General features: G+C 68.4%; 50 protein-coding genes, 1 pseudogene and 1 riboswitch (2 of these 52 only partly in view). Of the genes and pseudogenes, 18 read left to right on the forward strand and 33 right to left on the reverse strand.

The features are described from left to right. Positions 1-1,316, forward strand: partial view of an aminopeptidase P N-terminal domain-containing protein gene (locus tag ACSFA2_RS17730; protein WP_435456634.1) — the 3' portion only. Its footprint begins 70 nt before the window's first position; the window shows 1,316 of its 1,386 coding nt (coding positions 71-1,386); the start codon falls outside the window, past its left edge; the stop codon is at positions 1,314-1,316. A gap of 112 nt (positions 1,317-1,428) precedes the next feature. On the opposite strand, the gene pbpC is transcribed toward ACSFA2_RS17730, so the two are convergent. The 3 genes from pbpC to ACSFA2_RS17745 all read right to left on the reverse strand — a co-directional run bounded on the left by pbpC (position 1,429) and on the right by ACSFA2_RS17745 (position 10,143). Continuing rightward, positions 1,429-3,753 carry a penicillin-binding protein 1C gene (pbpC, locus tag ACSFA2_RS17735; RefSeq protein WP_435456635.1) on the reverse strand — a complete coding sequence of 775 codons (2,325 nt, stop codon included), beginning with the start codon at positions 3,751-3,753 and terminating at the stop codon, positions 1,429-1,431. A gap of 20 nt (positions 3,754-3,773) precedes the next feature. Continuing rightward, complete coding sequence (locus ACSFA2_RS17740; protein WP_435456636.1) at positions 3,774-9,644, reverse strand: alpha-2-macroglobulin family protein; 5,871 nt, start codon at positions 9,642-9,644, stop codon at positions 3,774-3,776. A 373-nt stretch (positions 9,645-10,017) separates the two neighbouring features. Then, a complete protein-coding gene (locus ACSFA2_RS17745; RefSeq protein WP_435456767.1) occupies positions 10,018-10,143 on the reverse strand; it encodes a DUF2269 family protein in 126 nt (41 codons plus the stop codon). Here ACSFA2_RS17745 and ACSFA2_RS17750 point away from each other — a divergent pair. Continuing rightward, a pseudogene (locus tag ACSFA2_RS17750) lies at positions 10,095-10,712 on the forward strand (M24 family metallopeptidase); the annotation flags it as partial. The gene ACSFA2_RS17745 and the pseudogene ACSFA2_RS17750 sit on opposite strands and share 49 nt — an antisense overlap. A 21-nt stretch (positions 10,713-10,733) precedes the next feature. Here the strand turns inward: ACSFA2_RS17750 and ACSFA2_RS17755 are convergent. Beyond that, positions 10,734-11,732: a Bug family tripartite tricarboxylate transporter substrate binding protein gene (locus tag ACSFA2_RS17755; RefSeq protein WP_435456637.1), complete on the reverse strand. Its 999-nt coding sequence runs from the start codon at positions 11,730-11,732 to the stop codon at positions 10,734-10,736. A 46-nt stretch (positions 11,733-11,778) separates the two neighbouring features. Continuing rightward, positions 11,779-12,264 carry a DUF3237 domain-containing protein gene (locus ACSFA2_RS17760; RefSeq protein ID WP_435456638.1) on the reverse strand — a complete coding sequence of 162 codons (486 nt, stop codon included), beginning with the start codon at positions 12,262-12,264 and terminating at the stop codon, positions 11,779-11,781. A gap of 102 nt (positions 12,265-12,366) precedes the next feature. Here ACSFA2_RS17760 and ACSFA2_RS17765 point away from each other — a divergent pair, with 102 nt between their 5' ends. Next, on the forward strand, positions 12,367-13,149 hold the full coding sequence (locus tag ACSFA2_RS17765) for a helix-turn-helix transcriptional regulator (RefSeq protein WP_435456639.1): 783 nt from the start codon (positions 12,367-12,369) through the stop codon (positions 13,147-13,149). Between the two features lie 13 nt (positions 13,150-13,162). On the opposite strand, the gene ACSFA2_RS17770 is transcribed toward ACSFA2_RS17765, so the two are convergent. After that, on the reverse strand, positions 13,163-14,740 hold the full coding sequence (locus ACSFA2_RS17770) for an FAD-dependent oxidoreductase (RefSeq protein ID WP_435456640.1): 1,578 nt from the start codon (positions 14,738-14,740) through the stop codon (positions 13,163-13,165). Between the two features lie 2 nt (positions 14,741-14,742). Beyond that, positions 14,743-16,329, reverse strand: a complete 1,587-nt coding sequence (locus ACSFA2_RS17775; protein ID WP_435456641.1) for a polyamine aminopropyltransferase — start codon at positions 16,327-16,329, stop codon at positions 14,743-14,745. Between the two features lie 63 nt (positions 16,330-16,392). On the opposite strand from ACSFA2_RS17775, the gene ACSFA2_RS17780 reads away from it, so the two are divergent. Beyond that, positions 16,393-16,908 carry a hypothetical protein gene (locus ACSFA2_RS17780; protein WP_435456642.1) on the forward strand — a complete coding sequence of 172 codons (516 nt, stop codon included), beginning with the start codon at positions 16,393-16,395 and terminating at the stop codon, positions 16,906-16,908. Between the two features lie 24 nt (positions 16,909-16,932). On the opposite strand, the gene ACSFA2_RS17785 is transcribed toward ACSFA2_RS17780, so the two are convergent. The 10 genes from ACSFA2_RS17785 to ACSFA2_RS17830 form a co-directional block, all read right to left on the reverse strand. Then, positions 16,933-17,154 carry a DUF350 domain-containing protein gene (locus ACSFA2_RS17785; RefSeq protein WP_435456643.1) on the reverse strand — a complete coding sequence of 74 codons (222 nt, stop codon included), beginning with the start codon at positions 17,152-17,154 and terminating at the stop codon, positions 16,933-16,935. A gap of 40 nt (positions 17,155-17,194) precedes the next feature. Beyond that, positions 17,195-18,676: a DUF4178 domain-containing protein gene (locus ACSFA2_RS17790; protein ID WP_435456644.1), complete on the reverse strand. Its 1,482-nt coding sequence runs from the start codon at positions 18,674-18,676 to the stop codon at positions 17,195-17,197. A gap of 9 nt (positions 18,677-18,685) precedes the next feature. Beyond that, positions 18,686-19,735: an SPFH domain-containing protein gene (locus ACSFA2_RS17795; protein ID WP_435456645.1), complete on the reverse strand. Its 1,050-nt coding sequence runs from the start codon at positions 19,733-19,735 to the stop codon at positions 18,686-18,688. Positions 19,736-19,803: 68 nt separating this feature from the next. Then, positions 19,804-21,405 carry a class I adenylate-forming enzyme family protein gene (locus ACSFA2_RS17800; RefSeq protein WP_435456646.1) on the reverse strand — a complete coding sequence of 534 codons (1,602 nt, stop codon included), beginning with the start codon at positions 21,403-21,405 and terminating at the stop codon, positions 19,804-19,806. After that, the gene (locus ACSFA2_RS17805) at positions 21,402-22,067 is read right to left on the reverse strand and encodes an ABC transporter ATP-binding protein (protein WP_435456647.1); all 666 of its coding nucleotides are present in this window, start codon (positions 22,065-22,067) and stop codon (positions 21,402-21,404) included. The genes ACSFA2_RS17800 and ACSFA2_RS17805 overlap by 4 nt, the downstream gene beginning before the upstream one ends. 3 nt (positions 22,068-22,070) lie before the next feature. After that, on the reverse strand, positions 22,071-22,871 hold the full coding sequence (locus tag ACSFA2_RS17810) for an ABC transporter ATP-binding protein (protein WP_435456648.1): 801 nt from the start codon (positions 22,869-22,871) through the stop codon (positions 22,071-22,073). Beyond that, on the reverse strand, positions 22,868-23,875 hold the full coding sequence (locus ACSFA2_RS17815; RefSeq protein WP_435456649.1) for a branched-chain amino acid ABC transporter permease: 1,008 nt from the start codon (positions 23,873-23,875) through the stop codon (positions 22,868-22,870). The genes ACSFA2_RS17810 and ACSFA2_RS17815 overlap by 4 nt, the downstream gene beginning before the upstream one ends. Before the next feature lie 150 nt (positions 23,876-24,025). Then, positions 24,026-24,922, reverse strand: coding sequence for a branched-chain amino acid ABC transporter permease (locus tag ACSFA2_RS17820; RefSeq protein ID WP_435456650.1), 897 nt, complete (start codon positions 24,920-24,922; stop codon positions 24,026-24,028). Between the two features lie 91 nt (positions 24,923-25,013). Then, a complete protein-coding gene (locus ACSFA2_RS17825) occupies positions 25,014-26,348 on the reverse strand; it encodes an ABC transporter substrate-binding protein (protein ID WP_435456651.1) in 1,335 nt (444 codons plus the stop codon). Between the two features lie 26 nt (positions 26,349-26,374). Further along, positions 26,375-27,121: a FadR/GntR family transcriptional regulator gene (locus ACSFA2_RS17830; protein ID WP_435456652.1), complete on the reverse strand. Its 747-nt coding sequence runs from the start codon at positions 27,119-27,121 to the stop codon at positions 26,375-26,377. Between ACSFA2_RS17830 and ACSFA2_RS17835 the strand changes: the two genes are divergently transcribed. The 5 genes from ACSFA2_RS17835 to ACSFA2_RS17855 all read left to right on the forward strand — a co-directional run bounded on the left by ACSFA2_RS17835 (position 27,114) and on the right by ACSFA2_RS17855 (position 31,121). After that, positions 27,114-27,488, forward strand: coding sequence for a hypothetical protein (locus tag ACSFA2_RS17835; RefSeq protein WP_435456653.1), 375 nt, complete (start codon positions 27,114-27,116; stop codon positions 27,486-27,488). The genes ACSFA2_RS17830 and ACSFA2_RS17835 overlap by 8 nt on opposite strands. Then, on the forward strand, positions 27,467-29,824 hold the full coding sequence (locus ACSFA2_RS17840) for an NADP-dependent malic enzyme (RefSeq protein WP_435456654.1): 2,358 nt from the start codon (positions 27,467-27,469) through the stop codon (positions 29,822-29,824). The genes ACSFA2_RS17835 and ACSFA2_RS17840 overlap by 22 nt, the downstream gene beginning before the upstream one ends. Positions 29,825-30,025: 201 nt before the next feature. Further along, positions 30,026-30,442: a guanyl-specific ribonuclease gene (locus tag ACSFA2_RS17845; RefSeq protein WP_435456655.1), complete on the forward strand. Its 417-nt coding sequence runs from the start codon at positions 30,026-30,028 to the stop codon at positions 30,440-30,442. A gap of 47 nt (positions 30,443-30,489) precedes the next feature. After that, positions 30,490-30,924, forward strand: a complete 435-nt coding sequence (locus ACSFA2_RS17850) for a barstar family protein (protein WP_435456656.1) — start codon at positions 30,490-30,492, stop codon at positions 30,922-30,924. Between the two features lie 56 nt (positions 30,925-30,980). Continuing rightward, entirely contained in the window at positions 30,981-31,121 is a 141-nt protein-coding gene (locus ACSFA2_RS17855; RefSeq protein ID WP_435456657.1) for a hypothetical protein, read from the forward strand. Between the two features lie 49 nt (positions 31,122-31,170). Here ACSFA2_RS17855 and rsmA read toward each other — a convergent pair whose 3' ends face one another. The 3 genes from rsmA to ACSFA2_RS17870 are packed head-to-tail and all read right to left on the reverse strand — an operon-like array spanning position 31,171 to position 35,807. Then, on the reverse strand, positions 31,171-31,965 hold the full coding sequence (rsmA, locus tag ACSFA2_RS17860) for a 16S rRNA (adenine(1518)-N(6)/adenine(1519)-N(6))-dimethyltransferase RsmA (RefSeq protein WP_435456658.1): 795 nt from the start codon (positions 31,963-31,965) through the stop codon (positions 31,171-31,173). Positions 31,966-31,982: 17 nt separating this feature from the next. Next, complete coding sequence (locus ACSFA2_RS17865) at positions 31,983-33,404, reverse strand: peptidylprolyl isomerase (protein WP_435456659.1); 1,422 nt, start codon at positions 33,402-33,404, stop codon at positions 31,983-31,985. Between the two features lie 12 nt (positions 33,405-33,416). Further along, positions 33,417-35,807 carry an LPS-assembly protein LptD gene (locus tag ACSFA2_RS17870; protein WP_435456660.1) on the reverse strand — a complete coding sequence of 797 codons (2,391 nt, stop codon included), beginning with the start codon at positions 35,805-35,807 and terminating at the stop codon, positions 33,417-33,419. Between the two features lie 209 nt (positions 35,808-36,016). On the opposite strand from ACSFA2_RS17870, the gene ACSFA2_RS17875 reads away from it, so the two are divergent. From ACSFA2_RS17875 to ACSFA2_RS17895, 5 genes are all read left to right on the forward strand, one after another. Beyond that, positions 36,017-37,105 (forward strand): aminoglycoside phosphotransferase family protein, encoded by a 1,089-nt coding sequence (locus ACSFA2_RS17875; RefSeq protein WP_435456661.1) that lies wholly within the window; start codon positions 36,017-36,019, stop codon positions 37,103-37,105. 1 nt (position 37,106) lies between these two features. Beyond that, the gene (locus ACSFA2_RS17880) at positions 37,107-37,823 is read left to right on the forward strand and encodes a 16S rRNA (uracil(1498)-N(3))-methyltransferase (RefSeq protein ID WP_435456662.1); all 717 of its coding nucleotides are present in this window, start codon (positions 37,107-37,109) and stop codon (positions 37,821-37,823) included. Between the two features lie 59 nt (positions 37,824-37,882). Continuing rightward, positions 37,883-39,253 carry a M20/M25/M40 family metallo-hydrolase gene (locus ACSFA2_RS17885; protein WP_435456663.1) on the forward strand — a complete coding sequence of 457 codons (1,371 nt, stop codon included), beginning with the start codon at positions 37,883-37,885 and terminating at the stop codon, positions 39,251-39,253. Between the two features lie 82 nt (positions 39,254-39,335). After that, positions 39,336-39,767, forward strand: a complete 432-nt coding sequence (locus ACSFA2_RS17890) for a YidB family protein (RefSeq protein WP_475545395.1) — start codon at positions 39,336-39,338, stop codon at positions 39,765-39,767. Between the two features lie 31 nt (positions 39,768-39,798). After that, entirely contained in the window at positions 39,799-40,962 is a 1,164-nt protein-coding gene (locus ACSFA2_RS17895) for an MFS transporter (RefSeq protein ID WP_435456665.1), read from the forward strand. Between the two features lie 13 nt (positions 40,963-40,975). Here the strand turns inward: ACSFA2_RS17895 and ACSFA2_RS17900 are convergent, their stop codons facing one another. Further along, positions 40,976-42,487 carry a M20 family metallopeptidase gene (locus ACSFA2_RS17900; RefSeq protein ID WP_435456666.1) on the reverse strand — a complete coding sequence of 504 codons (1,512 nt, stop codon included), beginning with the start codon at positions 42,485-42,487 and terminating at the stop codon, positions 40,976-40,978. 104 nt (positions 42,488-42,591) lie between these two features. Between ACSFA2_RS17900 and ACSFA2_RS17905 the strand changes: the two genes are divergently transcribed. Continuing rightward, positions 42,592-43,407, forward strand: a complete 816-nt coding sequence (locus ACSFA2_RS17905) for a DUF72 domain-containing protein (protein ID WP_435456667.1) — start codon at positions 42,592-42,594, stop codon at positions 43,405-43,407. On the opposite strand, the gene ACSFA2_RS17910 is transcribed toward ACSFA2_RS17905, so the two are convergent. After that, on the reverse strand, positions 43,408-43,926 hold the full coding sequence (locus ACSFA2_RS17910) for a bactofilin family protein (protein ID WP_435456668.1): 519 nt from the start codon (positions 43,924-43,926) through the stop codon (positions 43,408-43,410). Between the two features lie 172 nt (positions 43,927-44,098). On the opposite strand from ACSFA2_RS17910, the gene ACSFA2_RS17915 reads away from it, so the two are divergent. Further along, on the forward strand, positions 44,099-45,043 hold the full coding sequence (locus ACSFA2_RS17915; RefSeq protein ID WP_435456669.1) for an ion transporter: 945 nt from the start codon (positions 44,099-44,101) through the stop codon (positions 45,041-45,043). A 4-nt stretch (positions 45,044-45,047) separates the two neighbouring features. Here the strand turns inward: ACSFA2_RS17915 and ACSFA2_RS17920 are convergent, their stop codons facing one another. The 4 genes from ACSFA2_RS17920 to ACSFA2_RS17935 all read right to left on the reverse strand — a co-directional run bounded on the left by ACSFA2_RS17920 (position 45,048) and on the right by ACSFA2_RS17935 (position 48,181). Next, on the reverse strand, positions 45,048-45,641 hold the full coding sequence (locus ACSFA2_RS17920; RefSeq protein ID WP_435456670.1) for an IMPACT family protein: 594 nt from the start codon (positions 45,639-45,641) through the stop codon (positions 45,048-45,050). A gap of 4 nt (positions 45,642-45,645) precedes the next feature. Continuing rightward, entirely contained in the window at positions 45,646-46,230 is a 585-nt protein-coding gene (gene metW, locus ACSFA2_RS17925) for a methionine biosynthesis protein MetW (RefSeq protein ID WP_435456671.1), read from the reverse strand. A gap of 110 nt (positions 46,231-46,340) precedes the next feature. Beyond that, the gene (gene metX / locus ACSFA2_RS17930) at positions 46,341-47,480 is read right to left on the reverse strand and encodes a homoserine O-succinyltransferase MetX (RefSeq protein ID WP_435456672.1); all 1,140 of its coding nucleotides are present in this window, start codon (positions 47,478-47,480) and stop codon (positions 46,341-46,343) included. 140 nt (positions 47,481-47,620) lie between these two features. Next, entirely contained in the window at positions 47,621-48,181 is a 561-nt protein-coding gene (locus tag ACSFA2_RS17935) for a TMEM165/GDT1 family protein (protein ID WP_435456673.1), read from the reverse strand. A gap of 10 nt (positions 48,182-48,191) precedes the next feature. Next, positions 48,192-48,373: riboswitch (yybP-ykoY riboswitch) on the reverse strand. Positions 48,374-48,622: 249 nt separating this feature from the next. Here ACSFA2_RS17935 and ACSFA2_RS17940 point away from each other — a divergent pair. Continuing rightward, complete coding sequence (locus ACSFA2_RS17940) at positions 48,623-49,195, forward strand: RNA recognition motif domain-containing protein (RefSeq protein ID WP_435456674.1); 573 nt, start codon at positions 48,623-48,625, stop codon at positions 49,193-49,195. 63 nt (positions 49,196-49,258) lie between these two features. Here the strand turns inward: ACSFA2_RS17940 and ACSFA2_RS17945 are convergent, their stop codons facing one another. Genes ACSFA2_RS17945 through ACSFA2_RS17960 form a run of 4 tightly spaced genes read right to left on the reverse strand, consistent with a single transcriptional unit; the run spans position 49,259 to position 52,246 of the window. Continuing rightward, a complete protein-coding gene (locus tag ACSFA2_RS17945; protein WP_435456675.1) occupies positions 49,259-50,047 on the reverse strand; it encodes an SDR family oxidoreductase in 789 nt (262 codons plus the stop codon). Positions 50,048-50,055: 8 nt separating this feature from the next. Next, positions 50,056-50,700: an LPS export ABC transporter periplasmic protein LptC gene (lptC, locus tag ACSFA2_RS17950; RefSeq protein ID WP_435456676.1), complete on the reverse strand. Its 645-nt coding sequence runs from the start codon at positions 50,698-50,700 to the stop codon at positions 50,056-50,058. Next, positions 50,697-51,245, reverse strand: coding sequence for a KdsC family phosphatase (locus ACSFA2_RS17955; RefSeq protein WP_435456677.1), 549 nt, complete (start codon positions 51,243-51,245; stop codon positions 50,697-50,699). Before ACSFA2_RS17955 ends, lptC begins: the two co-directional genes overlap by 4 nt. Then, entirely contained in the window at positions 51,245-52,246 is a 1,002-nt protein-coding gene (locus ACSFA2_RS17960) for a KpsF/GutQ family sugar-phosphate isomerase (protein WP_435456678.1), read from the reverse strand. Before ACSFA2_RS17960 ends, ACSFA2_RS17955 begins: the two co-directional genes overlap by 1 nt. An 87-nt stretch (positions 52,247-52,333) precedes the next feature. Here ACSFA2_RS17960 and ACSFA2_RS17965 point away from each other — a divergent pair, with 87 nt between their 5' ends. Then, positions 52,334-54,319, forward strand: coding sequence for a monovalent cation:proton antiporter family protein (locus ACSFA2_RS17965; protein ID WP_435456679.1), 1,986 nt, complete (start codon positions 52,334-52,336; stop codon positions 54,317-54,319). Positions 54,320-54,352: 33 nt separating this feature from the next. On the opposite strand, the gene ACSFA2_RS17970 is transcribed toward ACSFA2_RS17965, so the two are convergent. From ACSFA2_RS17970 to mnmE, 3 genes are all read right to left on the reverse strand, one after another. Further along, on the reverse strand, positions 54,353-55,222 hold the full coding sequence (locus ACSFA2_RS17970; protein ID WP_435456680.1) for a hypothetical protein: 870 nt from the start codon (positions 55,220-55,222) through the stop codon (positions 54,353-54,355). 7 nt (positions 55,223-55,229) lie between these two features. Then, positions 55,230-55,697 carry a Crp/Fnr family transcriptional regulator gene (locus ACSFA2_RS17975; RefSeq protein WP_435456681.1) on the reverse strand — a complete coding sequence of 156 codons (468 nt, stop codon included), beginning with the start codon at positions 55,695-55,697 and terminating at the stop codon, positions 55,230-55,232. Positions 55,698-55,768: 71 nt separating this feature from the next. Next, positions 55,769-56,189, reverse strand: partial view of a tRNA uridine-5-carboxymethylaminomethyl(34) synthesis GTPase MnmE gene (gene mnmE, locus ACSFA2_RS17980; RefSeq protein WP_435456682.1) — the 3' end only. 986 nt of this gene lie beyond the right edge of the window; the window shows 421 of its 1,407 coding nt (coding positions 987-1,407); the start codon falls outside the window, past its right edge; the stop codon is at positions 55,769-55,771.

Genomic DNA, 56,189 nt, shown 5'->3' on the forward strand with positions numbered 1-56,189 from the left:
TCATTCCGACCGCACCGGAGCGGCCGCGCAACCGCGACAGCGACTACCTCTACCGTCACGACAGCTACTTCTATTACCTGACCGGATTCACCGAGCCCAACGCCTGGCTGGTGCTGACCGGCAGCGGCCACGCCACCCTGTTCTGCGCGCCGAAAGACCTGGAGCGCGAGATCTGGGATGGCCACCGGCTGGGCCCCGAAGCCGCGCCCGAAGCGCTGGGTGTCGATGCCGCCTGCCCCGTCACCGACCTCGACACCAAGCTGCCCCGCTTGCTGGAGAACACGGCTGCCGTCTGGTATCCCTTCGCCACGCACAAGGGGCTGGAGTCGCGCATCGACGGCTGGCTGTCGTCGGTCCGGTCGCGCGTGCGCTTCGGCGCGATGTGCCCCGACCAGCAGCGCGACCTGTGCGGCCCGCTCGACGAGATGCGGCTGGTGAAGGACGCGCACGAGCTCGGCATCATCCGGCGCGCCGGCACGATCAGCGCCGGCGCCCACGTGCGCGCCATGCAGGCCTCCGCCCGCATGCTGCGCGAGGGCCGCGACCTGCGCGAATACCACCTCGACGCCGAGCTCATGCACGAATTCCGCATGGGCGGCTCGCAGTACCCGGCCTACCCGTCGATCGTCGCCGCCGGTGCCAATGCCTGCGTGCTGCACTACCACGCGGACGTGGCGCCGGTGCGCCCCGGCGAGCTGGTGCTGATCGACGCCGGCTGCGAGCTCGACGGCTACGCCAGCGACATCACCCGCACCTTCCCGGCCGACGGCAAATTCACCGGCCCGCAGCGCGCGCTGTACGACATCGTGCTGGCCAGCCAATACGCCGCGGTGGCCGCCACCAAGGCCGGCAACCGCTTCAACGACCCGCACGAGGCGGCCGTGAAGGTGCTCGCGCAGGGCATGCTCGACGTCGGCCTGCTCGACGCGAACAAGGTCGGCAGCCTCGAGGACGTGATCGCGCAGCGCGCCTACTTCCCGTTCTACATGCACCGCACCGGCCACTGGATGGGCATGGACGTGCACGACTGCGGCAGCTACGTCGAGCCCACGCAGCAGGGCGAGGTGAGCGAACGCAAGGACCCGCTGAGCGGCGAGACCATCAAGAACCGCCCCAGCCGCATCCTGCACCCAGGCATGGTGCTGACCATCGAACCCGGCATCTACGTGCGGCCGGGCGAGGGCGTCCCGGCGCAGTTCCACCACATCGGCATCCGCATCGAGGACGATGCGATCGTCACCGCCAACGGCTGCGAGCTGACCACGCGCGACGTGCCGGTCGATGCCGACGAGATCGAGGCGCTGATGCGGGCCTGACGAGGCGCTCCGGTCTACCCGGTCATCGATGTGCGCACCCATGTGGGCGAGAACGGTGCACAGGGCCATTTCGATTCGGTTGCCGTTTTCATGACAACGCCATGACATCGGCTTAGGGCGCGATGTCGACAGTCACCTCGCGCGACTCCGCGCGCCCTTGATCGTCCACCGCGCGCAGCACGTAGCGCCGCCCCGTGTCCGCCATGTCGGGCATCCAGGTGATGCCTTCGCCGGGCGCGGCGCGGCCGATCAGCGCATCGTCGGCAAACCAGTAGATCGTCTGCGTGCCCGCCGCCGCTTCGGCGCGCAGCACCAGCGGCTCCGGCTTCTTCACCCGCAACGTGTGCCGCACGCCGCGCAACGGCGCGGTGATGAGCGGTGCCGACTCCGTAGACGCATTGGCTTTCTCGCAACCGTCGGCCGGCAGGCTCGCGCGCGGCAGACCGGCCTGGCGGAACAGCCGGCGCATGTCGCTGCCCCACTGCTCGACCACCTGCTGGCGCGCATTCGGTTGCGGCCCGCACACCACCTTGCCGGTCGTCTCGTCGACCCACACCGCACGATGCAGGCTGCTGACCTGGATCGGCGACTTGCCGGCGATGAACCATGTCGTCGTACGCACCGGGCACAGCGCATCGGGCAACCCGCCCGTCGCCATGCACACCTCGACCTGCCGCAGGTCGGCCGGCTGCCGCGTCGCGACCTCGCCGGGGTCCAGCCGCTCGGCGCGCAGCGCATCGACCATGCGCAGGAACAGCGGCGCGGCCGCATCCACGCCCACCAGCGCGGGGTTGCTGGTGCCGTCGAAGTTGCCGACCCACACCACCAGCACATGACGGCCGAACACGCCCGCCGTCCACGCATCGCGAAAGCCCCACGAGGTGCCCGTCTTCCATGCGATGGCGGGGCGCGCGGGCAGCGTGGTGTCAGGGCGCGGCGTGTGGCGCAGCATGTCGAGCGTGATGAACGACGCCTCTTCGCTCAGCAGCCGCAGCGGCTGTGTCGGACGCTCGTCGGGCGCGGGCTGGGTATAGCGCAGCGGTTGCGAGATGCCACCGTTAGCCAGCGTCGCGTAGAGGCCCGCGAGTTCTTCCGGCGTGACCTCGCCGCCGCCGAGCACCAGCGCAAGGCCGTAGTGCGATTCGCTCTGCAGCTTCTGCACGCCTCCTAGCCGCATGAAGTCGTAGAGCCCCGGCTTCGAGAGCTTCGCGGCGACGGCCACCGCCGGGATGTTGCGGCTGCGGATCAGCGCCTCCTGCGCGGGCAGCGGGCCGGCGAAGCGATGGTCGAAGTTCTCGGGCGTGTAGGGGCCGAAGGACGTGGGCGCGTCCTTCAGCATGGTCTTGGGATGCAGCAGCCCCTGGTCGAGCGCGAGCGCATAGATAAAGGGCTTGAGCGTGGAACCCGGAGAGCGCTTGGCCTGCGTGCCGTTGACCTGGCCCGCGATGGCGTCGTTGTGCCAGTCGGCCGAACCGATCAGCGCGCGCACCTGCATGGTCGAGGCGTCCAGCAGCAGCGCGCTCGCGTTGGTCATGCCCACGTCGGCATGCGTGCGCAGGTACTGGGCCATCACGCGCTCGAGCGTGGCCTGCATGCGCAGGTCGATGGTGGTTCTGATTTCCGGCGCTCCGCGCTCCTGCGCGAGCAGCATGTCGGTGGCGTGCGGTGCGAGAAAGGGGAGGCTGCCGCGCGATTGCGCCGAGAGTGCGAGCTGCGCGTCGGGCGCGTGCCGCTTCGCGGCAGGATCGCGCTCAGTCCACAGCGCCCACAGGCGTTCGCGCGCCGATTGCAGCTCGACATTGCGGCCGCGCTCGGCGATGCGCTTGACGGGGTTCTGCGGAATCACCGCGAGCGTCAGCGCTTCGGGCAGGCTGAGCTTGGCGGCGTCCTTGCGAAAGTAGATCAGGCTCGCGGCCTGCACGCCTTCGATGTTGCCGCCGTAAGGGGCGGTGTTGAGGTAGGCCTCCAAGATCTCGCGCTTGCCGAAGCGCGCCTCCAGCCAGAGCGCCGCACCGATCTGCGCGACCTTGCCTATGGCCGTGCGGCTGTCGATGCCGTAAATGCGGCGCGCGAGCTGCATCGTGAGGGTGGAACCGCCCTGCCTGCGCTCGCCGCTCGCGATGCGCCACGCGCTGCGCGCGAGCGCGGCGGGGTTGACGCCGAGGTGCGCGTAGAAGCGGCGGTCTTCGTACAGCAGTACAGCATCGACCAACGTTGGGGAGATGCGGTCGAGCGGCACCCAGAGCCGGTACTGCTCATCGCTTGCGAGCGTAAGGCGCAAGAGCTCGCCGCCCTGCGCGTACACAGCGCGCGAGCTGCCGACCGTTTCGCTGAGCGGTGCGTACGGCCAGAAGCGCAGCAGCGCGAGCAGGAAGGCCACCGCCAGTGCCCACAACGCGGGCTTGCGGAACCGTCCCAACTTCACGCTGAAGCGCATGACGACCTCGCTGCCTTGCGTCAGTTCTCGACGACCTGGAAGCGCGCACCCGCCGAGCGCGAATACACGCGCCGGTCATACATCGCTTCGCCATATGCGGCCGGCACCACGAAGTCGCCGACGTTGGTCGCTCGCGCCTTGTAGGTCACTTCGAGCAGGTTCTTGTCGACGGCGCCGTAGAACACCACGCGGTCTTCGCGGATGTCGGCGTACTGCACCTTCCACGAGCCGCCACCACCCATCCGCTTCTTCCAGATCGGCGCATCGGCGTCCGCCTCCTTCTCGTCACCCACCGCCTGCAGCACCGGCTCCAGGCCACCAGGCAACAGGTCGACCAGCGCCACGTCGTTGAGCTGCGCGCGCTCGAGGCTGCGCACGCGCACTCGCACCGTGACCTCTTCGCCGAGCCTGGCCTTGGTGATCGGGTTGCCCTTCGCATCGAGCACTTCATGGAAGATCTCCAGGCCCTGGTTCACCGGCGTGGCGGGCACGTTGCGCTCGAAGCCCTGTTCGGCCCAGCTGTAGTACAGGTTGAAATCGCTGTCGTTCGACAGCTTGAGCTTCGCCGTACCGACGGGCACCGCAGCACGCGTGATCGGGTTCACAGAGCCCAGTGCGAGCGCCGCAGCCTGGCCTTGCGCGTTGACGCTCTGCGCCGTCAGCTTGCCCTCGACGTTCTGCGTGACCGCTTCGAAATACGCGTCGACCGCGAGCAGCATCGACGCCGACGAGAGGCTGTTGTACCAACCGTCACGCACCATCGCGCCCATGCTTTCCCACACCTCGGGCTTCAGCGTCTTCAGGCGCGACGGGAAGTGGCGACCCACCAGGTGCAGCGTCATGCTGTCGTGTACCAGCGGGTCGTAGTAGGCGCCCCAGACATTGCGGCGCTGCTTCTTATCGGTGCGCGCGAGCAGGTCGGACCACACCGGGCTGAGCAGCTCGTTGGCCACCTGCTCCTGCTTCACGAGCTGGTAGCTCGCGGCGAGGTACACGGCGCCCAGGTCGTCGCTCCAGCCTTGCGTCTGCTTGTTGCGCCACGCTTCGCGCAGGTTGGCCAATGCAGCCGGCGCGATGATGCCCTGGCGTGTGAGCAGATAGGCCGCCTGCGTGCGCTGGCGCCAGCCGTCCAGCGAGGTGTCGCCGCTGCCGAGCCAGCCCTGCAGATAGGTGTTGGCCTTCTGCAGCAGGTCTTGCGGCACGGGCAGTTTGTGGTCCTTGGCTTCGATCAGCAGGTGCACCGCGTAGAGCGTGGCGAAGGGACTGGCCTCGGCGCCAGGCCACAACGCGAAGCCGCCGTCCGCCGTCTGCCGTGCGCGCAACTGAACGAGGTAGCGCTCGAAGGTCTTGCGCGCTTCGGGCATCGGGCCTTGCTCGGGCGTGCGGCCGCGCGCCATTTCCTTCACCAGCTCGGGCCGGCCCGACAGCAACACGGCCGGAAAGGTCTGGCTCGTGATCTGCTCGGTGCAGCCGTGCGGATACACCTCCAGGTACTGCATGAGACCGGCCGCGAAGGCCCACGGCGCGGCCGACACCGCCACATCGCTCTTGCGGAAGTTCGGATACAGGTCGGCCTTGCTGCTCAACTCGCCCGCGCGTTGGAAGCTGCCGGCCTGCACCAGCGTGACGAACGGCGACGCGGGCCGCACGCTCACTTCGGTCGACAGGCGTGCACTGAAGGTCTTGTACGCCGACGTGAACACCAGCGCCGAAGAACCCAGCACCGCCTGCTCGCCCGGCTTGGCGCGCACGTTGAATTTGGTGCTCGCTTCGCCGCGCTCGTTGACCTTGAGCGTCTGCGTCGCGTCGCCCACCACTTCGAGCCCGCCCGAGGCGGTGAGCGTGAGCGCGATCGGCACCTCCTTGCCCGAACCCGCGATGTTGTTCGCAAGACCCACGCCCACTTCGACGGTATCGCCGGGCGCCATCGCGAGGGGCGCATTCGGCAGGATCACCATGTCGCCGCGCACCACGGTGCGGGTGCTCTTGGCGGCTGTGGTCTCGTCGTTCACCGCCACGGCCATCACACGCAGGCTGCCGTTGAAGCTCTCGGGCACGGTGTAGCTGAACTCGCGGCTGCCGTTCACATCCACCAGGCCCGACCAGTAGGCCACCGGCTTGTCGCGCTTGCGCTTGAAGGGGTTCAGGTGCTTGCCGAGCTCGCCTTCGCCGTCACCGCCGGGGGCCGCGCCCTGCATGAGCTTCTTGAACTCCGGCAGGATCAGGTCGAGCGTTTGCAGCGTACCCACTTCGAGCGCGCGCTTCTGGAAGAAGTGCTTGAGCGGATCGGGTGTCTTGTAGCGCGCCACCTGCAGGATGCCTTCGTCCACCGCGAACAGCACGGCGCGCGTGGGCTTGTCGCTGGTGAGCTTCATCTTCACCGTCTGGCCGGGCTTCACGAGCTCGCTGCTGGTGAGCTGCAGGTTGGCGGTGCGCTTGGCCAGGCTGGTGGCGAAGGGGATGACACCGTACGACAGCGGGCTCATGTACACCTCGTCCGAGGCCGGGTCGCGCACGAAGTGCACATTGATATAGCCAGTGCCTTCGAAGTCCTTGGGCAGCGTGATCTTCTGCACCGAGGCGGTCTTGTCGGTCTTGAACCACGCGTGGACATAGACCTTGTCGCGCTCGATGGTGATGAGGCCGGCACCCACGTACGGCGCGCGGATGCTCACCTCGATCTCCTGTCCCGGCTCGTAGTCCTTGCGGTCGAGCGTGAGCTGCAGTTCGGCGTTGCGGTCCAGCGAGCGCGAGACGTTGGCGTTGCCCGCGACGCTGTACTCGACACGGTTGAGCTCCAACCCGCCTGCATTGCGCACCACGTAGGCAAAGTTGCCGGGGGCGGATGTGTTCAGCGCAATGGTGTTGCCGGCCGCGACGATGGCCAGCGGCTTCTCGTCGATCACGATCTCCTTCTTGCGCGATTCATAGCGATAGAGGCCGTTGTCCTGCTTGACGAGCACCGACAGCACCTTGCGCTCCACGCGCTCGATCTTCAGGTCGGCCACGGCCGTCTTCTTCGCCTGCGGGTCGATGGCGATCACGGTGGCGTTGCGCTCGGCACCCTTGCTCACGTAGCTGGTGTCGCCATCGACCTTCACGCCCACGAGGTAAGGCATGTCGCTCACCAGCGTCTGGGTTTCGGCCGAGACACTGCGCCCGCCCTCGGGTTCGAAGGCCTTGGCGAGCACGTGCACCTGGTAGGTCGCGGCATCGAAGCGCGAGAGGCGCAGATCGAACTCGGCCTTGCCTTCCGCGCTGGTCTGCATGCTGCCCAGGTCGTCGACCTGCTTTTCGGTGGCGCGCTGCGGATCGAAGAAGGCGTAGTCGGCGAAGGCGCGGAACACCGGGAAGGCCGGGCTCAGCGTGAGCGTGCCTTCCACCTTGCGGTCGGGCGCGGGCGTGCCGAAGAGGTTCTGCACGTCGATGAGCGCCTTCAGGTCCTTGGGCTTGACCCAGCCTTCGGCCACTTCGTTGCTGAGCTTGGCGACGACCTTGGTGCGGTCGGGCAGGAATTCCTGCACCTTCACCATGGTGCTGCCGATCAGCAGGCCTGCCACCTCGGGATTGCCGGGCGACGATTCGCGCGGCAGGTAGAGGTTGACGGTGTAGTTGCCGGTGGGGGACGTATCTTGCGTGGTGTGGGCGATTTCCGCCGCGCCGCCGGGACCGAGCTTGAGCTTCTCGCGGCGCACGCCGAGGCCGCGCGCATCGATGATCTCAGCCTCCAGCGGCAGGTCGCGCAGCGACGTGCCCCAGTTGCCGGCCTTGACCATCATCGCGATGTGCATGGTGTCGCCCGGGCGGTAGATGCCGCGGTCGCTGAACACATAGGCCGTCATCTGGTTCGGCACGCCGGCCGCGCGCAGGCCGCCGACGTCGAAGCGCGAGATGTCGAGCGTGCGGTCGCTGCGGTTGAAGGGCAGGAAGCTCAGATCGCCGTCCTTGCGCACCACCAGCACCACCGGTGCCTTCTCGCGCTGGTAGCCGGCGAGGTTGGGCAGCTTGGCGGCGCCGGTGGCATCGGTGGATTGCGACGCGATGATCATGCCGTTGCGCCCCCACACCTCGACCAGCGCGCCGGCCACGGGCTGGCCGTTGGCGATGCTCTGCACGAACACGTCGCGGGTGCCATCGAGCGACTTCTTGGCGACGATGCCCAGGTCGGTGACCAGTACCAGGCGCTGGTCCTTCTGGTCTTCGGGGTTGCCGCTTTCGGTGTCGCCTTCGCCTTCCGACGGCTGCTCTTCCTGCTGTTGCTCTTCGGGCTGCGCCTGTGCGTCTTCGCCCTCGGGCTTCTTCTTGGCCTTGGGGTCGTAGCCCTGCACCTTCAGCAGGAACACACCGCGGCGGTCGGCCACGTCGCTGCGCAGGTACTCGGCGAAGTCCACGGTTTCGTAGTGCGCCTTGCCCGCGGGAATGCTGAGCGGAATCTCCTTCTCGAAGCGGTCGACGAGGTTGTCCGACTGCAGGGCGCTGTTGAACTGCGGACGCGCGAAGTCGCCGTTGGTCTGGGTGACCAGGTGCTGCAACTGCTGCGGCAGCAGGCGGCCGATTTCCAGGCGGATGCCGGGCAGGTCGCGCACCAGGATCGGCAGCTTGCGTTCGCCCGAGAGGGCGAGCAGCGAGCCCTGGCTCATGATGGTGAGTTCGGGCGCAAAGGTCTTGAGCAAGCGCACGTCTTGTCGCGCGGCACCGAGCTGGTAGCCGCCGGGCGTCTTCAAGCCCTTCGCCACGCGCACCAGCAGGTAGCGGCCGCCCTCGGCCTGCGGCAGCCGGAAGCTGACCATCTCGGTCACTTCGCGCTCGCTGGCGATGGGCTGCAGGGCGATCTTCTTCGCGCGGCGCAGCACCGCGTCGGTCACCTTCGAAGGCTCGGCGGACCAGTCGAACTTCTCGTCCGGGTCGCCCTTGGCTTCTTCGGTGGCGGGCAGGAGCCAGGCCTGCACCACGCGCGCCATTTCCCGCTCGTGCACCGGCATCGAGGCGGTGATGTGCATCACATGCTCAGGTTCGCCGTTGTCGCCCGTGACGATGGTCGGGTCGACGCTGGAGATGTCGAGGCTGAAGAGACCAGGGATGTCCACCGCGCGCGAGACGTCGCTGCGCAGGCCCGGGCCGCCCTTTTGCGCGACCGCGCCGGCCGTGAGGCTGAACACCACGGGGCGTGTCTTCTCGGGGATGGGCAGGGGCTCGGACTGCAGGGTGGCGGTGAGGCGCAGCTTGTCGTAGCTGACGGTGAACTTCTCGCTCGCGCATTTGCCCACGCTGAAGAAGGAGGTGCTGCAGGCCTGGTCATACGTCAGCACCACGCGCTTCTCGAATTCGGCCGTGTTCACCGGGTGCGAGAAGCGCACCTGGAAGAGGGCGCGGCGCACGTTGGCCTGCACGGGGTCCTGATAGAACTCGGCGCCCGCGATGCGCGCGCTGAATTCGGGCGAGGTGAACTCGTACTTGCGCTGCTCGATCTCGATATGCGGCGCGAGCGCGTCCTTCGACAGCTGCACCTTGTAGGGCTGGCCCACCGGCCAGTCCTGCGCGGGCAGGAACTCCAGCTTCTTCTGGCTGCTCCAGGTCCAACGCCCGGCAATGGCGGGCTCGATGATGATTCCGGTCGCCTCCTGGCCGATGCGCGAGATCGGCGCAACCGAAGCGGAGAAATTGATGATGACGGGGTTCGGTCCCTTGTCGTTTTCGATCTGCGTGCGCGGCGGCGGCACGATCTGCGCGGTGGAAACGACCGGCTCGACGCGGTCGGGCGTGAGGCCATGCCACCACTTGAGCACATGCGGGCTGGCGAACCAGCCGGCCACCACCAGCAACGCCAGCACGACCAGCCAGGCCAGCCGTTGCTGCAGCCACTGCAGGCCGAAAAGCAGAAAGGCGCCCACAATGCGCAGCCACCCCGGGGGTCGCCAAGAACCGATGAGTCCGCGCGCCAACGGACGCAAGACGCCGAGCACGCGGCCCAGCCCGGTGAAGAGCAAGTCGCTGAGCGACGCTAGTTTTCGATTGGCAACTTGAAGCATGGAAGCCCTCCCCATATTTTTGTTGGTGTCTGGCAGTCTGCAGGTGATCTGTGAAATCCCCGCGCTGGATGTGAAGTTTGCGTGAAAATTGAACGGGCCAGCACCGGGGCCAATTCAGTGCTCCATGGCGACGGCGCAACCCATGCCAGAGGACCCCGCGAAACTGGCTGTGCCAGGCGGCCTGGTGCGCCCCCTCGAGGGGAGGCACAGCAGGTGCAACAGGGGTGGTTTCATTTCAGAACGGAAGCGTCGGCTTGTTCACCATCAGATAGAACACCGCGACCATGGCCACGAAGGCCGAATAGCCGAGCAGTTCCCATCGACGCTGGTAGCGCGTACAGCGGCGGCAGCGGCGCGCCATCGCGCTGTGCCTTCCCGGCCGACGGCAAATTCACCGGCCCGCAGCGCGCGCTGTACGACATCGTGCTGGCCAGCCAATACGCCGCGGTGGCCGCCACCAAGGCCGGCAACCGCTTCAACGACCCGCACGAGGCGGCCGTGAAGGTGCTCGCGCAGGGCATGCTCGACGTCGGCCTGCTCGACGCGAACAAGGTCGGCAGCCTCGAGGACGTGATCGCGCAGCGCGCCTACTTCCCGTTCTACATGCACCGCACCGGCCACTGGATGGGCATGGACGTGCACGACTGCGGCAGCTACGTCGAGCCCACGCAGCAGGGCGAGGTGAGCGAACGCAAGGACCCGCTGAGCGGCGAGACCATCAAGAACCGCCCCAGCCGCATCCTGCACCCAGGCATGGTGCTGACCATCGAACCCGGCATCTACGTGCGGCCGGGCGAGGGCGTCCCGGCGCAGTTCCACCACATCGGCATCCGCATCGAGGACGATGCGATCGTCACCGCCAACGGCTGCGAGCTGACCACGCGCGACGTGCCGGTCGATGCCGACGAGATCGAGGCACCGATGCGCTGAGGCCGCGCGCCCGACTCGGCCTCAGTCCGCCTTGAAGCCGGTCGCCGCCACCGCCTTGCCCCAGGCCACCGTGTCGTCGGCGATCAGCTGCGCGAACTCCGCCATGCCGGTGCCGGTCGCGCGGAAGCCCGCGTCCAGCATCTTCTGCCGGCCGTCGGCCGACTGCATCGCTCGCACGATGTCCGCATTCAGCTTGCGCACGATGTCCGGCGGCGTCTTCGCCGGCGCAACAATGCCGAACCACGAGGTGAACGCGAGCTTGGGGTAGCCCTGCTCCTGGATGGTCGGCACGTCGGGCAGCGACGGGCTTCGCACGGCGCCGGTGCTGCCCAGCGCCACCAGCTTGCCCGACTTCACGGTCGATGCCGCCAGGCCGACCGAAGCGAACACGCCGGACACGTCGCCCGCGTACAGCGCGCCCAGGGCATCGGCCGTGTTGCGGTAATGCACCGGCTCGGGCTTCTGACCGATCGCGTCGCCGAACATGTAGGCGCCGAAATGGCCCGGCGTGCCGGCACCGAAGGTCGCCATGAACAGGCCCTTCTGCTGCTTGCTCCAGTCGACGAACTCGCGCACGTTCTTCGACGGCACTTTCTGCGGATTGACCAGCAGCACGAAGTCCGACACGACCACCTGGCTCACCGGCACGAAGTCCTTCACCGGGTCGTAGGGCAGGCGGTTGTAGCTGCTGGGCGCGATGCTCAGCTGGCCGGTCTCGCCCAGCATCAGCGTGTAGCCGTCGGGCGCGGCGCGGGCCGCCTCGCTGGCGGCGATCAGCCCGCCGGCCCCCGGCTTGTTGTCGACCACCACGCCCAGGTTGCCCCAGCTTTCCGACAGCTTCTGCGCCAGCAGGCGCGCGACGATGTCGGGGCCGGTGCCCGCCGGGAAGCCGACGATGAGGCGCACCGGCCTGTCGGGGTAGCCACTGCCTTGGGCGAAGGCCGGCAGGGCGGTGCAGGCGGCCCATGCGGCGGCTACTGCCAATGCCGCGTGGCGGCGCGATATGCGGAAATTGCTCATGTCTGTCTCCTGTTTTTTTGGGGGGGGGACGATCCGGTCGAACCGCCTATGTGACGGTGAAGAACGCCATCTCGACACAGTCGGGACGGCGCACGCCGCTGCCGACGAAGAGCCGCTCGTTGATCCAGCCGAGCGCGAGCGACGCCGTCTCGAAGCGCGGCGCGCAGCGGAAGTAGATTTCCGCTGGGTCAACCGGCTCGCCCCGCGCAAGCCGGGCCATCGCCTCGGGTGCGCCGCAGCGCAAGGCCGTGTTCTGCACGTAGATCCAGTCGCCGGCATCGGTCTCGAGTGTGTAACGCGCATCGAGGTCGCTCATGCCGCTGGCCGTCATCAGCTGGAAGTCGGCACCGCCCGGCGCCACGCGTGCCCGCCAGCCGTGGCCTTCGGCCGAGCCGCCGGTGATCGGCACCAAACGTCGCCGGCCGCGCGGCGTGACGCCGATATCCTGCGGCGCGCCGACCTCCACACGGAGGACGACGAAATGGTCGAGCGTGGGTGCAGCGAAGGAATGCGACGCAGGGTTCGAGGGCATGCCGCTAGCGTAATTACCGGGGGCCGGCCGGTCTGTCATCCCGGAAGATGACAGGATGCATGCCGCCCCTGTCGCTCCCTCGCCGCGCCGGTTCGCCTCGCCATGAGAAGCTGGCAGGCCGCCCCCGCGAGCGACCGGCGCACCCAGGTGCTGACCGAACTCATCAGCCACATCGGCAGCCCGCGCTTCGGCACGGCCGTGCTGGACCGGCTGCAGGATCTGGTGCCGGCCGCCTCGTGGTCGGTGTATCGGCTCGGCCAGCGGCCCGCGCTGTTCCTGTCGGCCGCGCGTGGCGTGCCCGACACCACGCGCGACTGCTGGCGCGCCTACTTGAGCGGACCACACCGCGGCGACCGCAGCTTCGCGCAGACATCGAACGCCGCCGACCACGCGCCGCTGCTGTGCCACCTGACGGCCCACGAAGTGCCGGAAGAACACCGGATGAAGGTCTACGAGGCACACGGCGTGGCCGAGCGCGTGTCGATCGCGCAGACGCAGGACGACGGCGGCGTCTTCGCCATCAACTTCTACCGGCACGGTCACCAGCGCGCCTTCAGCGACGCCGTGCTCGACAGCTTCGGTACGCTGGCGCCGGCGCTGCTGGCACTGGTGCGCAAGCACATGGCGTTGTCGCCACCGTACGGCCCCTCGGCCGCCGACGCCAGCGCGCACGACATGGAAGGACGCCTGCGCAGCCTGTGCCCGGCATTGACCGAGCGCGAGCGCGCGGTGTGCGTGCGCCTGCTGCAAGGCATGACGCAGGACGGCATCGCGAGCGACCTCGGCCTCGCGCTGCCGACGGTCAAGACCTACCGCAACCGCGCCTTCGCGCGGCTGGGCATCCACTTCCGAAACGAACTGTTTGCGCGGGTGCTGGCGGGGTGAGGTGCTCGCGCGATCACAGGCTGCCCGCCAGGTGCCCGCGCGTGAACGCTTCCTCGAAGATCGAATAGCCCGACCAGTCGGCGTGCGCGAAGGCGAGCCGGCCGGCCACCACGGAGCCCTCGTTGCCCAGCGCCGCGCGCAGCCCCGGCGTCGGGATCGCCATGGCGTGGCCGTAGCGCGTGATGTCGATGCGCGTGGCACGCTCGGCGATGTCGGGGTGCGGCACCGACAGCTCGGCCAGGAGCGCATCGCGCCAGGCGGACCAGGGCTGGTCGAGCAGCTGGCGGCGGCCGTCGGCGCCATCGAAGGCGCTCGGGCCGAGCGGGCGGTACCAGGTCAGCACGGTCGCGCGCGGGGTCGGGTCGAGCGTCTGGTGACGCGCATCAACGTAGCCGAGGCCGCGCGTGCCGTAGACCACGTTGTCCCAGCTCGGCGCGGCGCCCGCCCGGTCGGCCAGCGGCGTGTCGAGATGCAGGTTCGCCACCAGCCAGGGCGCGTACTGCAATGCAGCCGTGGCACGGCGAAGAAGCTCCGGCGGGTTCTCCAGCACGCGCGCGGCGATGAAGACCGGCAGCGCGACGATGCAGCGCTCGGCCTGCCAGCGCACCAGCGCCTTCGTCGCCGCATCGAACACATCGACCTCGACGCCGTCGCGCGTTTCCGCGATGCGCGTGACGACCTGCCCAGTGCGCAGCCGATCGCCCAGCGGCGCGGCCAGGCGCTGCGTGAGCCAGCCGTTGCCTTCGGGCCAGGTGAGCACCGCGTCGCGGTCCGCGCTGTCGTCGCCCGGTGCGTGGAAACCGTGGCGGCTCGCGAAGTAGTGGATGCCGGCCCAGGCCGACACCTGCGCGACGCCTGCACCGTAGTCGTCGCGGCAGGAATACTCAAGGTACCAGCGCAGGTGCGCGTCGCTCAGATCCTCGGCATCGAGCCATTGCCCGAAGGTCATGGCGTCGAGCGCGAGCGATGCCGATGTGGAATGCGCGCGCAGGGAAGGGATCGCGAAGCGCGCGGCGTGCTGCAGTTCATCGACGCGCTGCGCGAAGCGACGGTACTGCGCCAGCGTCCCGGTGCCGACACCCTGCACCGGCAGCAGGCCGTCGTGCCATTCGCCCTGGAAGAAGAGCCGCTCCTGCGGGCTGTGGCACAGGTGTCGCTCGTCGTATTCCCAGCGGCCGGCCACCCGTCGACGCAGGCCGAGTTCTTCGAGCAGGTCCTGCACCTCGTGGGCATCGTCCCCGGGCACCGGCAGGTAGTGCGCGCCGAGCGGACAGGCGATGCCTCCGACCGTGCCGCCGCGGCTGTTGCCGCCGGCCGTGTCTTCCAGTTCGAGCAGCACGAAGTCGTCGACGCCGCGGGCGCGCAAGGCCCGCGCAGCCGCAAGGCCCGCGACGCCGCCGCCGGCGATGAGCACGCGCGTGCGCCGCACGGCCGACGGTGCGCCGGCACGCCAGGCGCCATCGCGCAGCGCATGGCCGCGCGCGACGTCGATGCCGGTGAAGCCGCCCGCGATGGTGTGCGACGCGTCGCAGCCCGACAGCGCCAAAGCACTCGCGCCCAAGGCGCTGCCGATGAATGCGCGGCGCTGCATCGTCAATGCCCCGAGACCTTGCCCCACTCGCGCTCGTAGGTCGTCACGAGCGTCTGGTTCGACAGCCGGTTCACCTCGGCCGGCACGCGCGCCATGTCGAGCGGGAAGTCGAACATCAGCGGCAGCGTGGGGAGCGACAGATAGCGCAGGCCGGCCGGCAGCGCCTCGGGCCGGCGGTAGGGCCGATGGCTCGCGATGACAAAGCCCCATTCGCCGAAGCTCGGCACATGCACGTGGTACGGCGTCGCCGTGAGGCCGACGGATTCGATGGTGGTCGCCACCGTCCAGAAGCTCTGGCGCGCGATCAGCGGCGAAGTCGTCTGCACCACCGCGTAGCCGCTGGCGGCCAGGCGCTTGTCGAGCAGCGCATAGAAGGAGTTGGTGTAGAGCTTGCCGATGGCGAAGTTGGTGGGATCGGGGAAGTCCACAACGATGACGTCGAACGTGTCGTCACCTTCCTGCAGCCACTTGAACGCATCGGTGTTGACGATCTTCAGCTTCGGCGACTTCAGCGCGCCGCCGTTGAGCGCCGACAGCGTCTCGTGCTCCGCGAAGAGCCGCGTCATGTTCGGATCGAGCTCCACCAGCGTGACCGACGCCACCGACGGGTACTTGAGGATCTCGCGCACCGCCATGCCGTCGCCGCCACCCAGCACCGCCACCTTCTTCGGCGCGCCGTGCGCCGCCATCACGGGGTGCACCAGCGCCTCGTGGTAACGGTACTCGTCGCGCTCGGCGAACTGCAGGTTGCCGTTGAGGAACAGCCGGTGCCCCGCACTGCCGCGCGTCACCACGATGCGCTGGTACGGCGAGGTGGCGCTGAAGACGATGCGGTCCTGGTAGAACTTGTCTTCGGCCAGCGTGGTGATGTGGTCGGCGAAGACGAAGCCTGCGACCAGCACGGCCAAGGTCAGCACGCACGCCGCAAGGTGCGCGCCGAACTGCCGCAGCTCGTGCCGGAACATCCACAGCGCCCACAGCGCGACGGCCGCGTTCATGAAGCCGAACAGCAGCCCCGTGCGGATCATGCCGAGCTGCGGCACGAGGATCAGCGGGAAGGCGACCGACACCGCCAGCGCGCCGAGGTAGTCGAAGGTCAGCACCTGCGACACCAGGTCCTTCAGCGCCGTGTTGCGCTTGAGGATGCGCATGACCAGCGGGATCTCCAGGCCGACCAGTGTGCCCACCACGACCACCAGTCCGTAGAGCAGCAGGCGGAAGGCGCCGGGGATGTAGGCGTTGGCGATGAAGAGCAGCGCCGGCAGCGCGCCGCCGACGAGCGCGACCAGCAGCTCGATGCGCAGGAAGTGCGCGGGCAGCTGCCGCTCGAAGTAGCGCGAGAGCCACGAACCCACGCCCATGGCGAAGAGGTAGGTGCCGATGATGGTGCTGAACTGCAGCACCGAATCGCCAAGCAGGTAGGAACTCAGCGCCGCCGCGCTCAGCTCGTAGACCAGCCCGCAGGCGGCCACCACGAAGACGCTGGCGAGGAGGGCGACAGCGACCGCATCCGGGCTGCGGGCGCTCGCAGAAGAGGCGCCGGGAATGCGCAGTTTTTCCGGTGGATCCGGCCTGGCTGCGCGGGTCATCGGCTGCCGATCCTGGTTCGCATGTGAGACTCGCCGTTCCAAAAAAGAAGCATCAGGGGAAACATGAAAACAGTCCAACTCGCGGCCTGTGCCGCACTCGCGCTCGTCACACTCACCGGCTGCGGCGCCAAGACCGAGCCACCCTCCGACTTTGGTCGAACGCTGGCGGGAGCCGACATCGACCTCATCACCCAAGGACAGACACTGTCGAACCAGCGTGTTGCGGTGGTGGGTTATCCGCTGCTGTGCACGATCCGGAACAAGTTTCGCGTGGGTGACATCGTCAGCGCCGAAATCCATGTCGGGCCCGATTGCCGCAGCAAGTCGATCGGCCGGGCGAAGATCCGGATCGACCGGATGGCGGCCGCCAACCCCGACATGTTCGCGTCCGGCAACCGCATCCGCAACGCCATCCTGGTCGACAGCCAATTTTCCGCCGAGACGACTTCCTACCTGAGCGATGACTACCAGGTGATCCCGCCCGGAACGCCGATGCGCATCTCGGGCATCGTGACCTACACGGACCCCAGCGCCTCGGTCCCGTTCCTGGAGTCTGTGGTTCTCGGCAAGGCGCCCTGAGCTCCGACGGGCACGCTCGGTCGCTCAGTGGATCGCGGCGGCCACGATGATCGAGATGCCCAGGCACATCGCCGCGACCACCATGCCGAGCGCGCGGTTCTGCTTCTCGATGATCTCCCGCCAGAGGTCGTAGGGCGTGAGCTTGTCGATGATCAGGAAGGTGGCCCAGAAGATCAGCACGCCGATGATGGCGTAGAGCATCGAGCCCAGAAACGCGGCGGGCCGCAGCCATTCAATTCCCATCATGAGAACCTCCTGAAGAAAAGGGTGTGTGAAAGGGCGACGGTCATTTGTGACCGCCGCCACTGGAATAGCCGCCGTACGAGCCGCCGGAACTGCGCGTCGACGAGCCGCCCGACGAACTGCAGGTGCTCAGGATGATCAGCAGGACGAGGATCACCACGATGACGAGGATGATGGTGCCGCAGCCCATGCTCGACGCCGCGCTCAGCGGCGCGGCGTCGGCCCGCTTGAACATGTCCTTCTTCGCGTCGAGCTTGAAGGCGGCGGCCACCGTCGCGCTGTCCATCTTGCTGCCGGACGACCAGGTCAGTTCGTTGGCCGAGCGCTCCATCGACAGCAGCGCGTTGCCGTTGGCGAAGTCGCGGTTGAAGGTCTTCTGCCCGCGCTCGACCTGCCAGTAGAACTCGCCCGCCACGTAAGTGGTCTCGGCGTTGTACGCGACCTGCTGCTGGTAGCCCTTGCCGAGGTACTTCGCGGTCTTGCCGCTCTCGGCCATGCTGGGCGCGCCGGTGGTCGGCGCGACCATGCTCCAGCCGTCTTCGGCATCGACCAGAAAGCTGAAGCCGCGCTGGCGGTTGTAGAGCAGGTACTCGTTCCAGCCGAAATGCTCGTCGTCGCCGGGTTCGTTGCCCATGCGGTGCTGGAAGCCGACCACCTGCCAGTTCACGCCCTGCAGTTGTCCGACGCTGCCCAGCGCGATCAGCGGGCGCACCGGCTCGTCCTGCTCGGCGTGCTTGAGCTCGCCGCCGATGCCCTGCGACAGGTCGATGATGCTGTGGCAGTTGCCGCAGGTGATGCTCTTGCTGTCGGCCAGGTTCACCGTGACCGGCGCGCCGCAATTGGGGCAGGCGAAGCTGCGGCCCTTTTCTTCTTTCGTCGATTCGTCGCGCAGGCCGGTGAGCTGCAGGTCTTCGAGCCGCACCGCGCGGCCGAGGTAGGCGCCGGGCGGTTGCGTGTCGTAGTCGAGGCTGAGCACCTGGCCCTGGTCACTGCGCAGCTCGACCACCGCGAAGGGCTTGCCCAGATCGGGCAGCCGCGGCAGCTCGCCCTGCGCCGACACCAGCGTCACCTGCTCGTTCGACGCAACCGTGTAGCTCTGGCCGTTGAAGACGGTGGTGGCGCCGACGCGCAGGTCGCCGGTCGGCGGTGCGTCGCGCTCCAGCGTGTGGGGCAGCGAGAAGACGAAAGCGCCGTTGTCCTCGCTCAGCAGCCCGGTGCGCTCGCCATCCAGCGCGGCGATCCACTCGGTCCAGCGACCGCCGGGGTAGGCGTACTGCAGCCGGCCGACCAACGTGAAAGGCTGACCGTCGACGCGGCCCGCCGCGAAGAGCTGCAGCGGGCTGAAGTCGTCGAACAGCTCCGCCATCTTGCCGATGCGCGCGAGCGTTTCGCCCTGACGGACGACGGTACTCTGGCAGTACGGACAGACGGCGAATGCCGATTGCGCGGACCTGAATTCGACCGGTGCGCCGCAACCGGGGCAGGGCGCACGGTAGGCGCGCTGGGCGCCTGGTAGCTCAGCCATCGCGGGTGCTTAGACCAGCTTCTTGAGCAGCTCCGCCTTCTTGGCGTCGAACTCTTCCTGGGTCAGGATGCCCTTGGTCTTGAGGTCGCCCAGCTTCTCGAGCGTGGCCATCACCTCGTTGGCGCTGATCTCGGTCACGGGTGCCGCAGCGGCCACCGCAGCAGTCGCCGCTGCGTTCGGGTTCAGTCCCTGCGCGAGGTTCTGCGCCAGCACCTGGCCCAGCGCCACGCCAGCGCCCAGGCCCATGGCGTCGCCCGCGATGCCGCCACCGCCGTTGGCCGAGCCTTCGGCGAATTTTGGAATGGCCTGCGCCGTCTGGTACTGCATGAACTTGCCCATGTCGCCGCCGACCATGCCCATGCCGATCTTCTGGTCGAGCACCTTCTGCAACTCTTCGGGCAGCGAGACGTTCTGCACCGTGATCGCCTCGAGCTGAACGCCGATCTTGGCGAACTCGGGCTGCAGTTGCGTCGACAGCGCGTTGGCGAATTCGATCTGGTTGGCGGCGAGATCGAGGAAGGGCACGCCGCTCGACGCGATGGCGTTGCTGATGTTCTGCAGCACCAGGCCGCGCAGCTGGCCGTCGAGGTCGGCCACGGTGTAGATGTCGCGCGTGCCGGAGATCTCGGTGTGGAACAGCTTGGCATCGCCGATGCGGAACGCGTAGTTGCCGAAGGCGCGCAGGCGCACCGCGCCGAAGTCCTTGTCGCGGATCGTGATCGGCTGCGGCGTGCCCCACTTCTGGTCGATCTGCTGGCGGGTGCTGAAGAAGTAGACGTCGGTCTTGAAGGGCGACTCGAAGAGCTTGTCCCAGTTCTTCAGGTACGTGAGCACGGGCAGCGTCTGCGTCGTCAGCTTGTACATGCCAGGGCCGAACACGTCGGCGACCTTGCCTTCGTTCACGAACACCGCCACCTGCGACTCGCGCACGGTGAGCGAGGCCCCGTTCTGGATTTCCATCTCCGCCATCGGGAAGCGCCAGGCCAGCGTGCCATCGCCGGACTCGGTCCACTGGATGATGTCGATGAACTGTTTCTTGATGAAATCCATCAGTGCCATGGCGCTCCTCCAGGTGGTCGAGTTGAATCGACCGGATCATATGCGCAGCGGACGACGCTGCGGCGACTTCAGGCCAGTTGATCGCGCAGTGCGCGCTTGAGCAGCTTGCCGCCCGCGTTGCGCGGCAGCGGTGCGTCGGACCAGGTGATGGTCTCGGGCACCTTGTAGTCGGTCAGTTGCGCACGGCAGTGGGCGCGCACCGCCTCGTCGTCGTGCGGCACGCCGGGCGCGTGGATGAAGGCGTGCACCCGCTCGCCCAGCACCGGGCACGGCCGGCCGACGATCGCCGCCTCGACCACACCGGGCAGCGCCATCAGCGTGTTCTCGACCTCGACCGAGTAGATCTTGAAGCCGCCCCGGTTGAGCATGTCCTTCTTGCGGTCGAACAGGCGCACGAAGCCGTCGACATCGACTGCGCCCAGATCGCCGGAGTGCCAGTAGCCGCCGGTGAAGGCCGCGGCCGTGGCCTCCGGGTTGTCCCAGTAGCCGGGCACGACCATCGGGCCGGCGATCCACAGTTCGCCGCTTTCGCCGGCGGGCAGCTCGCGGCCGTCGTCGTCCATCACCCGCACGTCGGCGCAGGGCAGCGGCACGCCGACGGTGTCGGCATGGCCGCGCGTGAGGCCGGGCGGCATCATCGTGGTGGGCGAGGTGGTTTCGGTCGCGCCATAGGCGTTGACCAGCATGAGCCCGGGCAGGCGCTCGGCCAGCGCATCGATGGCCGACACCGGCATCGGTGCGCCGCCGTAGCCGCCCAGGCGCCAGCTCGTGAGCTTCGCGCCGTCGAAGGCCGGGTTCATGAGGCACAGCGTGTACATCGCCGGCACCATCAGCGTGTGGGTGATGCGCTCGGACTCGACCGTCTGCAGGAAGGCCGCCGCTTTGAACACCGGCAGCATGACGATGGCACCCCCGACGTGGACCATCGCTGCGATGACCGCGATCAGCCCCGTGACATGGCTGGCCGGCACCGCCAAGGCAGAGCGGTCGCCGGTGCGCACGCCCATGCAGGCCGCGTAGTGCCGCACCGAATGCGCGACGTTGAGGTGCGTGAGCATTGCGCCCTTGGGCCGGCCGGTGGTGCCGGAGGTGTAGAGGATGAGCGCGGTGTCCTGCTCCTTCACGGCAGCGATGACGACCGGCGCGTCGCCGTGGCCCAGCGTGTCGAGCGTCAACGCGCCGTCGGCCGTGCCGGCAGCGACGATGCGCAGCCGCAGCGCTGAAACGTCGCCCATATCGGGCACGCGATCGGCCAGCGCCGCGTCGAACACGACGGCGCAGGCGCCGCATTGCTGCAGCATGTAGGCCAGGCCCGGCTTCTGCTCGCGCTCGCCGATGGGCACGGCGATGGCGCCCAGGCGCTGCACGGCGAACAGCACGGCGACGAACTCGGGGCGGTTACCCATGAAGAGCACCACGCGTTCGCCGGCCGTCACGCCTTGGGCTGCAAGCCCTGAGGCCACGCGCGCGACCTCGGCGTCGAGTTGGCGGTAGTTCCAACGCGTGTCGCCGCAGATCACCGCGTCGCTGTCGCCATGCGCGTCTACCGCCCGTTCGAGGAGCGCGTGCATGCTGGCTGGCCGCTCGACGAAGCAGCGCACGATGCGGTCGCCGTACGCCGCCTCATGGCGCAACGCGGGAACGTTGCGGGACGCCCAATGCCGGTTCATGCAGCGCTCGCGTGCGCTTCGGCGGCGACGTTCGCACCGCGCTCGATCACGTATTCCACGTCGACCAGCTTGCGCGAATGGTTCAGGTCCGACTGCGCGATCAGCACCGACAGCGCACTGCCGCGCAGCCCGGCGATGACTTCGCCGAGGCGCATCGACAGCGCGGGCGCGACGCCTTCGAAAGGCTCGTCGAGCAGCAGCAGCCGCGTGCCGACGCCCAGGGCGCGCCCCAGCGCGACCAGCTTCTGCTGCCCGCCCGACAGCAGCAGCGCACGGCGTTCGCGCATGGCGGCGAGCTCGGGCAGCACGCCGTAGACGAAGTCCAGCCGCTCCTTCGCATTGCGTGCGCCGGTGGCCCACAGCGGCACCAGGATGTTTTCCTCGACGGTGAGCTCGGGCACCAGGCCGCGGTCTTCCGGCATGTAGCCGATGCCCGCCGCAGCGCGCCCGTGCTTGGGCATGCGCGTCAGGTCCTGCCCGTCGAAGACGATGCGGCCCTGCGTGGGCGCCAGGTGACCCATCACCGAGCGCAACAGCGTGGTCTTGCCCGCGCCGTTGCGGCCGATGAGCCCGGCCATGCTGTTGGGCGCGACGGCCAGGCTGAGGCCGCGCAGCACCTGCACGGTGCCGATGGCGACATGGATCGATTCGATGGCGAGCATCGCTTACTCCTGGCGAAGGGTGCCGGTGACGTAGCGGCGCACGTCATCGGTGGCGAGTGCAGCGGCAGGCGTGTCGTCCGCGATGATGCGGCCGCTGTAGAAGGCGACCACGCGGTCGGCGTAGCGCTCGACGATGTCCATGTCGTGCTCAACGAAGAGCACCGTCATCGGCGCCTGGCCGAGCGCGGTCATGATGATCTCCATCATCGGGAACTTCTCTTCGGCCGACACGCCGCTGGTGGGCTCGTCGAGCAGCAGCAGGCGCGGCTGGCCGGTCATGGCCATCGCGATGTCGAGCAGCTTGCGCACGCCGCCCGGCAGCTCGGCCACGCGGCGCTCGCGGTGTTCGGCGAGGTTGAAGCGTTCGAGCAGCGCGTCGGCCCGGTCCACCGCATCGTTTCGTCGCGCGGTCTGCCAGAACGACAGCCGGTTCTCGCGGCAGGCGGTGGCCACCAGCATGTTGTCGAGCACGGAGAGCTCCTGGAACAGCTGCGGGATCTGGAACGAGCGCGCGACGCCCAGCTGCGTGATCTGCCGCGGCGCGAGACGCGTGATGTCGCGGTCGCCCAGCAGGATGCTGCCGGTGTCGGGCTTGAGGTAGCCGGTGATCATGTTGACGAAGGTGGTCTTGCCCGCGCCGTTGCTGCCGATCAGGCTGACGCGTTCGCCCACGCCCACCGCGATCTCGATGCCGCTGGCAGCGACCACCGCGCCGAAGCGCTTCTCGATGCCGCTGGCGCGCAGCAGGATCTCGCGCGGCGCCGGTGGCGTGACCTCGGCCAGGAACTTCATGACGGCGTTCATGCGCGGTCTCCCTTCGAACGTTTCGCGCCCGTGCGGTCGACCCACAGCGAGCCGATGCCGCGCGGCAGGAAACGGATCATCAGCAACAGGAAGAGGCCGAGCGACAGCTGCCAGGTGTTGGGAAAGTAGAGGCTCGAGAACGAGCGCACGATCTCCAGCAGCGTCGAGGCGACGAACACCGCCAGCACGCTCTGCCAGCCTGCGAGGATGGCGACGAAGACGAACTCGCCCGAGGTGGTCCAGTAGCTGAAGTTCGGGTCGATGTGGCCGAGCGACATCACGGTGAGCGCGCCACCGGCGCCGCCCACGAAGGCCGCGAGCAGGAAGTTGATGCTCATCGCCTGCTTGACCGAGCCGCCGAGGTATTCAACGCGCAGCTCGTTCTCGCGCACCGCCTGGGTGACGAGCCCGCGCGTCGAGTCGAAGTAGGCGCGCGCCAGCAGCGCCATCACGCCCGAGAACGCGATCGTCACGCCATACAGCGCATAGCCCACGCGCGCGTCCGACAGCTTCTGGCCGAACAGCGTGGCACGGCCCATGTTGAAGCCGTCGGAGCCGCCGAGCGCATTGGTCTTCACCAACACGCCGTAGCAGACCATCGACAGCGCGAGCGTGAGCATCGCGAAGAAGATGCCGCGGTAGCGCGCCAGCATCGGCGCGAAAGGCGCGGCGACGACGAGCGCGGCCACGCCACCCGTCACGGCCAGGCCCAGCGCGTCGGTGAGGCCGAGCTTGTTGAAAGCCAGCGCCGCGGCATAGCCACCGACCGCGAACACCAGGCCCTGGCCGAAGGACACCACACCGCCGCGCATCAGCAGCACGATGCCCAACGACACCAGGCCGTGCGACGCGGCCATGGTGAGCAGGAAGGTCAGCCACTTGGGCATGAAGGCGCCGGCGACGACCAGCCCCACGATGAAGGCGAGGCCGACCAGCAGCACCGTCGTACGGTGCGAGCGGCGCGAGGCCGCGGGTGGCGACGAAGTGAGAGGAATGCTCTGCATGTCAGTTATCCATGACGCTGCGCGCGACCGACAGCCGCTGAAACCGGCGCGGCCGGATGCCAGGGCACCCGCGGAACTGGCTTTGCCAGGCCGCTGGTTGCGCCCCCTTGAGGGGGAGGCGCCGCAGGCGCATCGAGGGTGGGTTTCATTTCAGATCTTTCGGGCCTGGATGCGCTGGAACAGCCCTTCAGGCCGCACCATGAGCACCAGCGCCATGACGATGTAGATGGAGAACAGCTCGGCCTCGGGCATGACATGGACCGCGAAGGAGCGGGCCAGCCCGACGATCAGCGCGCCGATGGCCGCGCCCTCGATGCTGCCGAGGCCGCCGATGATCACGACCGCGAAAGACACGATGATCACGCCGACCGACACGCCCGGCTGCACCGAGATCAGCGGCGCAGTGAAGGCGCCGCCGATGGCAGCGAGGAAGATGCCGACCGAGAAGGCCAGCATGTAGACCCGCGAGACGTTCACGCCCATGCTGGCCGCGACCTCTTCGCTGTGGATCACGGCCAGCACGATCTTGCCGTGGCGCGTGCGGTTCAGACCCCACCACACCGCGAGCCCGACCGCGACCGCCATGCCCATCAGCATGAAGTCGTAGCCCACGTACACCTGGTCGCCGATCTCCACGTTGCCGAAGAGCGCATAGGGCTCCGACACGTAGTACGGGTTGGCGCCCCAGACGAGTTTGGTCACGTCCTCGAGCACGAGGAAGAGCGCATAGGTGACCAGCACCAGCAGCACCTCGTCACGCCCGTAGAAGAAGCGCATGAGCCCGCGCTCGGTCAGCGGCGCGACCAGCACCGCCACCGCCACGGCCGCGAGCAGCATGGCGACCAGCGACCACTCGGGCGCGAACTTCAGCGTGGCGAACCAGCCGACGAAGCTGGCCGCGGCATACGCACCCAGCGCGTAGAAACTGCCGTGCGCGATGTTGAGGATCTTCAGCACGCCGAACACGAGCGTGAGCCCGAGCGCAACGATGAAGAGCCAGGAGGCGTAGCTCAGGCCGTCGATGAGGATGGTGATGGCGGTGGTCATGCCCGACTCGGTGGAGAGGTGAAAGGGCCGGCCCGCGCAGGGCAGGCCGGTGGCACAGCGGCGGGTCGCTGCCGCTCTGTCGCTCAGGCGCTCAGCACTTGGCGCCGGCGAAACCGCTCTTGATCCAGTCTTCCGACTTCACGTTCGGCGGCGGATTCACGCACTCGGCCGGAAAGCGCTGGATGTCGTCGAGCACGACCATCTTCTTGGCCGCGTCGTAGCGCGTCTTCCCGATCGCGGTTTCCTGCGTGGCCTGGTGGCCGTCGCCCAGCGTCATGCGGATCTTTCCGCCGGGCGAATCCCATTCCATGCCCTTGAGCGCCGCCGCGAGTTGCTCCGACGTCGGCTTCTTGCCGCCGTTGGCCGCCATCGCCTTCTCGGCCGCGAGCTTCAGGCCCATCAGCGCCTGCGCCATGCGGTAGGGCGCCTGCGCGGGATAGGTGTTCTGGGCCTTCTGGTAGACGCTCCACCACCAGTCGTTGAGCGCCGACTTCGGCGACAGCAGGCCGTAGGCGCCGCGCGCGCCGAGGATGGCGCCGTCGGGCATCTTGTCGCCCAGGTTGGTGAGCACATGGTCGGCCGCCGACAGCACGACCTGCGAGCGCTTGAACAGCCCGCGCGGACCCGACTGCAGGATGAAGGCCTGCAGATCGCCGCCCCACAGGCTGGAGTGCGTGACGTCGGCCTGCCTGGACATCAGCGCCGAGATCTCGGTGCCGTACTGGCCGGCGCCGAACTTCGGCAATTGGTCTTCGCCGGCCTTCGCATCGGGGTAGAGCTGCGCCATCGACAGCATGAAGTCCTTGCGCGAATCCTGGCCCCAGGCGTAGTCCTGGTTGATCATGTTGTACGTGGTGGCCTTGATGTTGCGCGCCTTCATGTAGCGGGCCAGCGCGACGTTGTCCATGGTCGCGTGCGAGGCGGTGCGGAACACGTAGTTGTACTTGCCGTCCTCGAAGATGCGCGGCGTGCCGCAGTCATACAGGATGAGGAAGCGCTTCATCTCCTCGGCCACCGGCGCCACGGCCAGGCAGTCGCCCGAGCCGACATAGCCGACCACGGCGTCGACCTTCTCGCGGTCGTAGAGGTTGCGCAGTTCCTGCACCTGCTTGGTCGCGCCGCCGTTCTCGTCGACGTAGATCGCCTCGATCTTCATGCCGCCGAAACCGGTCTTGTTGTAGGGCGCAGGTGCCTCGCCCTTGTTGAAGGCCTCGACCAGCGCCTTGGCGCCGTTGACCGCGGGAATGCCGAAGCTTTCCGCCGCCTGGCCCGAGAGAAAACTCACCACGCCGACCTTGAAGGTCTCCTGGGCCTGTGCGCCCAGCGCCAGTGCGGCCACGCCCAGGGCGATGGCGGCGCGCGCCATGCCGCGGCGCCAGGTGCCGGCCCGCGCCGATCCGATCTGCTGCTGCTGTTTCGATGCCATGTCTTGTCTCCTTCGTTTTGGATGAACTACCGTGCTTTCGTGATGGGCGTGCGCATGTCCTGCCCCGTCATCTCGAAACCCTTCTGAAAGTCGACCATGTGCTTGCGCGTCCACTCGGCGGCGGCATCGGCGTCACGCCGCTCAAGCGCATCGAGGATGGCGCGGTGCGCCGCGAGGTTGCGGGCCTTCGATTGCGGCAGGTGCAGGTGGATCTGCAGCAGCGTGGGGTTGTAGAGCAGGCTGATCGGCTCGCGCGCGAGCATCAGCGCGCGGTTGTGGCTGGCACGGCCGACCAGCGCGTGGAACTCGACATCGAGTTCCACCAGGCGCATGTTCTCGTCCATCGACTCGGCGCCCCGGGCCTGCAGCGCGGCGGTGAGTTCGGTGTTGCGCGCCAGTTCGTCGAGATCGGCAAGCTCGGCATGTTCAGCCGCCAGACGCGCGGCCAGCGGCTCGAGCGTGACGGCCACCTGCCACAGCTCCTGGAAGGTCGTCTGCTGCAACAGCAGCAGGCGCGCGGCGCGGGGCGCCAGGTCGTACAGGCCCGGCAACGTGACGAACAGCCGACGGCCCTCGCGGCGCTGAACCAGGCCCTCCTGCTCGACCTGGCGGATGGCTTCGCGCACCGTCGAACGATGCACGCCGAAGCGCTCGGCCAGGCTCTGCTCGGTCGGCAGCGGGCTGCCGGGCTTGAGCTTGCCGCTGAGGATGCTGCGCTCGATCTCCGACGACACGGCCTTGTAGGCCGGCTCGAGCCGAAGCCGGGTGAACATCGACACGTCGTCCGCAAGCGGTGCGCTGGCAAGCCGCACGGCGGGTGCCACGGTCCGTGCGGACGAAGGGTTGCCCGCCGTGCGGCGAGGTGCGCGAATGCTGCCGGTCAATCGATGTCTCCTCGCGCTCGTCAGCGGCGCGTTTCGTTTGTCGGACAATCGGATTTTGGTGAGCGTCCTGCGCGGCATGGAGCGGGTTTTCCCGTTGCCGCGGGGCAAGACCGGACGCGGCACAAGCCCTGCCCGGGCCTTCTCCCCAATGGGCGAGGTCTACAATCGCGCCCCCTACAACCGTGTCGCGGACGCGTCATTCAACGCGCCAGCGATCGCCGGAGAACGCTGCCAATGTCCGATCTCTCTCCCCTGAGCCCCGCGGTCCCTGCCGCACCCAGCGCCGAAGACAAGCGCGCCGAACTGCGCCGCGCCGCACTGGAGTACCACCTGCTGCCGGTGCCGGGGAAGATCGCCATCGCGGCCACCAAGCAGATGGTCAACCAGCGCGACCTGGCGCTGGCCTATTCGCCCGGCGTGGCCGCGCCCTGCGAAGAGATCGTCAAGGACCCCGCCAACGCCTACAAGTACACCGCGCGCGGCAACCTGGTGGCCGTCATCACCAACGGCACCGCGGTGCTCGGCCTGGGCGACATCGGTGCGCTGGCTTCCAAGCCGGTGATGGAGGGCAAGGGCGTGCTCTTCAAGAAGTTCGCTGGCGTGGACGTGTTCGACATCGAGATCAACGAGAAAGACCCGGCCAAGCTGGTCGAGATCATCGCGTCGCTGGAGCCGACCTTCGGCGCCATCAACCTCGAAGACATCAAGGCCCCGGACTGCTTCTACGTCGAGCGCGAGCTGCGCAAGCGCATGAAGATTCCGGTGTTCCACGACGACCAGCACGGCACCGCGATCACGGTGGCGGCGGCACTGCTCAATGGCCTGAAGGTCGCAGGCAAGAACATCGCTGAGGTCAAGCTGGTCACCTCCGGTGCCGGCGCTGCGGCGCTGGCCTGCCTGAACCTGCTGCTCAAGGTCGGCCTGCTGCGCGAGAACGTGTTCGTCACCGACCTGGCCGGCGTGGTCTACGAAGGCCGCGAAGAGCTGATGGACGACGACAAGCGCCAGTACATGCAGAAGACGCAGGCGCGCACGCTGTCGGAAGTGATCGAAGGCGCCGATGTGTTCCTCGGCCTGTCGGCCGGCGGCGTGCTCAAGCCGGCGATGGTGGCCAAGATGGCGGCGCGACCGGTGATCTTCGCGCTGGCCAACCCGAACCCGGAGATCAGCCCGGAAGACGCACACGCGGTGCGCGGCGACGTGATCATGGCCACGGGCCGCACCGACTACCCGAACCAGGTCAACAACGTTCTGTGCTTCCCGTACATCTTCCGCGGCGCGCTCGACTCGGGCGCGACGACGATCACCGACGAGATGGAGATCGCCGCGGTGCGCGCGATCGCCGAACTGGCGCAGGCCGAGCAGAGCGAGGTGGTGGCCGCCGCCTACGTGGGCGAGAAGCTCAGCTTCGGCCCCGAATACCTGATCCCCAAGCCCTTCGACCCGCGCCTGATGATGAAAATCGCGCCGGCCGTGGCCAAGGCGGCTGAAGAGAGCGGCGTGGCGACGCGCCCGATCGCCGACCTGGACGCCTACCGCGACAAGCTGCAGAGCTTCGTCTACGCCTCCGGCACGATGATGAAGCCGATCTTCGACGCGGCCAAGCGCGCGACGAAGAAGCGTGTGGCCTTCGCCGAGGGCGAGGAAGAGCGCGTGCTGCGTGCCGTGCAGATCGTGGTCGACGAAGGCCTGGCGCGCCCGACGCTGATCGGCCGGCCGGCCATCATCGCCCAGCGCATCGAGAAGTTCGGCCTGCGGCTGCGGGAAGAGCTCGACTACGACATCGTCAACGTCGAGCAGGACCACCGCTACCGCGACTTCTGGCAGACCTACCACCGCATGACCGAGCGGATGGGCACCACCGTGCAGACCGCCAAGATCGAGATGCGCCGGCGCCTGACGCTGATCGGCTCGATGCTGCTGCACAAGGGCGAAGTCGACGGCCTCATCTGCGGCACCTGGGGCACCACGGCCATCCACCTGCACCACATCGACCAGGTGATCGGCAAGCGCCCCGGCGGCTGTGCGAGCACACCGCAGGACGTGCCGATCTACGCCTGCATGAACGGCCTGCTGCTGCCCGACCGCCAGGTGTTCCTGGTCGACACGCACGTCAACTACGACCCGACGCCCGAAGAGCTGGCCGAGATCACGACCATGGCGGCCGAGGAAATGATGCGCTTTGGCCTGAAGCCGAAGGCCGCGCTGCTGTCGCATTCCAACTTCGGCTCCAGCAACCAGCCGAGCGCGGTCAAGATGCGCCGCACGCTCGACCTGCTGCGCGTCCAGGCGCCCTGGCTGGAAGTGGATGGCGAAATGCACGGCGACGTGGCACTCGACGGCAAGCAGCGCGCCGCCGTCATGCCCCACAGCGCCCTGGCCGGCGACGCCAACCTGCTGGTGTTCCCGAACCTGGACGCCGCCAATATTTCCTACAACCTGCTCAAGACGGCGGCCGGCGGCAACATCGCCATCGGCCCGGTGCTGCTGGGCGCGGCCAAACCTGTGCACATCCTCACGGCCAGCGCCACGGTCCGACGCATCGTGAACATGACGGCACTCACCGTGGCCGACGCCAACGCCGAACGCTGAGCCCATTGGCGACAGCGGTCGCTAACTTCACGGGTAAGGAAATCCCGCAAGCGCCTGCTCAATAATTGAGCAGGCGCTTGCTATTTGCGCATCCGTGGTGCACACTGGCGGGCTTGAATTCGCGGGTTAACCCCAAGGTTGATCCCTGATTCGGCCCCCCTCGCTCTTTTCCTGTGGTGCCCCTTCGGTCACCATTCATTCATGGCCTCGATCTCGTTGTCTGTGTCCCGATTTGCCGTCGCCGGCATGCTGCTGGCGGCATTGGCGGCTGGGGCCAGTGCCCGGGAAACCCGAGACATCGACCGGACGGCAGCGCGACAGCCGACCCAGGAATCGATTGCACTGCGCGAATTGCCACCCCAAGGTCAGCGGACCTATCAGGCAATTCTAGGAGGAGGTCCGTTCCCTCATGAGAAGGACGGCACGGTGTTCGGCAACCGCGAGCGCCTGTTGCCTTTCGCGCGTCGCGGGCACTACCGCGAATACACGGTCGATACGCCGGGCGCCCGCAACCGGGGTGCGCGGCGGATCGTGTGCGGCGGCGAGCGTCGGGCGGCGCCCGATGCGTGCTGGTACACGGCAGATCACTATGCGAGCTTCAGGCGGATTTCGCCATGACCGATGAACTGAATGGGAGCAGCGCCCCAGCGCGCCCCAAGGAAATGATGACGACGACAACCATGGAAAGACCAGCGGAGATGACCTTATCCCTTCGTGCCGTGCGACCCAACATCGTGCAGTCGATTCGCGCCTTCCGCGTGAACGACCTGCAGGATGCCGCGAACGCGTCCGGGCAGCACTTCCTGTATGCGAACCTGGCCAACGCCCAGTCGAAGCAGGACGTGCTCGACCTGATCGCGCAGCAGTTCACCTTCCCGGCCCACTTCGGAAAGAACTTCGACGCGCTGTACGACTGCATGACCGACCCGTTGCATAAATCGGGCCCGCAGCCCGGCTTCGTGGTCGTGCTCGAGCAGATTCCAGCCAATGCCAAGTTCGACAAGGAAGCCCGCGAGCAGCTGCTCGACATCTTCCGCGACGCCTCCGACTACTGGGGTGACCGGAAGATCCCGTTCAGGTGCTTCTATTCTTTTCTGTAGCCCGTTCTGCATCCACCAGCCAAGCAGAACGGGCGAACGAGGCTCAAGAGGGTAGCGTGCCGGTTGCCGGCATCGATATCACTCCCGTCGACCCCACCGCAGAGAAGATGCCGACCGACAAGTTGGTCGATGTGTCGCCCCTGGCACTGCGCATGAGCAGTCCCTTCAACGCGGGATACTGGCTCGCCGCAGCCTGATGAAGAAAGCCCGTCGTCGACGGGCTTTCTTCTTTGCGCGCTCAGCCGCTCAAGACAAGGGTGTGGGTGCGGGCGGAACCGCCTGCGCCAGCGCCACGTACTCGGCCACCGGCACCTCCTCGGCACGGCGCTGCGCGTCGAAGGGGCCGCCGAAGCCGTGCTCGTCCAACCATTTGCCCAGCGTGTGCCGCAGGATCTTGCGGCGCTGGCTGAAGGCGACCTGCACGATTTCGCCCAGCCGTGCGGCGTCGAGCACCGGCGGCTGCGCGAGCGGCACCATGCGTACCACAGCGCTGTCCACACGCGGTGGCGGCTCGAAACTCTCCGGTGGCACGAACAGGATGTTCTCCATCGCATAGCGCCATTGCAGCATCACGCTCAGCCGGCTGTAGTCGGACGTGGCCGGCCTTGCCACCATGCGATCGATCACTTCCTTCTGGAGCATGAAGTGCTGGTCGGCGATCAGGTGCGCGAAGCCGAGCAGGTGGAACAGGATGGGCGTGGAGATGTTGTAGGGCAGGTTGCCCACCACGCGCAGCGGCTGGGGCGGATCGCCCGCGAGCCGGGCGGCCAGCGCGGCGAAATCGACCTTGAGCACATCGGACTCGATCACGTCGAGCTGGCCGTGCTCCCGCAGCCGCTTGGCCAGGTCGCGGTCGAGCTCGATCACCGTGAGCCGTCCCAGCCGCTCGACCAGCGGCTGCGTGAGCGCCGCCAGGCCGGGTCCGATCTCGACCATCGCGTCGCCCGGCTGCGGGGCGATGCCCTGCACGATCGCGTCGATGATCCCGCCGTCCGACAGGAAGTGCTGGCCGAAGCGCTTGCGCGCGATGTGCTGGGCCATCAGGCCGGGTGCTTCATTTACTGCGGCGGCTCGCGCAGTTCGACGTAGGCACGCCCGCGGGTTTCCTGCACCCAGGTCTCGAAGGCCTCGTCCATCTTCTTCTCGCGCAGCACCGCGCGCGCGGCTTCGCGCTGCTCGGTCTGGCTCAGCTTGGCCTCACGTCGGCCGAGCACCTGGATCAGGTGCACGCCGAAGCGCGACACGACGGGATCGCTGATCTGCCCGGGAGCCAGGCGGTCCATCGCCTCCTCGAATTCCGGCACGAACTGGCCGGGGCGGCCCCAGCCGAGGTCACCGCCGTCCTTGGCGCTGCCGTCTTCCGAGTTGTCGCGCGCCAGGCCGGCAAAATCGGCCGCGCCGGTCTGAACGCGCTGCTTGAACTCGGCGAGCTGCTTGATGGCCTGCGCCGTGCTGCGTTGCTGGTCGTTGCGCAGCAGGAGGTGGCGCACCTGCGTCTGGGTGACGATGCCTTCCGCGGCACCGGCCCGCCCCTTGGCCAGCACCTTGATCACGTGAAACCCGGCGCCCGAGCGCACCGGGCCGACGATGCCGTTGACCGGCGTGGCCTGGGTCGCCTCGATGAACAGGGGCGGGTAGCGGTCGGCCGAACGCAGCCCGAGCGCGCCGCCATTCGCACGGTCGGGCGAGTCGGAGTTCTCGCTCGCCAGTTTGGCGAAGTCTTCGCCCGCGATGGCACGTTGTGCGATGCCCTGCGCCTTTTGCTGCAGCGCCTTCACCTGTGCCTCGCTGGCGTCTTCCGGCACAGCGACCATCACGTGCGCGAGGTTGATTTCGGGCGACAGCGCCGCGTTGCCGCTGCGCTGTTCCTGCAGGAACTGCTCGACCTCGGTGTCGCTCACCTTGACGCGGGAGTTGACCTCGCGCTCCCGCACCCGGGTCAGCGTGAGCTGGTCGCGCAGGTCGGCACGGAACTCCTGCTTGCTGACGCCATCGGCGGCGATGCGGCGGTAGAGGTCGTCCAGGCTCACCTGGTTCTGCCGCGCCACCAGCTGCTCGGCCTGGTCGATGGCGAGGTCGTCGATCTTGATGCCGGCCTCCTTGGCCACCTGCAGCTGCGCCCGTTCGGAGATGAGCCGCTCGAGCACCAGCCGGTTCAATTCCGCGCGGGGCAGGCGTTGCGCCTCGGGGTTCTGCTGAAGGATGCGCGTTGCACGCTTCTGCACCTCGGTGTTGGTGATCGGCTCGGAATTGACCAGGGCCACGATGTACTCGGCCGACCGCTGCCCGGTGAGGGGCGCCGCCGGCACTGCGGCGGCGGCACCCGGTGCGGTCGCGTTCACGCGCGGCCCGCCGCGCATGATGTCGGTGATGCCGGTGCCGCCGCTCGGGCGCAGGCCGAGGCCCTGTGCGTGCGCGGCCGATGCGAGCATCAGTGCGCCCAGGCAGGCCCCGATGGCAGTGGAACGGAAGAGTTTCATTGTTGGGTTGGCTCAGTCGTAATTGGTGAAGCGGCTGGGTGTCTCGCCGGGCTGGCGCAGCGGCTGGTAGCGCTGGATGTTCTGCGACAGCGTCTTCAAGGGGCTCGCGCCGACGGCCGCAAAGCCGACGAACTCGATCTGGAACATGATCCGGGTGGCTGCTGAGACCTGCCCGGTGGACAAACGTTCCAGCACCACGCGCCCGATCCAGCAGCAACCATCGTATTCGACGCCGATCACGCCGTCGGTGAGCTTGCTGTCCTTCAGGCTGTAGTTCATGCGGCCCACGGCGTACCAGCGGCCACCGCCTTCGCCCCGCCCCGGCCCGAGGTTCTTGCCCTTGTCGCCCCACAGGTCATTGAGCGGCCATTGCCAGCCGATGTCGATCGACTTGTTGCCGTCATTGGCGAAGGTGCTGCTGTCGGCTTGGTAGCGGTAGGCGGCATTGATGGTGCGGTACGGCCCCGGGTTGTAGCGGGCGGTGACGGTGCTGCGCTCCGAACGCCGGGAGTCGGGGTTGTACTGGACGGTGGTGTCCGCGGTCCACTGCGAGGTCCAGTTGATCTGGGCTCCCACCAGGATGTCACTCAGCCGGTCGGTGACCGGCGAAACGCCCGGCAGCGTGACGCGCTGGTCGCTGAAGCGAAAGCGCTGCGCGACGCCGAAGCGGGCCGCCTCGGCGCCGGTGTCGGGGTCGATCAGGCGGGTGCTGACGCCGCCCGTCAGCATGTTGCTGTCGGCGATCCGGTCGTTGCCCGAAAAAGCGTTCTCGGTGTAGATCGTCGCGAAATTGAAGTCGTTGGCCGCGGTGTCGTATACCGGCAGCTGGCTCTGGTCCCGGTAGGGCGTGCGCGTGTAGAAGAGGCGCGGCTCCAGCGTCTGCCGGAAGGAGCGCCCGAACAGGCTGGTGTCGCGTTCGAACACCATCCCGCTGTCGATGCTGAAGGTCGGCACGGTCCGGCTCGCCGAATTGGACCCGTTGGCCAGCGGCCCGTCGAACTGGTAGGACGTCGCATGCAACTGCACCTTCGGGATGACGAAGGTGCCCGGCGTTAGCCAGGGCCGGCTCACCTGCAGGATGCCGAAGGCCCGCTCGCCATCGGGCTGGCGCTGCCCGTTGAGCAGCGGCGCGTACTGCGAATCGGCCTTGAAGCGCGTGTAGTCCAGCGAGGTGCTGACGTCGAAGCCGTTCCAGTCGTACTGGATGTTGTTCGCCGTGAGCTGCGGCATGCGGTCGTAGGGCGGCGTGATCGGCGAGAGCGAGTACTGCAAGGTCTGGTAGGACAGCGCGCGCACCTGGCCGTACCAGTCGCCCTTGGCCCAGTTGAGCGCGGCCTCGCTGTCCAGCAGACGCGTGCTCAGGGTCGGCGTGCGGGAGAAGTCGCGCCAGTAGTCGTTGTCGCTCACCCGGTTGATGCGCAGCGTCGCACCGAGCGAGTCGAGCCCGAAGGGCTTCGGGTCGAAGCTCTGGCTGTGCGTGGTCCAGAGGCCCCAGCGATCGCGGTCGCGCAGCTGGTCCGACGGCATGTAGTCGGCACGCAGGACACCGCTGTAGGTGTTCTCCAGGTAGCGAAACTCGCTGCCCAGGTTGATGCCGCGCTTGGTCATGACCGTCGGCGTGACCGTCGCATCGCGGTTCGGTGCGATGTTCCAGTAGTAGGGCATCTGCAGCTCGATGCCGTTGACGCTGTCCACGCCGAACACCGGCGGCAGCAAGCCGCTCTTGCGCTGGTTGTTCAGCGGGAAACTGATCGACGGCAGCGCGGGCGAGCTGACGCCCATGAAGCTCAGACGCGCGTCGGTCGCGATGCCGACGCTCTCCTCGGTGTCGGTGGTCAGGGTGGCGGCGGTCAGCAGCCAGGCCGGCACCCAGCCCGGATAGTCTTCGCGCCGGCAGGTGGTATAGGTGGCATGCCGCGCCACCGAGACGTTGGCATCGACGAAGTCGATGCGATCGGCGTTGCCGTTGCCCCCGGTCTCGAGGAACTGGTAGCGCACATTGTTGAAGAAACCTTCGAAGGTCTCGACCTTCAGCTGCAGCTCCGGGCCTTCGTAGACGTTGCCGCCCTGGTTCACCCGGACGTTGCCCTGCGCCTTGGCGAGGTCGTCGGGCTGGTAGTACTCGAGGCGGTCGGCACGGATCACCGTGTCGCCGCGCCGCAGCGAGGCGTTGCCCTCGACCACAGTCTCCAGATCGGGCCGGCCCGAGATGCGGTCGCCGTCGACGAAGCTGGGCCGCAGGCCGCGCTCGTTGGTCGGAATGGTTTCGACCAGCTGCGGTGTGCGCCGCAGCTGCAACGGCGCGTCGATCCAGGCGGCCTCCTGTGCGAACGCGCCTTGCGCCTGCCACAGGGCCAGCGTCAGGATGGCCAGCGGCAGGGGGGGGCGCTGGGGCCGGCTCATTCGCCCCTCCGCCCGGCCGCTTGGGCAGCACCCGACGCCCACGTCGCGGCGGTCAGCGGGGACACGGCAGGCCAGGCACGAGGGCATTTCAATTCGAACATGGGCAGGAGCGTCACGGATCGTCGAGGAAAGATCGTCGAGGGAAAGGGGGCGGCGAACGGGGGTGTTCGCCCAGGGCCTGAGGAGGCCATTTGTAGAATCGATTATCCATGACCGCATCCCCGAACCCGGCCGCCGGCGCCGCCCCTTCCATTGCCTGGAGCGACCCGGCTCGCGCAGCGGCCTTCGGGCGCTGGCTCGACCGCATCGCGCCGGCGCATCAGCTGATCCCCGAGACCGTGCGGCTGGCCTCGGCCGACGCCAGCTTCCGCCGCTATTTCCGCATCGACACGACCAGCGACGCGCGCACCCGCATCGTGATGGACGCGCCGCCCGACAAGGAGAACAGCGCGCCCTTCGTCGAGATCGCCCAACGCATGACGGACGCCGGCGTGAAGGCGCCGCGGGTACTCGCGTGGGATACCGCCGACGGCTTCCTGCTGCTCGACGACCTGGGCAGCCGCACGATGCTCGACGTGATCGACCCGGCGAACGCCGACGCGAGCCGCCCGCTGTATGGCCAGGCCATCGATGCGCTGATCGCCTGGCAGCTGGCGTCCAAGCCCGACGTGCTGCCGCCCTACGACAGCGCCCTGCTCGAACGCGAGCTGGCGCTGTTCCCAGAGTGGTACATCGCGCAGCACCGCGGGGTCGCGGTCGAAGGCGCGATCAAGGAACGTCTCGACCGCGCCTTCAAGGCCATCGTCGCGCACAACCTCGCCGCACCGCGCGTCTACGTGCACCGCGACTTCATGCCGCGCAACCTGATGGTGGCCGACGACGGCGGCCCGCTGGGCGTGCTCGACTTCCAGGACGCGGTCTATGGCCCCATCACCTACGACATCGCCAGCCTGATGCGCGATGCCTTCCTGAGCTGGGACGAAGACTTCGTGCTCGACGTCACCGTGCGCTACTGGCAGCAGGCCCGCAAGGCCGGGCTGCCGGTGCACGAGGACTTCGGCGAGTTCTACCGCGCCGTCGAATGGATGGGCCTGCAGCGCCACCTGAAGGTCGCGGGCATCTTCGCGCGGCTGACCCTGCGCGACGGCAAGCCGAAGTACCTGGCCGACACGCCGCGTTTCATCGCCTACATCCGCGCCACCGCCGGCCGCTACACCGAACTCACGCCGCTGCTGCGCGTGATCGACGAGGTCGAAGGCACGCAGCCGCAGATCGGCTTCGCGTACGGCCGGGTCTGAGGTGCCGCGCTTCCACTGTGCCGTCCCCCTGCAGCCCGGGCTCGCGCTTGCCCTGCCGCCCGGCGCCGCGCGCCATGTGCAGGTGCTGCGGATGCAGCCCGGCGAGCCGCTGACGCTGTTCGACGGCCGCGGCGGCGAATACGCCGCGGTGGTGGAACGCATGGGCCGCAGCGAGGTCGCAGTGAACGTCGGCGCGCACGACCCGGTCGAGCGCGAGGCGCCGCATGCCGTGCACCTCGCGCTCGGCATGCCGGCCAACGACCGCATGGACTGGCTGGTCGAGAAGGCGACGGAGCTCGGCGTCGCGAGCATCCAGCCCCTGATGACCGCCCACGGCGTGCTGCGCCTGGCGGGCGAGCGGGCCGAGAAGAAGCGCGCCCACTGGGAAGCCATCGCCGTCGCCGCCTGCGAGCAGTGCGGCCGCAACCGCGTGCCGCAGATCCACCCTGTCCGGGCCTACGCCGACTGGCTGGGCGATGCGCGCGCGGATGACGGTGTGCAGCGCATCGTCCTGAGCCTGGCACCTGGCACGCGGCCGCTCGTCGAACTCTCGGCCACCGGCGCCTGGCAGGTGCTGAGCGGACCGGAAGGCGGTCTCAGTGGCGACGAAGAGGCCCGCGCGCTGGCGCAGGGCTTCCGCCCGGCCCGGCTCGGCCCGCGCGTGCTGCGCGCCGAAACCGCAGCGCTCGCGGCGCTGACGCTGCTGGGCGGGGCATGAGCACCGCCCGGCCGCCCGAAGGCGCTCAGCTCCGCAGCCCGCAGGGCGGAGGTTATCCAATGAGCGCGGCGCCGCCATCGCGCCTGCGCCGCCGCCTCCACCGCGTGCCGGGCCTGCTGGCCGGCCTCTGCCTGGCGGGCGCCGTGCAGGCCCAGCACTTCGCGCCGAAGTTCATGGCGGACAAGACGGTGCGCCCGGAGGTCCGGCTCGCCTTCACGCGGCTGCTGGCCGCACCCGCGGTGCAACGCACGTTGGACGCGGTGCGTGACGACCACCTCAACACCATCGACGACCTGCGGCTGCTCACCGAGATCGAGGCACCGCCCTTCAAGGAGCGAAAGCGCGCCGAAGCCTTCCTCGGGCGGCTGAAGGCGCTGGGCCTGACCGACGCCACCATCGACGGCGAGGGCAACGTGCTCGGCCTGCGCAAGGGCCGCGGCAAAGGTCCGACGCTGCTGGTGTCGGCGCATCTCGACACCGTGTTCCCCGCCGGCACCGATGTGCGCGTGCGCGAGCGCGACGGCCGTCTCTACGCGCCCGGCATCTCCGACGACACGCGCGGCCTCACGGTGCTGCTGTCGTGGCTGCGCGTGCTGAACGAACAGAAGGTCCAGACCGAGGGCGACCTGCTGTTCGCCGCGAGCGTCGGCGAGGAGGAACTGGGCAACCTGCGCGGCATGAAGCGCATCTTCGCGGAGCATCCCGAGATCGACGGCATGGTCGGCCTCGAACCGGCGCCCGACGGCAGCGTGCTCGTGGCCGGGACCGCGAGCCGCCGCCACGAGATCGTCTTCAGCGGACCGGGCGGCCACAGCTTCGGCGCCTTCGGCCGCGTGCCCAGCGCCGTCCACGGCATGGGCCGCGCCATCGCGAAGATCGCCGATCTGAAGACGCCCAGCTTCCCGCGCACGACCTTCACCGTGGGCACGGCGAGCGGCGGCACCGCCGTCAACGTGATCGCGGCCGAGGCCCGGATGGCGATCGACATCCGCTCGGACGCGCCGGCCGAGCTGCGGGTGCTCGAGCGCCGGATCTTCGAAGCCGTCGACGCCGCGGTGCGCGAGGAAAACGCCCGCGCCCGCACCGACACGCTGCGTGCCACGCACCGACTGGTCGGCGAGCGCCCGGGCGGCCGTACGCCGAGCGACGCGGTGATCGTCGAGGCGGCCGTGCGGGCCAACGCCAGCGTGGGGCTTCGCACGCTGCTGCGCGGCGGCAGCACCGACGCCAACGTACCGATGTCGCTGGGCATCCCGGCCATCGTGGTCGGCGGCGGCGGGCAGACCGGCGGCTTCCACGCCCTGGACGAATGGATCGACTTGCACGAAGCCTGGCGCGGTGCGCAGAACTCGCTGCTCACGGTGCTGGGCCTGGTGGGCGTGCAGCAGGTGAGCGCGCCGCTGCTGGCCAGACGGTCGGCCGCCAATTGAGTCACGCGCGCGGCGGATACCGGAGGCCGACGGGTTCCCAGGCGATGCGCGGACGCGCACAATCGCAGCCCTTCGCTCACACATCAAGGAATATGTCATGGGATTGCTCGACTCGATGCTCGGTCAGGTGCTCGGCGGCTCGCAGGGCGGGCAGGGCGATCTCGCCGGTGCGCTCGGCGGCCTGCTCGGCAACAGCGGCGGGCCGGAAGGGCTTGGCGGCCTGGTCTCGAAGTTCGAGCAGGCGGGCCTCGGCGACGTCATCGGCTCGTGGATCGGCAAGGGCGAGAACGCGCCCGTGTCCGGCGGCCAGCTCAACGACGTGCTCGGCGGCGACGCGATCTCTGCCATCGCCGGCAAGCTGGGCATCAGCCCGGCCATGCTGCTGCCGATGCTGGCCACGCTGCTCCCGTCGCTGATCGACCGGCTCACCCCGAACGGACAGATCCCCGAGCAGGGTGTCGGCACCAACGAAGAGCTGCTGTCCTCGCTGAGCGGCCTGCTGCAGAAGCGTTGAGGGCCCGGCGCCCGTCGGCCCGCCGCGACGCATGAACCGCAAGCTCTGGCTCCTGGCCGCCTGCCAGGGGCTCTTCCTCACCAACAACGTCACCTTCATCGCCATCAACGGGTTGGTGGGGCTGAGCATGGCGCCACGCGCCTGGATGGCCACGCTGCCGGTGATGGGCTACGTGGTCGGCGGCGCGCTCTCCACCGGCCTGGTCGCGCGCACGCAGCAGCGCTACGGCCGCCGCCGGTCGTTCCAGATCGGCCTGGGCGTGGCCTTCGCGGCGGCGCTGCTGTGCGCACTGGCGGCGGTCAGCCGCAACTTCTGGCTGCTCACGCTGGCCACGGTCATCGCTGGTTACTACAACGCCAACGCCGGCCTCTACCGCTTCGCAGCCGCCGAACTCACGCCGGCCGATGGCCGCGAGAAGGCCGTGTCGATCGTGATGGCGGGCGGACTCATCGGCGCGGTGGCCGGGCCGAACCTCGCGAGTGCCACGCGCGACGTGCTCGCCGTGCCCTTCGCTGGCGCCTACATCGCGCTGGCCTTCGTGGCCCTGCTCGCCATGGCCGTCATGCACTTCATCGAATTCCCGGCCGTGCCGGCCACGCAGCGTGCGAACGGGGGCCGGCCACTGCGCGAAATCGTTCGGCAGCCGGTGTTCGCAGTGGCCGCGCTCTCGGGCGCGCTGGGCTTCGGCGTGATGAACCTGCTGATGGCCGCCACGCCGCTGGCGATGCAGGTCTGCAGCCTGCCGTTCCCCGACGTGGCCTTCGTGCTGGAGTGGCACGTGATCGGCATGTTCGCGCCGGGCTTCTTCACCGGCCACCTGATCCGGCGCTTCGGCGCGCTGCCGGTGATGGGCGTCGGGCTGGTGCTGCAACTGGGCTGCATTGCCGTGGCGCTGTCGGGCGTGGACCTGCACCGGTTCCTGGTCGCGCTGTTCCTGCTCGGCGTGGGCTGGAATTTTCTTTTCACCGGCAGCACGACGCTGTCGCTGGGCGCCTACACGCCGCAAGAGCGCGACCGCGCGCAGGGCGCGTTGAACTTCAGCGTGTTCGCGACCGTGGCCGTCACCTCGCTGGCCTCGGGCGTGCTGGTCACGACGCAGGGCTGGCAGTGGCTGAACATCGGCTCGCTGGTGCCGGTGACGATGATCGCCGTGACCCTGCTGTGGCTGGCGCGGCGCGCAGCCGCACCGGCCTGAGCGGCGAGCGAACTCAGGCGGCCACCGGCTCCGCCTGCGCCTTGCGGTGCGCCACCGGCAGCGCGGCGATCACCTCGGCCACCGCGGCCGTCAGCTTCTTCGCATAGGGCACGTGCAGGAACTCGTTGGGGCCGTGCGCGTTGCTCTTGGGGCCGAGCACGCCGCAGACCATCATCTGCGCGGTCGGGAAGCCCGCGCTGAGCATGTTCATCAACGGAATCGTGCCGCCCTGGCCGATGTAGCCGCAGGGCGCGCCGAAGTGCGCCTGCGACGCGGCGTTGAGCGCCTGCTCGAACCACGGCGTGATGGCCGGTGCGTTCCAGCCGGTGGCACCGCCGCCGCCTTCGAAGGTGACCTTGGCCTGGTAGGGCGCGTTGTCTTCGAGCAGGGCCTTGAGTTCCTGCACCGCGCGGTCGGCATCGACCAGCGGCGGCAGGCGCAGCGACAGCTTGAAGGCGGTGTAGGGGCGCAGCACGTTGCCCGCGTCCTTCAAGGCCGGGAAGCCGTCGGCGCCGGTGACTGACAGCGTCGGCTTCCAGGTGCGGTTGAGCAGCGCCTCGACCGGGTCGGTGGTGGTGGGCAGCGCGAAGGTGGTCGAGCCGCCGCAGTCGTAGTGCGCCCACGGAAAGCGCTTGAACAGTTCATCGCCCAGGATGTCCGCGGTGACGCGCGCCTGCGCCAGCCGGTCGGCCGGCACCTCGCAATGGAAGCTTGCGGGCAGCAGGCGGCCGGTCGCGCTGTCCTCGAGACGGTCGAGCACCTGCCGCATGATGCGGAAGCTCGACGGCACCAGGCCCGACGCGTCGCCGGAATGGATGCCCTCAGTGAGCACCTCGACCTTGAGCATGCCGCCGGCCATGCCGCGCAGCGACGTGGTGAGCCACAACTGGTCGTAGTTGCCGGCGCCGGAGTCGAGGCAGATCACCAGGCTCACGTCGCCCAGACGGTCCTTCAGCGCCGTGACGTAGGGCAGCAGGTCGTAGGAGCCGCTTTCCTCGCAGGTCTCGATCAGGCCGACGATGCGCGGGTGGGCCGCGCCCTGCGCCTTGAGCGCCTGCAGCGCCGCCACGCTGGCATACACCGCGTAACCATCATCGGCGCCGCCGCGGCCGTAGAGCAGGCCGTTCTCGTACTTCGGTGTCCAGGGGCCGAGATCGTTGCGCCAGCCGGTGAACTCGGGTTGCTTGTCGAGGTGGCCGTACATCAGCACGGTCTCGCCCATGTCGGTGCCGGTCGCAGGCACTTCGAAGAACAGCACCGGCGTGCGGCCTTCGAGGCGCACGATCTCGAGCGTCAGGCCTTCGACCTTCTGTGCTTCAACCCAGGCCGCGGCGTTGCGCAGCACGGTTTCGAGGTAGCCGTTGGCCGACCATTCCTTGTCGAAGCCCGGCGACTTGGCCGGGATCGCGATGTAGTCGGTGAGCTGGCGCAGGATGTCGGTGTCCCACTTCGTGGTGACATCGGACAGGGCGCGCTCGGCGTCAAGCGCGCCGGCGGGCATTTCGCGGTGCAGGGGGGCGTTCATCGGGGTTCTCCGCTGAAAGGAATCGGGGAAAAGCATTGTGCGCCTGCGGGCGCTCCGCGTAGAGTGCGCAGTCCCAAACCCGACTCGACGTGAAGGAGCGCCCGATGAGCAGCAGCAAGGCGACCGACCGCATCCGCGTGGGCATCGGCGGCTGGACCTACGAGCCCTGGCGAAACAACTTCTATCCCGCAGACCTGCCGCAGAAGCAGGAGCTGCACTACGCGAGCCGGCAGGTCACGGCGATCGAGGTCAACGGCACCTACTACAGCACGATGAAGCCCGAGAGCTTCCGCAAGTGGCACGACGAGACGCCCGACGGCTTCGTGTTCTCGCTGAAGGCGACGCGCTATGCGACCAACCGCAAGCTGCTGGCGAGCGCTGGCGAGTCGATCGCGCGCTTCGTCGACAGCGGCGTCAGCGAATTGAAAGACAAGCTGGGTCCGATCGTCTGGCAGTTCATGCCGACCAAGGTCTTCGACGCAGAGGACTTCGCGGCCTTCCTCGCGCTGCTGCCGAAGAAGGCGGGCAGCCGCACCCTGCGCCACGTGATGGACGTGCGGCACGAGAGCTTCATGACGGCGGAGTACCTCGCGCTCGCACGAGGGCACGGTGTGGCGACGGTGTTCACCGACTCGGACAAGTTTCCGTCCTTCGCCAATCTCACGGCCGACTTCGCCTATGCGCGTCTGATGAACAGCGATGCGAAGCTGAAGGCGGGCTATGCGCCGAAGGCACTGACCACTTGGGCCGAGCGCGCGCAGCAGTGGGTCGATGGCGGTGCCCCGGACGATCTGCCGCGCGTGGACGGCGTCGACGACGTCGCCGCCAAGGCGCGCGACGTGTTCGTCTTCTTCATCAACGGCGCCAAAGAAAAAGCACCCGCCGCAGCGGGTGCCTTGATCGCGAAGCTGGGCGCCTGATCAGGCAGCCTGCAGCGCGGGCTTCTTCGATTCGGAAGCGCTGAAGGTGATCTCGCCGGAAAGCTGGCCGCCTTCCTCGATCACGATCTTGCCGTAGCGGATCTTGCCGGTGACCTTGCCGGTCGAGTGGATGACGAGCTTCTCGCGCACCGTGAGGTTGCCGTCGAACACGCCGCGGATCTCGGCGATGTCGATCTCGGCCGAGCCCTTGAACTCGCCCTGCTCGGCGATCTGGATCACGCGGGAATCCATCGTCGCTTCGACCAGGCCTTCGACCACGAGCGTGTCGCAGTCGGTGATCTCGACGCCCTTGAGCTTGATGTTCGGGCCGACGGTGAGCTTGCTGCCGCCTTCCTTGACGGCCGGTGCGGTTGCCGCCGGCGTGGTGGGTGTCAGGGCCGAAGGCGTGACGGGCGTGCCGGCGAGATTGGTGCCACCGCCCACCAGGGGTGCAGGGCGGGAATTGAAGTTGTCGGTGTCGCGGTCACGCTTGCCGAAGAAGGGGGACTGTGAAGCCAAGACTTACTCCTCTGGAAACGGCCTATCGTAAGAAGGCCACGCACCATGCTGGCACTTTTTTCCGAAAGATTGGTAACGAGATCATTCGCTTGGCACGGCATTGGGTACTTTTGATGTGCTTCGAGTGCACACAACGACAATGCCATCGACCGCGCCGCTCATCCACCGATCCATGCCCAAGAAATCTTCGCCCCGTCCCGCCGTCGCCGGTCCCCTCATCGCCGACGAGGTGCCGGTCGAACTGCGCTTCGGCAAGCCCGATCACGGGTGGCGCCTGAAACTCTATTCGATCATCTTCGAATCCGAGACACGCGCGGGCCGGTGGTTCGATCTGGCGCTGATTGCGGTCATTCTCGTGAGCGTCTTGGTCGTGGTGCTCGACAGCGTGCAACCGATCCGCGCGCGCTGGGGCCCGGTCTTCGGCGTGCTGGAGTGGTTCTTCACCATCGTCTTCACGCTCGAGTACATCGCGCGCCTCGCCTGCCTGAAGCGGCCGCTGCGCTACATGATGAGCTTCTATGGCGTGGTGGACCTGCTGGCGCTGCTACCGACCTACCTGGCGATCCTGATGCCCGAGCTGTCGGTGCTGATCGACGTGCGCATCCTGCGGCTGCTGCGCATCTTTCGCATCTTCAAGATGTCACGCTACGCGGCCGAGTACCGCACGCTGGTGGCCGCGCTGGCCGCGAGCCGCCGCAAGATCATGGTCTTCGTCGGCTTCGTGCTCATGGTCGTGCTGGTGCTGGGCACGCTGATGTACGTGGTGGAAGGGCCGCAGCACGGCTTCACCAGCATTCCCGTCGCGGTGTACTGGGCCATCTCGACCATGACCACCGTCGGCTTCGGCGACCTGGTGCCCAAGACCGACATCGGCCGCGCAATCGCCTCGGTGATGATGCTGCTGGGCTGGGGCGTGCTGGCCGTGCCGACGGGCATCGTGTCGGCCGAGATGGTGCGCTTCGGCCGCGACGCGGCACCCGCACTCACGGGGGGCCATGGCCTGCTGGCGGACGCATTGCACATCGCACCGGACGCGCGCCGTTGCGCCGACTGCGACGCCGGCCAGCACAGCGCCGATGCCCGCTTCTGCCGCTGCTGCGGCAGCACGCTGGGTTGATCGCTCAGGCGTCCGCGTCGGCCCAGCCGGCACGGCCCTGCGACGCATCGTCGATGCGCGCCACGAGCGCTGCGGCATCGGCCTCGACCACGTGGAAGGTGCAGCGAACGAGCGTGCCGTGTGCAACATCCATCAGCGACGCGCCGGCCGCGGCCAGCTCGCGGCGCAGCATGCCTTCCATCGCGTAGGGCACGCTGCACGAGAGCGTCCGCAGCCGCTGCAACGGCAGCTTGGTCGCGCCGAGCAGCGCCTGCGCCACCGCGTCGGTGTACGCGCGCACCAGTCCGCCGGCGCCGAGCTTGATGCCGCCGAAGTAGCGCACCACGGTCGCGAGCACGCCTTCGAGATCCTGGTGGCGCAGCACCTCGAGCATGGGCCGGCCGGCGGTGCCGCCGGGCTCGCCGTCGTCGTTGGCCGCCGATTGCCCGCCGGCCATCAAGGCCCAGCAGACATGCGCCGCGCCGGGATGCGCGGCACGCAGTTCGTTCACGACGCGTAAGGCCGCCTCGCGGTCGGCCACCGGCTGCACGCAGCCGATGAAGCGGCTCTTCTTGATGACGAGCTCGCTGTGGACCGCCGCGGCGAGCGTCTGCGCCACGGGCTCAGGCGCGCTGGAACTTGAAGACGGCCGTGCCAGCGCGCGCGTTGGGCAGCCAGCGCACCTCGCGGCCTTCCTGCACGCCGAAGGCATCGAGCACGCGCAGGCTGTTCTTGCCCGCGAGCACCTCGAAGTCCTTGAAGGTACCGACGCGGATGTTGGGCGTGTCGTACCACTGGTAGGGCAGACGGCGCGTCACCGGCATGCGACCGCGCGCGATGCTCAGGCGGTTGGGCCAGTGCGCGAAATTGGGGAAGGCGACGATGCCGATGCGGCCCACGCGCGCCGTCTCGCGCAGCATGACCTCGGCATTGCGCAGGTGCTGCAATGTGTCGATCTGCAGCACCACGTCGAACGAGGCGTCGTCGAACATCGCGAGGCCTTCGTCGAGGTTGAGCTGGATCACGTCGACGCCGCGGCGGATGCACTGGAGCACGTTGCCGTCGGCGATCTCCACGCCGTAGCCGCTGCAGCCGCGCTCGCGCTGCAACAGGTCGAGCAGGGCGCCGTCGCCGCAGCCGAGGTCGAGCACGCGCGCGCCTTCGGGCACGAGCCGGGCGATCAGGCGCTGGGTGTCGAGGTCGCTCATTTCAGTTTTCCATCATGCTGGCCGTGCCAGAGACACCGCGGAACTGGCTTTGCCAGGCCGCCGGTGTCGCCCCCTTGAGGGGGAGGCGCCGCAGGCGCTTCGGGGGTGGGTCATACCTCGACGCGCTCGAAGTAGGAGCGCACCACGCCCATGTAGCGCACATCGTCGAGCAGGAAGGCGTCGTGGCCGTGCGGCGCGTCGATCTCGGCGTAGCTCACGCTGCGGCGGTTGTCGAGCAGCGCCTTGACCAACTCGCGGCTGCGCGCGGGGGAGAAGCGCCAGTCGGTGGTGAAGCTCACCAGCAGGAACTTCGCGCTCGCTTTCGCGAAGGCTTCGGTGAGGTCGCCGCCGTGCTCGCGCGCCGGGTCGAAATAGTCGAGCGCGCGCGTGATCAGCAGGTAGGTGTTGGCGTCGAAGTACTCGCTGAACTTGTCGCCCTGGTAACGCAGGTAGCTCTCGATCTGGAACTCGATGTCCTGCGTGGAATAGCGGTAGCCGGTGCCGGCGATTTCGCCTTCGACCGCGCTGCGCAGCGTACGACCGAACTTGTCGTTCATCACGTCGTCGCTGAGGTAGGTGATGTGGCCGATCATTCGCGCGATGCGCAGGCCGCGCTTGGGGATCACGCCCTGCTCGTAGAAGTGGCCGCCGTGGAAGTCGGGGTCGGTCACGATGGCGCGGCGCGCCACCTCGTTGAAAGCGATGTTTTCGGCCGTGAGGTTGGGCGCGCTGGCCACCACCACGGCGTGGCGCACGCGTTCGGGGTACTGCAACGTCCACGACAGCGCCTGCATGCCGCCGAGGCTGCCACCCATCACGGCCGCGAGCGTGCGGATGCCCAGCACGTCGAGCAGGCCGGCCTGCGCGTCGACCCAGTCTTCGACCGTGACCACCGGAAAGTCGGCGCCATAGACGCGGCCGGTGGCGGGGTCGACGTGCATCGGCCCGGTCGAGCCGAAGCAGGAGCCGAGGTTGTTCACGCCGATGACGAAGAAGCGGTCGGTGTCGAGCGGCTTGCCCGACCCGATCATGTTGTCCCACCAGCCTTCGGACTTCGGCTGGCCCGCATAGACACCGGCCAGGTGGTGCGACGCGTTGAGCGCATGGCAGACCAGCACGGCGTTGCTGCGGTCGGCGTTGAGCGTGCCGTAGGTCTCGTAGGCGAGCGAATAGCCGCTGAGCGACGCGCCGCTGCGCAGGGGCAGCGGCCCCGCAAAGGACATGGACTGTGGAACGACTTCGAAAGACATGGACGAAGAAAAACCCGGCCTCGCCAAAAAACGAGCCGGGTTCGGCCACGGTCTTTAGCTGAATTTGTTAAGCGCCCGCAAGCTGTAGCAAATCGGCGCCCGGTGAGTATAGCCGTGGCACCCGACCGGCGTCCGTGCCGTCAGCCCAGGATGATGATCACGCCCAGCACCAGGAAAATGGCCGCCGAGATGCCGTGGACCAGCTTGATCGGCACGCGCCGGATGATGCGTTCGCCGAGAAAGACGACCGGCGCATTGGCCAGCATCATCCCGAAGGTCGTGCCGGCGACCACGCCGATGTAGTCGTTCACGAAACGCGCCGCCAGCATGACGGTTGCGATCTGCGTCTTGTCGCCCATCTCGGCCAGGAAGAAGGCCACGACGGTGGTGCCGAACACGCCGAAGTGCGACCGCGCGCCAGTGTCCTCCTCGTCGAGCTTGTCCGGGATCAGCATCCACAGCGCCATGGCGATGAAGGCGCCGCCGAGCAGCCAGCGCAACGTCGTCGGCCCCAGCCACTGGGTGACAAAGGCCCCGACCGCGCCGGCGAGCGCGTGATTGATGAGGGTGGCGGTGAAGATGCCCAGCACGATCGGCCAGGGCTTGCGAAAACGCGCAGCGAGAACGAGCGCGAGCAGTTGGGTCTTGTCGCCCATTTCCGCCAGGGCGACGATGCCGGTGGCGACGAGAAAAGCTTCCATGATGACGTGGGGGTTCCTCGGCCGAAGCAGACGCAGTTGACCACGCAACCCTTCGGCCGAATCCCGAAGTTGCATGGTCAAAGGTCTCGCCAAGTGGTGACCGCTTGCGCCATGTCCTGTGTGGGGCAGGACAAGTCTGTTGACGCAAACCCTTCTCGCGATGGAAGGCGGCTACTCCCCAATGACCTGCCGATTCTAGCGGCGTACGCCGCGCGCCTTGTGAGCCGGTACTGACTTTTCAGCCCGAAAACGGCGGCCGCGCCGAGGGGAAAATCCTGCTTGCAAATTTCGTATTTCACCCATAATGCAAGAGCCTCCCTTCAAATTTTGCCAGGGCGGAAATTGGGTGATCGGTCAGTTTCGCGCGACTCGGCGATCCGCCGGGATGATTGCTTTCGGGACTCCATCGCTTTCTTTGATGTGTTTATGAGGAGTCCCTCGATGGGCAACAAACTGTACGTCGGCAATCTGCCTTATTCGGTGCGCGACGGTGATCTGGAACAGGCCTTTGGCCAATTCGGCTCCGTGACCAGTGCCAAGGTCATGATGGAACGTGACACCGGCCGCTCGAAAGGCTTCGGCTTCGTCGAAATGGGCAACGATGCCGAGGCGCAGGCCGCCATCAGCGGCATGAACGGCCAGCCCCTGGGCGGCCGCAGTGTCGTGGTCAACGAAGCCCGGCCCATGGAAGCGCGTCCGCCCCGTACCGGTGGCTACGGCGGTGGTGGTGGCGGCTACGGGGGTGGCGGCGGGGGTGGTTATGGTGGCGGCGGCGGCAACGGCGGCAGTGGCGGCAGTGGCGGCAGTGGCGGCGGAGGCTACGGCGGTGGCGGTGGCGGTGGTGGCCGCAGTGGTGGTGGTGGCGGTTATGGCAGCGGCGGTGGTGGTCGCAGCGGCGGTGGGGGCGGCGATGGCGGTTTCCGCAGCCCCTACGGTGCCGGTCCGCGCGGCGGCGGTGGCGGCCGCAGCGGTGGCGGTGGCGGCTACGGCGGTGGTGGCAACAGCGGCTACTGACCCAAGGCACTCAGCACAACAAGGCTCCTTTCGAGGAGCCTTTTTCATGTCTCGCCTATCGGCTCAATCTTCGCCCTGCCGCTTCTTGCGGCCCCGCCCCTGCACGGCGCGGTCGAACACAGCGTTGGGCAGCAGGCGCATGAGCTTCGCGACGACGCCCATCTGCCAGGGAATCACGCGGTAGCTGCGGCCGGCCTCGATGGTGCGGAAGGCCTGTTCGGCGAAATCGTCGGCCCGCATCAGGAAGGGCATGCCGTAACGGTTGCCCTGCGTGAGCGGCGTGTCGATGTAGCCGGGGCAGATCGTCACGACCTTCACGCCGCTCGCACGCAGCTCGCCGCGCAGGCTTTCGCAATAGGCGACGACGCCCGCCTTGCTGGCGCAGTAGGCGCCGTGCCCCGGCAGGCCGCGGATCGCGGCGACGCTGCCGATGCCGACCAGGCGACCGCCGCCCCGTGCCGCCATCGCGGCCACGAAAGGATGAAAGGTCGCCGCCAGGCCCACGTTGTTGATGGCGAAGGTCTGGGCCAGCACGTCGAGATCGCCCCGGTCTGCCGTATCGATGCCGACGCTGATGCCGGCGTTGGCGATCACCACGTCCGGCAGCCCCTGTTCGGCGATACAGCGCGCGCCGACCTCGGCGATGGCGTCTATCTGCGCCACGTCGGCACCGTAGATGCCGCAGCGGTCCGCAGCGATGCCGCGCGCAGCGACCCAGGCGGCGATCTCGCCGGTGCGGCGCGCGACCAGCGCAAGGTCGTAACCCGCGTCATGGAAGCGACCGGCCAAGGCCTGGCCGATGCCGCTGGAGGCGCCGGTGATGAAGGCCAGTGGCCGCGGGGGGGCAGCCATGAGACGACTCAGCGCGGCGCCGGCGTCGGCGCGGTGGCCGACGGCACCAGCTGGCCGCGCACCCGGCCCTGCAGGTTGGCGACGCCGCTCAGGTTGTCGTAATCGAGCGTGTCGGCCGTGAAGCGGTCGGTGCCGCGGATGAGCGTGACCGGCTTGTTCGACGTCACACGTTCGCTGTCGAGGTAGGCATGCAGGAAATCGCCGCGGAACTCGAGGCGCGGTGCCGCGCGCCCGGACGCGACGGTCGCCGCGTCGCGCACCACCACCGCATTGCCGAACAACTGCACCTCGCTGCCATCGCCATTGGACAGGCCGCGGTCGGCCGTGGCCCGCGTGACGAGGCCCTCGGGCGAGATCGCACGGATGCGTACCTTGTCGACTTCGAGCGTGTCGTTGTCGGGGTAGTGACGCCCCTCGGTGCCGAAGAGTTCGCTGCGCAGCTCGCCGCTCGGCAGGAAGTTCTTGATGACGAAGCCGCGCATGAAGAAGTCCGGCTCGTGGGTCGGCGCCGCCCTGGCGGTGGGCTCGAGCAGCTTGGGCGCATTGCGCACCAGCCAGTAGGTGCCCAGGGCCAGCAGGGCGGTCACGATGACCGGAAGGTAGATGGTGGCGCGGTCGACCGCGTCACGCAGCAGCGCGCGAACCGGCTTCATGCGGCGGGACCTCGCGCCGCGTCGAGCAGGCGTCGGTAATGACCGCCAGCCGTCAGCAGCAGGTCGCAGAACTCGCGCGCCGCGCCTTCGCCGCCGCGCGCCGTCGTGACGTGATGGGCGATGGCACGCACTTCGGCGTGCGCATTGGGCGGGGCCGCGCAGAAGGCGGCGCGGCAGAGCACCGGGAGGTCGGGCCAGTCGTCGCCGATGGCGGCGGCCTGCGTCCATGCGAAGCCCAGCTGCGCCAGCATGGCCTCGGCGGCGGGCAGCTTGTCCTCGGTGCCGTAGCGCACGTGCGCAATGCCCAGGGCTTCGAGCCGCACGCGCAGTGGCTTGGAATCGCGCCCGGTGATCACCGCCGGCACGATGCCCGCGGTGCGCAACAGCTTCAAGCCGTAGCCGTCGAGGATGCTGAAGCGCTTGAGCGTCTCGCCGTGCTCGCTGAAGAACACGCCGCCGTCGGTGAGCACACCGTCGATGTCGAAGAAGGCGATGCGGATGTCCTGCGCCGCCAGCAAGGTTTCAGTGGGGAAACGCGTTGCCATCAGATGACCTTCGCCCGCATCAGGTCGTTGATGCTCAGCGCGCCGATCAGCACCTGGGCCGCGTCGACCACCAGCACGCTGGTGATGCGGTGATGCTCCATCAGTTCCGCGGCCTCCACGCCCAGTGCGTCGGCGCGGATGGTGCGCGGCCCGGCGTGCATCACGTCGGCCGCAGCCAGCGCCCGCAGGTCGGCACCGGTCTCGATCAGGCGGCGCAGGTCGCCGTCGGTGAAGACGCCGATGGCCCGGCCGTCGCCGTCGACAACCGCCGCGGCGCCGAGGCCCTTGGAGCTCATCTCTCGCATCAGCTCACTGAAGGTGGCGGTGGGCGCCACGCGCGGGACGTCGTCGCCTGTGCGCATCAGGTCGCTCACGAGCGTGAGCAGCTTGCGCCCGAGCGCGCCGCCCGGGTGCGAGCGTGCGAAGTCCTCGGCGCCGAAGCCGCGGGCGTCGAGCAGCGCGACGGCCAGCGCGTCGCCCATCGCCATCTGCGCGGTGGTGCTGGCGGTCGGGGCCAGGTTGAGCGGGCAGGCTTCCTTCTCGACGCCGCTGTCGAGCACCAGGTCGGCATGGCGCGCCAGCATCGAGTCGCGCCCGCCGGTGATCGCGATCAACGGCACGCCCTGGCGCTTGACGACCGGCAGGATGGCAGCGAGCTCGTCGCTCTCGCCGCTGTTGGAAATCGCCAGCACCAGGTCGACCGCCTTGATCATCCCCAGGTCGCCATGGCTGGCTTCGGCCGGGTGCACGAACATCGCGGGCGTGCCGGTCGACGCCAGCGTGGCGGCGATCTTGCGGCCCACGTGACCGCTCTTGCCCATGCCCATCACGACCACGCGGCCGCGCACCCCGAGGATCTTGTGCACGGCGTCGACGAAGCTCGGGCCGATGCGTGACTTCAGGCCGAGCACGGCCTCGGCTTCGATGTCGAAGGTGGTACGTGCCCGCGCCAGCAGCGTCTCGGGGTCGGCCTTGTCGGCCAGGGGGGGGCGGGAACTCATGGCGCGGATTTTATCGGTCGGGCGCCGACCGGCCGCCGCGGCGCGCCGGTGCCCCGCTTGCGCGCATGGCGCTTGCTAGCATCGGGCATGTCCTCGCTCGATCTCACGCTGTTGTATTTGCTCGCTGCGGTGATCGGCGTGGTGGCCTGCCGGTCGCTCAAGCTGCCGCCGATGCTGGGCTACCTCTCGGCCGGCGTGCTGATCGGGCCGCATGCGCTGGCGCTGGCGCAGAACTCCGAAGGCATCCGCCACCTGGGCGAATTCGGCGTCGTCTTCCTGATGTTCGTGATCGGCCTGGAGTTCAGCCTGCCCAAGTTGCGCGCGATGCGCCAGCACGTGTTCGGCCTCGGGCTGCTGCAGGTGATGCTGACCATGAGCATCGCCACCGCCGGCGCCCTGCTGCTGGCGCGGCTGTTGCCGCCGGCCTGGCAGCTCGGATGGCAGACGGCGCTGGCGCTGTCGGGCGCGCTCACGATGAGCAGCACGGCCATCGTGGTCAAGCTCATGTCCGAACGGCTGGAACTCGAAAGCGAGCACGGCAAGCGCGTGATGGGCGTGCTGCTGTTCCAGGATCTGGCGGTGGTGCCCCTGCTGGTGCTGATCCCCGCGCTGGGCGCACCGCCCGAGACGCTCTTCAAGGCGCTCTCGATCGCCATGCTCAAGGCCACCTTCCTGGTCGGCGTGCTGCTCTACGGCGGGCCGCGGGTGATGCGCTGGTGGCTCACGCTGGTGGCGCGGCGGCGCAGCGAGGAGCTCTTCATGCTCAACCTTCTGCTGGTCACGCTGGGCCTGGCCTGGCTGACCGAACTGGCCGGCCTGAGCCTGGCGCTGGGCGCCTTCATCGCCGGCATGCTGGTGTCGGAGACGGAATACAAGCACCAGGTGGAAACCGACATCCGGCCCTTCCACGACGTGCTGCTCGGCCTGTTCTTCATCACCATCGGCATGTCGCTCGACTGGCACATCGTGGTGGAGCGCTGGGCGCTGGTAGCGGTGCTGCTGGTGCTGCCGCTGGCCTTCAAGCTCGGGCTGGTCACGCTGCTGGCGCGCGGGCTGGGCGCGACCACCGGCGTCTCGCTGCGCACCGGCCTGTACCTGGCGCAGGCGGGCGAGTTCGGCTTCGTGCTGCTGACGCTGGCGCAGGACCGCAGCCTGCTGCCGCCCTGGCTGGCCAACCCGGTGCTGGCGTCGATGGTGCTGTCGATGCTGGCGACGCCCTTCATCATCATGTACAGCAACGCCATCGTGCGCAAGCTGGTGGCCAGCGACTGGATGCAGCAGTCGCTGCAGATGACGAGCATCGCGCGCAAGACCATCAACACCGCGCAGCACGTGATCATCTGCGGCTACGGCCGCTGCGGCCAGAACCTGGCGCGCATCCTGGAACGCGAGGGCATCCCGTACATGGCGCTCGACCTGGACCCCGACCGCGTGCGGCAGGCCGCGGCGGCTGGCGACTCGGTGGTGTTTGGCGACGCCGCGCGCCTGCAGGCGCTGATGGCCGCCGGCCTGGCGCGCGCCAGCGCGGTGGTCGTGACCTACCTCGACGTGCCCGGCGCGCTCAAGGTGCTGGCCAACACCCGCGCGCATGCGCCGCAGGTGCCGGTGATCGTCCGCACCCAGGACGACCTCGACCTCGAGAAGCTGCAGGCCGCCGGCGCCACCGAGGTGGTGCCCGAGGCCATCGAAGGCTCGCTGATGCTGGCCAGCCATGCGCTGGCCCTGGTCGGTGTGCCGATGCGGCGCGTGATCCGCGTGGTGCAGGACCTGCGCGATGCCCGCTACAACCTGCTGCGCGGCTACTTCCACGGCGCCGACGACGACCGGGGCGACGAGATCGACCACGAGCGGCTCAACAGCTTCACGCTCACGCCCGGCGCACGGGCGGTCGGACGGGCGCTCGGCCAGCTCGCGCTGCACGCCGTCGGCGTGCGCCTCGTCGGGATCCGCCGGCACAGCGGTACGGCCGCCTCGTTGGCCGACGACACGGTGCTGGCCGACGGCGACACGCTGGTGCTGTCGGGCAAACCCGAGGCGCTGGCGCTGGCGATCGAGGTGCTGCAGAAAGGCTGATGCGCTCGGCGCATCGCCATCATTTCCGGCGACTCAGGCGGCGTTGGTCGGGTTGCGCTTCTCTTCGTCGATCCGTTGCTGCCGCCGAACGTCGTCGCAGCGGGCATGGGCGCCGAACTCGGGCTTGGCGCATTGCACGACCAGGCACTGCGCCGTGGCGATGAAGTTGCGGCCGGCGCAGGCCTGCGCCGGGTCGGCCGGCGGCGGCGGGTCGACCGGCGCCGTCGAGGGGGCGGCCGGCGCCGCCGGTGTCGCGGCGACGGGCGGTAACGCAGCGGGTGGCACCGACGCGGACGCCGTCTTGCGCGGCTTCCGCGCAGCCGGCACCGCGGATGCGGCTGCGACGGCTGGCGAAGAAACCATCTGCGCCGGCACGGCAGAGGCCGTCTCTTCGGCGGGGAGTGCTTCGGCCGGTGTCACCGAGGCCGCGGCCGGCAGCTCGGCGGGTCCCGGTGCGGAAGCAGGCGCTGACGCCGGTACCGCCGTCGGCTCTTGCGCGTGCGGTTGCACGACCACCGGCGCCGGCCTCCGATGCAGGCCCCGATAGACATACAGGCCGCCGGTGGCGACGATGATGGCCGCGGCCGCCACCAGCACCCAGAACACGCTGCGGTCGCGCGGTCGCGGCGCCGCATCCGGCAGATGCGGGCGCGAGGAGGGCTCGGCAGACGCGGTGTGCAGCGCGGATGGGCGTGATGCACGGGCCGGCTGCGCGCCGGCACGCGGTGGCGGCGCGCGGCCGTCCTCCAGCGACGCCACCACCGTGGCGCCCCACGCGTCGTCGAGTGCCTCGGCTTCCGCGGCCGACCGTGGCGGCAAGCTCACCAGCTTGCCGCCACACCCCTTGCAGAACTTCGCCGCGTCACGGTTCTCCGTGCGGCAGGCCACGCATAGCAATGCCATCGCGCGCTCAGGTCACCGCGACGCGCTTGAGCCGGTCGACCATGCGCTTGGCGATCACGCCGCCGAGGGCGATCACGATCTCCAGCGCCAGGTTGGGCTGACGGTTCGACATCTCGGCGAAGCGCACCGGCGTCAGTCGCCAGACCCGCGCGGCGCCGATGGCCACCACGTTGGCGGACCGCGGCAGCCGCGAGAAGAAGGACCCTTCGCCGACCACCGCCCCCGGATTCAGGATGGCCAGCTGCATCTGGCCCTTGCTGCCGGCCAGGTGCACGCTGAGCGTGCCGTTTTCGATGAAGAAGAGGGTGCGGTCCTGCGCGCCCTGGCTGATCAACACATGCCCGGCGGGCAGATCGAAGCCCTGCATGTATTCGCCGAGCAGTTCCCATTGCTGCGCGTTCAGCGCTGGCGCAAAGGCGTCATAGCTCGTGTTGTGCGTGACCGCACGGCACAACGCCTGGATGGCGGAAGACATGGTCCGGTCCCCTGTGTTCGGTGAGAACCGTAAATGTAGACAAATGTCACACGCTTGTGTCCGGGGATGTACTACTTTCCTATGCAGAATCGCGAAAAAATCACACCCAGTAAATCATCGGCGCCGAATTCTCCGGTGATCTCGTTCAGAGCGTTCTGCGCCAGGCGCAGCTCTTCAGCCAACAGATCGAGCGCGGGGTTGCGGGCACCGAGCTGCGCGTCGGCCTGCGCCAGGTGCCGCGCCACGCGCGCCAGGGCGTCGACGTGGCGCGCACGCGCGAGGTACAGGCCTTCGGGCACCGATTGCCAGCCGGCGATTTCCAGCAAGCGCTGGCGCAGCGCCTCGATGCCTTCGCCTGTTTTCGCGGACAGCGCCACGCCGCCGGCCGGTGCCGGGGACGGCGTTGCGTCCTGCTTGTTCCAGACATCGAGCACCGGCACGTCTGCCGCGAGACGCGACTGCAAGGTGCGCAGGATCTGGGCATCCGCCGCC

It is taken from the genome of Variovorax cryoconiti (assembly GCF_051216395.1).
In the GTDB taxonomy this organism is placed as follows: Bacteria; Pseudomonadota; Gammaproteobacteria; order Burkholderiales; family Burkholderiaceae_C; genus Variovorax.

Coding starts and splice junctions, on each gene's coding strand:
- pbpC (WP_435456635.1), bottom strand. CDS start 3,753: ATGCGCTTCAGCGTGAAGTTGGGACGGTTCCGCAAGCCCGCGTTGTGG.
- ACSFA2_RS17745 (WP_435456767.1), bottom strand. CDS start 10,143: ATGGCGCGCCGCTGCCGCCGCTGTACGCGCTACCAGCGTCGATGGGAA.
- ACSFA2_RS17755 (WP_435456637.1), bottom strand. CDS start 11,732: ATGAGCAATTTCCGCATATCGCGCCGCCACGCGGCATTGGCAGTAGCC.
- ACSFA2_RS17760 (WP_435456638.1), bottom strand. CDS start 12,264: ATGCCCTCGAACCCTGCGTCGCATTCCTTCGCTGCACCCACGCTCGAC.
- ACSFA2_RS17765 (WP_435456639.1), top strand. CDS start 12,367: ATGAGAAGCTGGCAGGCCGCCCCCGCGAGCGACCGGCGCACCCAGGTG.
- ACSFA2_RS17770 (WP_435456640.1), bottom strand. CDS start 14,740: ATGCAGCGCCGCGCATTCATCGGCAGCGCCTTGGGCGCGAGTGCTTTG.
- ACSFA2_RS17775 (WP_435456641.1), bottom strand. CDS start 16,329: ATGACCCGCGCAGCCAGGCCGGATCCACCGGAAAAACTGCGCATTCCC.
- ACSFA2_RS17780 (WP_435456642.1), top strand. CDS start 16,393: ATGAAAACAGTCCAACTCGCGGCCTGTGCCGCACTCGCGCTCGTCACA.
- ACSFA2_RS17785 (WP_435456643.1), bottom strand. CDS start 17,154: ATGATGGGAATTGAATGGCTGCGGCCCGCCGCGTTTCTGGGCTCGATG.
- ACSFA2_RS17790 (WP_435456644.1), bottom strand. CDS start 18,676: ATGGCTGAGCTACCAGGCGCCCAGCGCGCCTACCGTGCGCCCTGCCCC.
- ACSFA2_RS17795 (WP_435456645.1), bottom strand. CDS start 19,735: ATGGCACTGATGGATTTCATCAAGAAACAGTTCATCGACATCATCCAG.
- ACSFA2_RS17800 (WP_435456646.1), bottom strand. CDS start 21,405: ATGAACCGGCATTGGGCGTCCCGCAACGTTCCCGCGTTGCGCCATGAG.
- ACSFA2_RS17805 (WP_435456647.1), bottom strand. CDS start 22,067: ATGCTCGCCATCGAATCGATCCATGTCGCCATCGGCACCGTGCAGGTG.
- ACSFA2_RS17810 (WP_435456648.1), bottom strand. CDS start 22,871: ATGAACGCCGTCATGAAGTTCCTGGCCGAGGTCACGCCACCGGCGCCG.
- ACSFA2_RS17815 (WP_435456649.1), bottom strand. CDS start 23,875: ATGCAGAGCATTCCTCTCACTTCGTCGCCACCCGCGGCCTCGCGCCGC.
- ACSFA2_RS17820 (WP_435456650.1), bottom strand. CDS start 24,922: ATGACCACCGCCATCACCATCCTCATCGACGGCCTGAGCTACGCCTCC.
- ACSFA2_RS17825 (WP_435456651.1), bottom strand. CDS start 26,348: ATGGCATCGAAACAGCAGCAGCAGATCGGATCGGCGCGGGCCGGCACC.
- ACSFA2_RS17830 (WP_435456652.1), bottom strand. CDS start 27,121: ATGTTCACCCGGCTTCGGCTCGAGCCGGCCTACAAGGCCGTGTCGTCG.
- ACSFA2_RS17840 (WP_435456654.1), top strand. CDS start 27,467: ATGTCCGATCTCTCTCCCCTGAGCCCCGCGGTCCCTGCCGCACCCAGC.
- ACSFA2_RS17845 (WP_435456655.1), top strand. CDS start 30,026: ATGGCCTCGATCTCGTTGTCTGTGTCCCGATTTGCCGTCGCCGGCATG.
- ACSFA2_RS17850 (WP_435456656.1), top strand. CDS start 30,490: ATGACGACGACAACCATGGAAAGACCAGCGGAGATGACCTTATCCCTT.
- rsmA (WP_435456658.1), bottom strand. CDS start 31,965: ATGGCCCAGCACATCGCGCGCAAGCGCTTCGGCCAGCACTTCCTGTCG.
- ACSFA2_RS17865 (WP_435456659.1), bottom strand. CDS start 33,404: ATGAAACTCTTCCGTTCCACTGCCATCGGGGCCTGCCTGGGCGCACTG.
- ACSFA2_RS17870 (WP_435456660.1), bottom strand. CDS start 35,807: ATGAGCCGGCCCCAGCGCCCCCCCCTGCCGCTGGCCATCCTGACGCTG.
- ACSFA2_RS17875 (WP_435456661.1), top strand. CDS start 36,017: ATGACCGCATCCCCGAACCCGGCCGCCGGCGCCGCCCCTTCCATTGCC.
- ACSFA2_RS17885 (WP_435456663.1), top strand. CDS start 37,883: ATGAGCGCGGCGCCGCCATCGCGCCTGCGCCGCCGCCTCCACCGCGTG.
- ACSFA2_RS17895 (WP_435456665.1), top strand. CDS start 39,799: ATGAACCGCAAGCTCTGGCTCCTGGCCGCCTGCCAGGGGCTCTTCCTC.
- ACSFA2_RS17900 (WP_435456666.1), bottom strand. CDS start 42,487: ATGAACGCCCCCCTGCACCGCGAAATGCCCGCCGGCGCGCTTGACGCC.
- ACSFA2_RS17905 (WP_435456667.1), top strand. CDS start 42,592: ATGAGCAGCAGCAAGGCGACCGACCGCATCCGCGTGGGCATCGGCGGC.
- ACSFA2_RS17915 (WP_435456669.1), top strand. CDS start 44,099: ATGCCCAAGAAATCTTCGCCCCGTCCCGCCGTCGCCGGTCCCCTCATC.
- metW (WP_435456671.1), bottom strand. CDS start 46,230: ATGAGCGACCTCGACACCCAGCGCCTGATCGCCCGGCTCGTGCCCGAA.
- metX (WP_435456672.1), bottom strand. CDS start 47,480: ATGTCTTTCGAAGTCGTTCCACAGTCCATGTCCTTTGCGGGGCCGCTG.
- ACSFA2_RS17935 (WP_435456673.1), bottom strand. CDS start 48,181: ATGGAAGCTTTTCTCGTCGCCACCGGCATCGTCGCCCTGGCGGAAATG.
- ACSFA2_RS17940 (WP_435456674.1), top strand. CDS start 48,623: ATGGGCAACAAACTGTACGTCGGCAATCTGCCTTATTCGGTGCGCGAC.
- ACSFA2_RS17945 (WP_435456675.1), bottom strand. CDS start 50,047: ATGGCTGCCCCCCCGCGGCCACTGGCCTTCATCACCGGCGCCTCCAGC.
- lptC (WP_435456676.1), bottom strand. CDS start 50,700: ATGAAGCCGGTTCGCGCGCTGCTGCGTGACGCGGTCGACCGCGCCACC.
- ACSFA2_RS17955 (WP_435456677.1), bottom strand. CDS start 51,245: ATGGCAACGCGTTTCCCCACTGAAACCTTGCTGGCGGCGCAGGACATC.
- ACSFA2_RS17960 (WP_435456678.1), bottom strand. CDS start 52,246: ATGAGTTCCCGCCCCCCCCTGGCCGACAAGGCCGACCCCGAGACGCTG.
- ACSFA2_RS17965 (WP_435456679.1), top strand. CDS start 52,334: ATGTCCTCGCTCGATCTCACGCTGTTGTATTTGCTCGCTGCGGTGATC.
- ACSFA2_RS17970 (WP_435456680.1), bottom strand. CDS start 55,222: ATGGCATTGCTATGCGTGGCCTGCCGCACGGAGAACCGTGACGCGGCG.
- ACSFA2_RS17975 (WP_435456681.1), bottom strand. CDS start 55,697: ATGTCTTCCGCCATCCAGGCGTTGTGCCGTGCGGTCACGCACAACACG.